62 protein-coding genes and 1 pseudogene (1 of these 63 running past the window's edge) are annotated in these 57,671 nt (G+C 41.6%); all 63 read left to right on the top strand.

The genetic code is table 11. From position 1 onward, the window contains the following. On the top strand, positions 1-1,940 hold the 3' portion of the coding sequence (locus EP1_RS06975; RefSeq protein ID WP_067625631.1) for a phage/plasmid primase, P4 family. The gene continues 304 nt to the left of window position 1, outside the view; the window shows 1,940 of its 2,244 coding nt (coding positions 305-2,244); the start codon falls outside the window, past its left edge; the stop codon is at positions 1,938-1,940. 139 nt (positions 1,941-2,079) lie between these two features. Then, the gene (locus EP1_RS06970; protein WP_067625628.1) at positions 2,080-2,289 is read left to right on the top strand and encodes a hypothetical protein; all 210 of its coding nucleotides are present in this window, start codon (positions 2,080-2,082) and stop codon (positions 2,287-2,289) included. Continuing rightward, positions 2,286-2,573 (top strand): VRR-NUC domain-containing protein, encoded by a 288-nt coding sequence (locus tag EP1_RS06965; protein WP_067625625.1) that lies wholly within the window; start codon positions 2,286-2,288, stop codon positions 2,571-2,573. The genes EP1_RS06970 and EP1_RS06965 overlap by 4 nt, the downstream gene beginning before the upstream one ends. Next, positions 2,570-3,927, top strand: a pseudogene (locus EP1_RS06960) (SNF2-related protein). The gene EP1_RS06965 and the pseudogene EP1_RS06960 overlap by 4 nt, the downstream one beginning before the upstream one ends. Further along, complete coding sequence (locus EP1_RS06955) at positions 3,924-4,268, top strand: hypothetical protein (protein WP_067625623.1); 345 nt, start codon at positions 3,924-3,926, stop codon at positions 4,266-4,268. The pseudogene EP1_RS06960 and the gene EP1_RS06955 overlap by 4 nt, the downstream one beginning before the upstream one ends. 10 nt (positions 4,269-4,278) lie before the next feature. Beyond that, on the top strand, positions 4,279-4,695 hold the full coding sequence (locus EP1_RS06950) for a DUF1492 domain-containing protein (RefSeq protein WP_067625621.1): 417 nt from the start codon (positions 4,279-4,281) through the stop codon (positions 4,693-4,695). A 160-nt stretch (positions 4,696-4,855) separates the two neighbouring features. Further along, complete coding sequence (locus EP1_RS06945) at positions 4,856-5,215, top strand: HNH endonuclease (RefSeq protein WP_083507513.1); 360 nt, start codon at positions 4,856-4,858, stop codon at positions 5,213-5,215. A 314-nt stretch (positions 5,216-5,529) separates the two neighbouring features. Further along, positions 5,530-5,925 carry a P27 family phage terminase small subunit gene (locus tag EP1_RS06940; protein WP_226898796.1) on the top strand — a complete coding sequence of 132 codons (396 nt, stop codon included), beginning with the start codon at positions 5,530-5,532 and terminating at the stop codon, positions 5,923-5,925. Positions 5,926-5,929: 4 nt separating this feature from the next. After that, positions 5,930-6,712, top strand: coding sequence for an S-adenosylmethionine synthetase N-terminal domain-containing protein (locus tag EP1_RS06935; protein ID WP_067625616.1), 783 nt, complete (start codon positions 5,930-5,932; stop codon positions 6,710-6,712). After that, the gene (locus EP1_RS06930; protein ID WP_157065581.1) at positions 6,713-7,963 is read left to right on the top strand and encodes a site-specific DNA-methyltransferase; all 1,251 of its coding nucleotides are present in this window, start codon (positions 6,713-6,715) and stop codon (positions 7,961-7,963) included. 88 nt (positions 7,964-8,051) lie between these two features. Further along, the gene (locus tag EP1_RS06925) at positions 8,052-8,441 is read left to right on the top strand and encodes a DUF4314 domain-containing protein (protein ID WP_067625613.1); all 390 of its coding nucleotides are present in this window, start codon (positions 8,052-8,054) and stop codon (positions 8,439-8,441) included. Positions 8,442-8,443: 2 nt separating this feature from the next. After that, positions 8,444-8,638, top strand: a complete 195-nt coding sequence (locus EP1_RS06920) for a DUF6900 domain-containing protein (RefSeq protein ID WP_002362779.1) — start codon at positions 8,444-8,446, stop codon at positions 8,636-8,638. Continuing rightward, positions 8,622-8,810 carry a DUF5049 domain-containing protein gene (locus EP1_RS06915; RefSeq protein ID WP_067625610.1) on the top strand — a complete coding sequence of 63 codons (189 nt, stop codon included), beginning with the start codon at positions 8,622-8,624 and terminating at the stop codon, positions 8,808-8,810. The genes EP1_RS06920 and EP1_RS06915 overlap by 17 nt, the downstream gene beginning before the upstream one ends. Next, complete coding sequence (locus tag EP1_RS06910) at positions 8,800-9,024, top strand: DUF7678 domain-containing protein (RefSeq protein ID WP_067625607.1); 225 nt, start codon at positions 8,800-8,802, stop codon at positions 9,022-9,024. Before EP1_RS06915 ends, EP1_RS06910 begins: the two co-directional genes overlap by 11 nt. Before the next feature lie 54 nt (positions 9,025-9,078). Then, the gene (locus tag EP1_RS06905; RefSeq protein ID WP_245630591.1) at positions 9,079-10,677 is read left to right on the top strand and encodes a terminase large subunit; all 1,599 of its coding nucleotides are present in this window, start codon (positions 9,079-9,081) and stop codon (positions 10,675-10,677) included. A gap of 69 nt (positions 10,678-10,746) precedes the next feature. Then, positions 10,747-11,334: a hypothetical protein gene (locus tag EP1_RS06900; RefSeq protein ID WP_067625599.1), complete on the top strand. Its 588-nt coding sequence runs from the start codon at positions 10,747-10,749 to the stop codon at positions 11,332-11,334. A 64-nt stretch (positions 11,335-11,398) separates the two neighbouring features. Beyond that, positions 11,399-12,760 carry a phage portal protein gene (locus EP1_RS06895; protein ID WP_067625597.1) on the top strand — a complete coding sequence of 454 codons (1,362 nt, stop codon included), beginning with the start codon at positions 11,399-11,401 and terminating at the stop codon, positions 12,758-12,760. Continuing rightward, on the top strand, positions 12,657-13,409 hold the full coding sequence (locus EP1_RS06890; protein ID WP_102573172.1) for a head maturation protease, ClpP-related: 753 nt from the start codon (positions 12,657-12,659) through the stop codon (positions 13,407-13,409). The genes EP1_RS06895 and EP1_RS06890 overlap by 104 nt, the downstream gene beginning before the upstream one ends. A gap of 3 nt (positions 13,410-13,412) precedes the next feature. Beyond that, entirely contained in the window at positions 13,413-14,630 is a 1,218-nt protein-coding gene (locus EP1_RS06885; protein ID WP_067625593.1) for a phage major capsid protein, read from the top strand. An 11-nt stretch (positions 14,631-14,641) separates the two neighbouring features. Next, complete coding sequence (locus EP1_RS06880; RefSeq protein WP_010753824.1) at positions 14,642-14,953, top strand: head-tail connector protein; 312 nt, start codon at positions 14,642-14,644, stop codon at positions 14,951-14,953. Then, entirely contained in the window at positions 14,950-15,288 is a 339-nt protein-coding gene (locus EP1_RS06875) for a head-tail adaptor protein (protein WP_067625591.1), read from the top strand. Before EP1_RS06880 ends, EP1_RS06875 begins: the two co-directional genes overlap by 4 nt. Next, complete coding sequence (locus EP1_RS06870; RefSeq protein WP_067625588.1) at positions 15,281-15,712, top strand: HK97-gp10 family putative phage morphogenesis protein; 432 nt, start codon at positions 15,281-15,283, stop codon at positions 15,710-15,712. The genes EP1_RS06875 and EP1_RS06870 overlap by 8 nt, the downstream gene beginning before the upstream one ends. Then, complete coding sequence (locus EP1_RS06865; RefSeq protein ID WP_067625581.1) at positions 15,709-16,050, top strand: hypothetical protein; 342 nt, start codon at positions 15,709-15,711, stop codon at positions 16,048-16,050. The genes EP1_RS06870 and EP1_RS06865 overlap by 4 nt, the downstream gene beginning before the upstream one ends. Position 16,051: 1 nt before the next feature. Next, positions 16,052-16,642 (top strand): major tail protein, encoded by a 591-nt coding sequence (locus tag EP1_RS06860; protein WP_067625580.1) that lies wholly within the window; start codon positions 16,052-16,054, stop codon positions 16,640-16,642. Between the two features lie 6 nt (positions 16,643-16,648). After that, a complete protein-coding gene (locus EP1_RS06855; protein ID WP_021722431.1) occupies positions 16,649-17,032 on the top strand; it encodes a hypothetical protein in 384 nt (127 codons plus the stop codon). A 253-nt stretch (positions 17,033-17,285) separates the two neighbouring features. Further along, positions 17,286-17,714 (top strand): GNAT family N-acetyltransferase, encoded by a 429-nt coding sequence (locus EP1_RS06850; RefSeq protein ID WP_067625574.1) that lies wholly within the window; start codon positions 17,286-17,288, stop codon positions 17,712-17,714. Positions 17,715-17,802: 88 nt separating this feature from the next. Beyond that, positions 17,803-20,364 (top strand): phage tail protein, encoded by a 2,562-nt coding sequence (locus tag EP1_RS06845; protein ID WP_067625572.1) that lies wholly within the window; start codon positions 17,803-17,805, stop codon positions 20,362-20,364. A 76-nt stretch (positions 20,365-20,440) separates the two neighbouring features. Further along, positions 20,441-20,962, top strand: a complete 522-nt coding sequence (locus tag EP1_RS06840; RefSeq protein WP_067625569.1) for a hypothetical protein — start codon at positions 20,441-20,443, stop codon at positions 20,960-20,962. Between the two features lie 66 nt (positions 20,963-21,028). Then, positions 21,029-21,721 carry a phage tail protein gene (locus tag EP1_RS06835; RefSeq protein WP_067625566.1) on the top strand — a complete coding sequence of 231 codons (693 nt, stop codon included), beginning with the start codon at positions 21,029-21,031 and terminating at the stop codon, positions 21,719-21,721. Next, positions 21,718-25,770, top strand: coding sequence for a phage tail spike protein (locus EP1_RS06830; RefSeq protein WP_067625563.1), 4,053 nt, complete (start codon positions 21,718-21,720; stop codon positions 25,768-25,770). Before EP1_RS06835 ends, EP1_RS06830 begins: the two co-directional genes overlap by 4 nt. Before the next feature lie 9 nt (positions 25,771-25,779). Next, positions 25,780-25,941 carry a hypothetical protein gene (locus EP1_RS13425; RefSeq protein WP_157065580.1) on the top strand — a complete coding sequence of 54 codons (162 nt, stop codon included), beginning with the start codon at positions 25,780-25,782 and terminating at the stop codon, positions 25,939-25,941. Further along, positions 25,928-26,335, top strand: coding sequence for a DUF1617 family protein (locus tag EP1_RS06825; RefSeq protein WP_067625560.1), 408 nt, complete (start codon positions 25,928-25,930; stop codon positions 26,333-26,335). Before EP1_RS13425 ends, EP1_RS06825 begins: the two co-directional genes overlap by 14 nt. Then, complete coding sequence (locus EP1_RS06820; RefSeq protein ID WP_067625556.1) at positions 26,336-26,755, top strand: phage holin family protein; 420 nt, start codon at positions 26,336-26,338, stop codon at positions 26,753-26,755. Continuing rightward, positions 26,745-27,659, top strand: coding sequence for a peptidoglycan recognition protein family protein (locus EP1_RS06815; RefSeq protein WP_067625550.1), 915 nt, complete (start codon positions 26,745-26,747; stop codon positions 27,657-27,659). Before EP1_RS06820 ends, EP1_RS06815 begins: the two co-directional genes overlap by 11 nt. Positions 27,660-27,865: 206 nt before the next feature. After that, positions 27,866-28,048 carry an SHOCT domain-containing protein gene (locus tag EP1_RS06810; RefSeq protein ID WP_010753809.1) on the top strand — a complete coding sequence of 61 codons (183 nt, stop codon included), beginning with the start codon at positions 27,866-27,868 and terminating at the stop codon, positions 28,046-28,048. Between the two features lie 60 nt (positions 28,049-28,108). Next, complete coding sequence (locus EP1_RS06805; RefSeq protein ID WP_067625547.1) at positions 28,109-29,659, top strand: recombinase family protein; 1,551 nt, start codon at positions 28,109-28,111, stop codon at positions 29,657-29,659. Further along, the gene (locus tag EP1_RS06800; protein WP_245630589.1) at positions 29,656-30,072 is read left to right on the top strand and encodes a recombinase family protein; all 417 of its coding nucleotides are present in this window, start codon (positions 29,656-29,658) and stop codon (positions 30,070-30,072) included. The genes EP1_RS06805 and EP1_RS06800 overlap by 4 nt, the downstream gene beginning before the upstream one ends. Before the next feature lies 1 nt (position 30,073). Further along, positions 30,074-31,624: a recombinase family protein gene (locus EP1_RS06795; RefSeq protein WP_067625542.1), complete on the top strand. Its 1,551-nt coding sequence runs from the start codon at positions 30,074-30,076 to the stop codon at positions 31,622-31,624. A 129-nt stretch (positions 31,625-31,753) separates the two neighbouring features. Continuing rightward, positions 31,754-33,079 carry a DUF262 domain-containing protein gene (locus EP1_RS06790; protein ID WP_010753804.1) on the top strand — a complete coding sequence of 442 codons (1,326 nt, stop codon included), beginning with the start codon at positions 31,754-31,756 and terminating at the stop codon, positions 33,077-33,079. Next, the gene (locus EP1_RS06785) at positions 33,079-34,857 is read left to right on the top strand and encodes a GmrSD restriction endonuclease domain-containing protein (RefSeq protein WP_010753803.1); all 1,779 of its coding nucleotides are present in this window, start codon (positions 33,079-33,081) and stop codon (positions 34,855-34,857) included. The genes EP1_RS06790 and EP1_RS06785 overlap by 1 nt, the downstream gene beginning before the upstream one ends. A 335-nt stretch (positions 34,858-35,192) precedes the next feature. Beyond that, on the top strand, positions 35,193-35,321 hold the full coding sequence (locus EP1_RS13730) for a hypothetical protein (RefSeq protein ID WP_067625539.1): 129 nt from the start codon (positions 35,193-35,195) through the stop codon (positions 35,319-35,321). A 27-nt stretch (positions 35,322-35,348) separates the two neighbouring features. Beyond that, a complete protein-coding gene (locus EP1_RS06775; protein WP_174519742.1) occupies positions 35,349-35,762 on the top strand; it encodes a hypothetical protein in 414 nt (137 codons plus the stop codon). A gap of 47 nt (positions 35,763-35,809) precedes the next feature. Then, complete coding sequence (locus EP1_RS06770) at positions 35,810-36,478, top strand: 2,3-bisphosphoglycerate-dependent phosphoglycerate mutase (protein ID WP_067625536.1); 669 nt, start codon at positions 35,810-35,812, stop codon at positions 36,476-36,478. Between the two features lie 32 nt (positions 36,479-36,510). After that, complete coding sequence (locus EP1_RS06765) at positions 36,511-37,116, top strand: HAD-IA family hydrolase (RefSeq protein ID WP_067625533.1); 606 nt, start codon at positions 36,511-36,513, stop codon at positions 37,114-37,116. Between the two features lie 101 nt (positions 37,117-37,217). Further along, positions 37,218-37,601, top strand: coding sequence for a DUF1149 family protein (locus EP1_RS06760; RefSeq protein ID WP_067625530.1), 384 nt, complete (start codon positions 37,218-37,220; stop codon positions 37,599-37,601). A gap of 240 nt (positions 37,602-37,841) precedes the next feature. After that, positions 37,842-39,230 carry an L-cystine transporter gene (locus EP1_RS06755; protein WP_067625525.1) on the top strand — a complete coding sequence of 463 codons (1,389 nt, stop codon included), beginning with the start codon at positions 37,842-37,844 and terminating at the stop codon, positions 39,228-39,230. 209 nt (positions 39,231-39,439) lie between these two features. Next, complete coding sequence (locus EP1_RS06750; RefSeq protein WP_067625522.1) at positions 39,440-39,811, top strand: VOC family protein; 372 nt, start codon at positions 39,440-39,442, stop codon at positions 39,809-39,811. A gap of 29 nt (positions 39,812-39,840) precedes the next feature. Then, positions 39,841-40,569: a metallophosphoesterase family protein gene (locus EP1_RS06745; protein WP_067625519.1), complete on the top strand. Its 729-nt coding sequence runs from the start codon at positions 39,841-39,843 to the stop codon at positions 40,567-40,569. 123 nt (positions 40,570-40,692) lie between these two features. Further along, on the top strand, positions 40,693-41,592 hold the full coding sequence (locus EP1_RS06740; RefSeq protein WP_067625516.1) for a DMT family transporter: 900 nt from the start codon (positions 40,693-40,695) through the stop codon (positions 41,590-41,592). A gap of 117 nt (positions 41,593-41,709) precedes the next feature. Further along, on the top strand, positions 41,710-43,890 hold the full coding sequence (locus EP1_RS06735; protein WP_067625513.1) for a Tex family protein: 2,181 nt from the start codon (positions 41,710-41,712) through the stop codon (positions 43,888-43,890). Further along, positions 43,883-44,332, top strand: a complete 450-nt coding sequence (locus EP1_RS06730) for a SprT family protein (protein WP_067625734.1) — start codon at positions 43,883-43,885, stop codon at positions 44,330-44,332. Before EP1_RS06735 ends, EP1_RS06730 begins: the two co-directional genes overlap by 8 nt. Positions 44,333-44,433: 101 nt before the next feature. Next, positions 44,434-45,768, top strand: coding sequence for a UDP-N-acetylmuramate--L-alanine ligase (gene murC / locus EP1_RS06725; RefSeq protein ID WP_067625508.1), 1,335 nt, complete (start codon positions 44,434-44,436; stop codon positions 45,766-45,768). A gap of 143 nt (positions 45,769-45,911) precedes the next feature. After that, positions 45,912-46,391 (top strand): MaoC family dehydratase, encoded by a 480-nt coding sequence (locus tag EP1_RS06720; RefSeq protein ID WP_067625505.1) that lies wholly within the window; start codon positions 45,912-45,914, stop codon positions 46,389-46,391. Then, complete coding sequence (locus EP1_RS06715; RefSeq protein WP_067625501.1) at positions 46,384-47,067, top strand: Bax inhibitor-1/YccA family protein; 684 nt, start codon at positions 46,384-46,386, stop codon at positions 47,065-47,067. Before EP1_RS06720 ends, EP1_RS06715 begins: the two co-directional genes overlap by 8 nt. Positions 47,068-47,291: 224 nt before the next feature. Then, positions 47,292-49,931, top strand: a complete 2,640-nt coding sequence (polA, locus tag EP1_RS06710; protein ID WP_067625496.1) for a DNA polymerase I — start codon at positions 47,292-47,294, stop codon at positions 49,929-49,931. A gap of 109 nt (positions 49,932-50,040) precedes the next feature. Beyond that, a complete protein-coding gene (gene mutM / locus EP1_RS06705) occupies positions 50,041-50,874 on the top strand; it encodes a DNA-formamidopyrimidine glycosylase (protein WP_067625493.1) in 834 nt (277 codons plus the stop codon). Between the two features lie 2 nt (positions 50,875-50,876). Further along, entirely contained in the window at positions 50,877-51,476 is a 600-nt protein-coding gene (gene coaE / locus EP1_RS06700; protein WP_067625490.1) for a dephospho-CoA kinase, read from the top strand. A gap of 174 nt (positions 51,477-51,650) precedes the next feature. Continuing rightward, positions 51,651-52,124: a transcriptional regulator NrdR gene (gene nrdR / locus EP1_RS06695; RefSeq protein WP_067625486.1), complete on the top strand. Its 474-nt coding sequence runs from the start codon at positions 51,651-51,653 to the stop codon at positions 52,122-52,124. A 104-nt stretch (positions 52,125-52,228) separates the two neighbouring features. Continuing rightward, positions 52,229-53,542 carry a replication initiation and membrane attachment family protein gene (locus EP1_RS06690; protein WP_067625482.1) on the top strand — a complete coding sequence of 438 codons (1,314 nt, stop codon included), beginning with the start codon at positions 52,229-52,231 and terminating at the stop codon, positions 53,540-53,542. Then, positions 53,542-54,468, top strand: coding sequence for a primosomal protein DnaI (gene dnaI, locus EP1_RS06685; RefSeq protein ID WP_067625479.1), 927 nt, complete (start codon positions 53,542-53,544; stop codon positions 54,466-54,468). Before EP1_RS06690 ends, dnaI begins: the two co-directional genes overlap by 1 nt. Positions 54,469-54,585: 117 nt before the next feature. Beyond that, the gene (locus EP1_RS06680; RefSeq protein ID WP_067625476.1) at positions 54,586-55,299 is read left to right on the top strand and encodes a tRNA (adenine(22)-N(1))-methyltransferase; all 714 of its coding nucleotides are present in this window, start codon (positions 54,586-54,588) and stop codon (positions 55,297-55,299) included. Then, on the top strand, positions 55,280-56,401 hold the full coding sequence (locus tag EP1_RS06675; RefSeq protein WP_067625472.1) for a Nif3-like dinuclear metal center hexameric protein: 1,122 nt from the start codon (positions 55,280-55,282) through the stop codon (positions 56,399-56,401). Before EP1_RS06680 ends, EP1_RS06675 begins: the two co-directional genes overlap by 20 nt. 23 nt (positions 56,402-56,424) lie before the next feature. Continuing rightward, positions 56,425-57,654, top strand: a complete 1,230-nt coding sequence (pepT, locus tag EP1_RS06670; RefSeq protein WP_067625466.1) for a peptidase T — start codon at positions 56,425-56,427, stop codon at positions 57,652-57,654. The last annotated feature ends 17 nt before the right edge of the window (positions 57,655-57,671 follow it).

Raw genomic sequence — 57,671 nt, 5'->3', positions numbered from 1 at the left:
TCAAGGGTGATAAGGTAGCTCGTCCACGGTTCCACGTTTATTTCCCAATTAGTCCTGTCACTGATAAGGACGAATACGTCAACTTGAAACAACAAATCAACGAGGTGTTTCCTTACTTTGACGACAATGCGATGGATGCAGCAAGACTCCTTTTCGGAACAAGCAACACCGATGTCGAAATCAACGAAGGCTCGAAACGCATTACTGACACTCTTTCAGAGGACTTGTTTACGGATTGGGAGAACAGCTTGTCGGAGATTGGCGAGGGGTCTCGAAATTCGACCATGAGTCACATCGCTGGAAAGCTCATCAAGCGGTACGGGGCAAAGAAAGAGACTTATGACCTCTTTCTCGAGCAGGCGGAGAACTGTAATCCGCCACTCCCTGACGAGGAGCTTAAGACCATCTGGAATTCAGCTGTGAACTTTGGGAAGAAGGTCAAGCAGCAAGAAGACTACATTCCACCAGAGCAGTACAACAAGGACACAGAGCTTGAACCGACCGACTACTCAGATGTGGGGCAAGCCACTGTCCTAGCACGGGAGTATGCCTGCAAACTCCGCTATTCACCATCCACCGACTATATCGTTTACAACGGGTCTTACTGGGAGGAGTCTGCACCCAAGTCACAAGCAGTAGCTCAAGCTTTGACGGAACGCCAACTTGAAGAAGCAGAAACGGCTATTACCAAACAAACCCAAGAAATGGTGAAGAACGGGGCTTTTGCAATTCTCGCATCCGTTGGTCCTAAGAAAGCAGTGACGATGTTCAACAAAGTCCAAGCCCACTCGTATGAATTGTTTGAGGCAGCTCAGGCTTACAAGAAATACGCAGTGAAGAGACGGGATGACAAGTATTTGACGTCAGCCTTAAAGGTGGCACGTCCCATGCTTGAAATCGAGCAACGCATTCTCGATGTGAACGAGTTTCTTCTGAACACACCTTCCGCCACCTACGATTTACGTACCGGTGTAACCCAAGCCCACAAGGCAGAGGACTACATCACCAAGCAGACGGAATGTGACCCGTGCTCTGACAATGACCAAGTCTGGTTGGATGCCCTTAACACCATTTTCGTGGGCGATCAAGAGCTAATTGATTACGTCCAGATGATTGTGGGTTTGGCTGCTATTGGCAAGGTTTACGTTGAGGCACTCATCATTTCTTACGGTGAAGGTCGAAACGGGAAGTCCACTTTCTGGAACGTCATCAGTCGAGTGCTCGGGAATTACTCGGGTAGCATTTCCGCTGATATTTTGACCAGTCAAATCCGCAGAAACGTGAAACCTGAACTTGCGGAAGCGAAAGGCAAACGCCTCCTCATCGCAGCCGAGCTTGAGGAAGGGATGCGCCTTAACACATCCAATATCAAGCAGTTGTGCTCGACTGACGAAATTGCGGCTGAGAAGAAATACAAGGATCCGTTCAAGTATGTACCCACCCATACTTTGGTGCTTTATACCAATCACCTGCCCAAGGTTGGAGCGATTGATAAGGGGACGTGGAGACGGCTGATTGTCATTCCATTCCTTGCCACGATTGAAGGCAACAAAGACATCAAGAATTACGCAGACTATCTCTTTGAAAATGCAGGTGGTGCTATCTTGCAGTGGATTATCGAGGGTGCAAAGAAAGTCATTGCAGCTAACTATCATCTTCCACTGCCAGTGGTGGTTGATGAAGCCCTCAAGCAATACAAATCTGATAATGACTGGTTAGGTCATTTCTTGGATGAGTGTTGTGAGGTTGATAAGACCTACACCCAAAAGTCGGGCGAGCTTTATACCGAGTATCGTGCTTTCTGTATGCGTAACGGTGAGTATGCAAGGAGTGCAGGTGATTTCTACACAGCTTTGGAAGCCGAAGGAATCACGCGCCGGCGAAGTAAAAAAGGTGTCACCGTTTATGGTTTGAAACTAGCCTCGGAGTTCCTAGATTAAAGGGATTTTTCGGTAATGGTGTATTAAGGTGTATGCCTTTATATAACTTTTCTTAGAAGGTAAAAAAATAAGACCTATATAAAGTTATAGAAAAGGTATTCACACCTATGCACCAATAAAAGAATTGGAGATTAACACTATGAAATTTAAGCAATGGTTAGAAATCGGTATCGGGAAACGAGATGCCAGTTTTGATGCATTTTACGAGTTTGCCTCAAATGATATGACCTATCCTTGGAAAAAGTCATTCGAGAAGCAAGTCGCATATCTGATGATTCACTACACCAACGAAGGGCATCTTGAAGTATTGCGTGATGCATACTTTGAGTATTTGACGGTGTGGCTATGAGAGAAAGACAAGTTGAAATGGCACTGGTGAAAGCAGTGAAGGCAAGAGGTGGTATTTGTCCTAAGTTCGTATCACCCGGGCTGTCTGGTGTGCCTGACAGATTGGTTCTTATGCCAAATGGCAAGATGGGCTTTGTTGAGGCGAAAGCACCAACGAAGAAACCTCGAGCATTACAGCTTTATCGGATGAAGCAATTCAAGGATTTAGGATTCAAGTGCTTTATCCTTGATGATGTTGAGCAGATTCCAGCATTGATTGAGAGAATTGGAGGTGATGCCCGATGAAGTTCATACCACATGAATATCAGAAGTTTGCGATGGAGCACATCAAGAACAACAAGATTTCTGCTTTATTCCTTGATATGGGCTTGGGTCTGGAAAAACAGTAACGACCCTCACAGCCATTAAGGATTTGATGTATGACGATTTTTCCGTCAAGAAAACTTTAATCATCGCACCCCTCAGAGTAACGTCTTCAACATGGCCAAGTGAAATTGAGAAGTGGGATCACTTGAAAGATTTGACCTATTCCGTGGTTCTCGGCACACCCAAGCAACGTAAAGAGGCACTTTGGAAGAAGGCTGACCTGTATCTGATTAACCGAGAAAACCTGGATTGGTTAATCACGAAGTCTGGTTATGACTTTGATTTTGACTGTGTGATAATCGATGAGTTGAGCAGTTTCAAAAACTACAAGGCAAAACGATTTACAAGTTTGATGAAAGTCCGACATAAGATTGACCGAATCGTTGGTCTGACGGGAACGCCTTCAAGTAATGGTCTTATGGACTTGTTTGCGGAGTTCAAGGTTTTAGATATGGGTGAGCGGTTGGAATATTACATCTCAAGGTATCGGGACAAGTATTTCTTGCCTGATAAGCGGAACGGCATGCAAATCTATTCTTGGAAACCACGAGAAAATGCCGAACAAGAAATCTACGATAAGATTTCCGATATTACGATATCGATGAAGTCGGTGGACTTCTTGGATATGCCTGAACTCGTGATAAACGAAGTGCCTGTATACCTTGGACCGGCAGAGAGGTTGAAGTACGACAAATTTAAGGCGGACTTGGTGCTACAACTCAAAGATGCAGACATCGATGCGGCTAATGCAGCAGTTCTTTCCAACAAGCTACTGCAAATGGCGAATGGTGCAATTTATGACGAGTTCAACGTCAGCCATCACATTCACGACCAGAAATTGGATGCTTTGGAAGATTTGATTGAAGGAGCGAACGGCAAGCCGATATTAATCGCTTATTGGTTTCAACACGACCTTGAGCGAATCAAAGAACGGTTCAAGGTTCATCAAATTAAGACAGCTTCCGACATTGAAGAATGGAACAAAGGAAACATTCCTGTTGCTATGATTCATCCAGCAAGTGCGGGACACGGACTGAACCTACAAGCAGGTGGTTCGACCCTTGTGTGGTTTGGGTTAACGTGGAGCCTTGAGCTTTACCAACAGACCAATGCAAGGCTGTGGCGACAAGGACAGAACGACACTGTGGTCATCCATCACATCATCGTCAAGGATACGATTGATGAAGATGTGATGTTGGCTTTGAAACTAAAAGATAAGACTCAAGCGAGTTTGATAGATGCCGTGAAGGCAAGATTGGAGGAAACAAAATGATTAGTGTACTTGAAAAACGATATGCATTGCGTAAAGGACTGAAGGAAGATTTGGATTTATACTTGAAAAAGTCGAAGGAAAATCCTGAGTATCAGCTTAACGAGGATTTGGAGCGAATAACTTCAGGCAAGATTCAATTTTATGCCGACTTAACCAAGTGGTTTTATAAGGTAACGATGGAAATTCAAGATCCTTTGAAACTTCGTGTTTTCCATCTTCGTTACAACATGGGCTTTGAGATGTCAGAAATTGCCGATGGTCTTGGCATGACCACTGACGAAATTGAAATGCTCATCGGTAAAACAGAACAGGATCTTCTACAGTACGAGTGGTTCAGATAGGAGGCGGCAAATGACACCAAAAGAATATCTAAAACAGACTGATGCAATGAAAAAGCACATCAACTCTCTTGAGGTGGAATTGGAGGAGATGAAAGCTTTGTCAGTTTCCGTCTCCGCTGTACGTTATGATGAAGAACGAATCAATAGCGGTACAAAGAATACGGAAGCACCATTCATCCGAAGTCTTGAACGGATTGCTGAGACGGAAAACAAGATTGAGAAAGCTAAGCAAGCCTTGTTGAATCTGCAATGGGATATCAGTGAAGCAATTGCTACTCTTGATGACGTTGATGAACGTGCAGTACTTCGTGCTAGGTACGTGAATGGGAAGAGTTGGGGTGTGATTGCTAAGCAGATGTGTTATTCTCAAAGCACTGTTCATCGCATCCACGCCAACGCTTTGAATCATTTTTCAGTACCAAATTGAAAGTTGACACACCGTGAGAGTTCATGAGAGTCAATGACACATTGTGTAATTAATTCAAGGTGGTAAAATAGTATTATCAAAAAACTATAACCAACCAAGCCTTCGTGGAGAAATCTGCGAGGGCTTTTACTTTGCACAGAAAGGAGAGCACACCATGCCAATGAAACCGGCTAAACCCTGTAAGTATCCTGGTTGTCCGCACCTAACGCATGCCGACTACTGCGAAGAGCATAGATTACTTGCGAGGAAACGTTACGAGAAATACGAGCGTGATCCGGAGACCAACAAACGTTACGGCAGAGCTTGGAAAAAGATACGGGCAAGATACGTGGCAGCTCATCCTTTGTGCGAGATGTGTCAGGCAGAAGGAAGGCTTACGCCAACCGAGATTGTCCATCACATCAAAGAACTAAGTGAAGGCGGAACGCATGACTTTTCTAATCTGATGAGTGTGTGTAAATCCTGCCACTCACGCATCCATATGACACGAATGAATACGAAAGATAAAACTAGCTTGTAAGAGTTAGCAATGGGGAGGGGCGGTCAACATCTCTACGACCTATCGAATTGAACAGCGCGCTAGGCTCTCACGCGCAAAAAGTTCAATTCAAAGCCCCTATTAACCCCCTAGAGGAAAAGGAGGCGAGAATCATCGCAAGAGACGGTACAAATAGAGGCGGTAGACGTGCGAAGGCTGGTTCTAAACCAACGCCTCTAGCAGATAAATTAGCAGCCGGGAAGTCCGGCAAACGAATCGAAATACATGAATTTGAACCTGAGACATTATTGGTCGGAGGTGATATTGGCGAAGGGGCTGAGCTTGAAGGAGCAGATATGCCAGACCCAAGCGAGTACCTTTCTGCTAAACAAAAGGACGGCACAACCTTGGGCGCTGATGAATTATTCCGTGAAACGTGGTTGTGGCTGAAGGAACGTGGCTGCGAGAAGTTAGTAAGTCCTCGTGTGCTTGAAAGTTACGCTCAAGCTTTTGCGCGTTACATTCAGTGCGAACAGGCTGTCAGCCAATATGGTCTGCTCGGGAAACACCCAACAACGGGTGGCGTGGTGACGAGTCCATTCGTCACAATGAGCCAAAGTTTTCAGAAGCAAGCCAATCTTTTATGGTATGAGATTTTCGATATTGTAAAGCAAAATTGCACGACAGATTTTGAAGGTAGTCCCAATGATGACATGATGGAACGTTTGCTTCGTTCCAAGAAAGGAAATTAAACCGATGATAGAAAAAGTAAATCCAAGCCATCCTGACAAGCTTGCCGACCGTATTGCTGGGGCAATCGTGGACTTGGCTTACCAAGAAGAAACAAATCCAAAGATAGCAGTTGAGGTTTTAATCGGCCATGGTGTGTGCCATGTGATTATTGAAACTTCAACTGCTCTTTCTTTTGAGGAAGTGCGAAATGCAATCAAACGAATCGCGGGTGATGTCAAACAAGACATTGTGGTCGTCCCTCAAGACGAAGAACTTGCAGAAAACCAAGCGGATGAAATTCGTTGTGGTGATAACGGCATATTCAAGGGAGCACCATTGACTGATGAACAACTCAAGCTCTCAAAAATCGTACGTGACCTTTATGACAAGTATCCAACAGATGGCAAGTACATCCTTGACGGTGACCGTTTAATCATCTGTCAAAGTCACGCCAAGACAGCTGACCTCTTGGAATTGTATCCAATAGCTCAAGTGAATCCACTGGGTGATTGGACTGGCGGTCCTGATGTGGATACTGGAGCAACCAACCGTAAGCTTGGTTCAGATATGGCTGACTCAGTCACAGGCGGTGGATTACACGGGAAAGACTTATCCAAGGCGGATGTCTCAATCAACATCCACGCTTTTCTTAAAGCCCAACAAACGGGACAACCAGTCGAGTTAGTTTGTGCCATTGGTGATGACCAAGTTGATGGCTTGCCCTACTTGGAAATCGTAGAGGAAGCACGAGACTTCGTGAATCAACTTGGAGGATTCGAGAAATTGGCGGAATGGGGGTTGTTCTAGATGATTAAAACAATCGACCATTTTGAAAAAGTAGACATTGAAAAGCTCGTCCCCTATGCCCGTAACTCAAGAACTCACTCCAAGGAACAGGTTCTCCAACTTCGTGCATCCCTTCGTGAGTTTGGCTTTCTTAATCCTTGTTTGATTGACGAAGAGTTCAATGTCATTGCAGGGCATGGACGAATTATGGCGGCGAAGGAAGAAGGTATTAAAGAAGTGCCTTGTATCTTTATCGAGCATCTAACTGAGGCACAAAAGCGAGCCTACATCATTGCCGACAACAAACTCGCCATGAACGCTGGCTGGGACGATGAAATGCTCTCGATTGAGTTGTCTGACCTTCAAGGTGCGGACTTCGATTTGGACTTGCTCGGTTTTGATGCTGCTGAGATTGACCAGTTACTGAATGGCGATGCGGAAGCACAAGAAGATAAGTTTGATGTGGATGCCGAACTTGAGAAACCAACCTTCTCGAAAACCGGGGACTTGTGGCTGCTTGGCAATCACCGTCTGGTTTGTGGAGACAGTACCAAGCAAGAAACCTATGATGTTCTGATGGATGGAAAACTTGCCAATCTCACCGTGACGGATCCTCCTTACAACGTGAACTACGAAGGTAGTGCGGGCAAAATCAAAAATGACAATATGGCAAACGAGGCGTTTTACACATTCCTGTATGACACTTTTTCTTGTATGGAAAAAGCAATGGCTGATGATGCCAGCATTTATGTTTTCCATGCAGACACGGAAGGTTTGAATTTCCGTAGAGCTTTTGTTGAAGCGGGATTTTACCTCTCGGGAACTTGTATCTGGAAGAAACAAAGCCTCGTCCTTGGTCGCTCTCCCTATCAGTGGCAACATGAGCCGGTTCTTTACGGTTGGAAGAAGAAAGGCAAGCACCAATGGTACACAGGTCGTAAGGAGTCGACCATTTGGGAATTTGATAAACCTAAGAAAAATGGTGACCACCCAACCATGAAACCTATTCCGTTGCTTGCCTATCCAATCACCAATTCGAGCATGAGTAACTGCATTGTGCTTGATCCTTTTGGTGGCAGCGGCTCAACGTTGATTGCTTGTGAGCAGACAAACCGCATTTGCCACACGATTGAACTGGATGAGAAGTTCGTTGACGTGATTGTAAATCGTTATATCGAACAGGTTGGTTCAGCTGACTCTGTACGAGTGATCCGCGATGCTCAAACGCTCACCTATGAAGATGTGTTTTCGAGGGACGATTGTATCAACTAAAACCATTAAGAACTGGCTAATCACTTGATATAAAAGGCTTTTTGAGTGATATATGTAATGAACAAAAAAGCAAAAGGAGGACATCAAGATGATGCCAAATCGTGAAACAATCGAACGCTTGAAAGAAACATACCCTGAAGGCACACGGGTGGAACTGGTAGCCATGAGCGACACGTACGCCCCACCAAAGGGCACACAAGGAACAGTAACGGGGGTGGATGACATTGGTTCGCTTCTCGTGAAATGGGACAATGGTTCAAGCCTCAACGTGTTGTACGGGGAGGACATGGTGCGAATCGTCAAGCCCAAGAAAACTTTCAAACTGGTTTTCCAAAACGGAACCGTTAAGGAATATGCGACTTATGAAGAGGCATGGGATCTTGTCACCGACATGGTGTTGAATGACGACTTGGTCTGGGTGGACTTTTACCCAACCGAACATAACTGGGATATGATTCGCATAAGGAAGGGGTTCTAACCATGGGAGTGAGCAAACGTAAAATCTACAACATTGCCAAGAAACACATCTACGGTTTGCCTGAACGGGGTGACTTGAAGGCACATAACAGTGACCGTGAAGATTTCCTCGACATTGCCGTGTGGAGCCTTGAGGATGCGTTAATCGCAGCCTACGAGCAAGGTAGAAAGGATGGGCAAAATGAATCCAAGAATTAAGAAACAAATCATCGCGATTCAAGAGTCAGGGCTTACCAATATGCTCGATACCAATTACGTTCAGCGACTTGCCCACGAACGAAACTTCTTTGAACTCGTGATTTTCATTGAGGACCACAAGAATGACTATGTGCATTTCATCATGACAGGAGATGAAACAGATGTGGACTAATGGCGTGATTAAGATTGATAAGACCAGCGTGACCTTCAGCGTGAAGCATTTTGAAGAACCTAGCGAGTTTGGGATTGACGAAGGTCGCATTTCCAAACTTGAGTTGAGAGTGAAGGGAAAGATTGTCGCCAACTACGACCGTGGATGGGATATTAAACCAAGTGATGATGCGGTTGAGAAAGCATTGCAATGTGTGCTTGGGGCATACAACTAAAATTTTCGAAGAACAGCTTGAGGGCTGTTTTTCTTATGGAAAGGAGTGGTGCGGTTGCCTTTGAAGAAATATAAACCGACCAAGTTTAAGGCGAAGACATCCAAGTACGATAAGGAATTAGCTGATTATGCCGTGAACTTTATCGAGTGCCTGAGTCATACCAAAGGAACATGGGCAGGAAAACCGTTTGAACTCCTTGATTGGCAAGAACAAATCATCCGTGATTTATTTGGCACGGTGAAGCCAAATGGTTATCGGCAGTTCAATACGGCTTACATTGAAATCCCCAAGAAGATGGGGAAATCAGAACTTGCGGCTGCGGTCGCTTTGTTGCTTACTTGTGGTGATGGTGAAGAACGTGCCGAGGTTTATGGTTGTGCAGCTGATAGACAACAAGCCTCAATTGTATTTGAGGTAGCTGCCGATATGGTGCGGATGTGTCCAGCGCTCAATAAGCGAGTGAAGATTCTTGCCTCGCAAAAGCGTATAGTCTTTAAGCCAACGAACAGCTTTTATCAAGTATTGTCAGCGGAGGCTTATTCAAAGCACGGCTTTAATATTCATGGGGTCGTCTTTGATGAGCTACATACCCAGTCCAACCGTAAGCTCTTTGATGTAATGACGAAGGGTTCAGGTGATGCACGTACCCAACCTTTGTATTTCTTGATTACGACTGCTGGGACGGATACCAATTCCATCTGTTACGAAACGCATCAGAAGGCTCTTGATATTATAGACGGACGTAAGCACGACTCGACTTTCTATCCTGTGATTTATGGGGCAGATGAGAGTGATGATTGGACAGATCCGAAAGTTTGGAAGAAGGCGAACCCTTCTCTTGGTATTACAGTTGGCATTGATAAGGTCAAGGCTGCTTGTGAATCTGCCAAGCAAAATCCTGCTGAGGAAAACTCATTCCGGCAACTGCGCCTGAACCAATGGGTGAAACAAGCCATTCGGTGGATGCCAATGGATAAATGGGATTCTTGCGGCTTCAAGGTCAATGAGAAATCGCTAGAAGGACGTGTCTGTTATGGGGGTCTTGACCTTTCAAGCACCACCGACATCACATCCTTTGTTTTGGTTTTTCCGCCTGAAGATGAGGATGACAAATTTGTCGTCTTGCCTTACTTCTGGATACCTGAAGACACACTTGACCTTCGGGTGAAACGTGACCACGTTCCCTATGACTTATGGGAAAAGCAGGGGTGGCTTAAAACTACTGAGGGGAATGTCGTTCACTACGGGTTCATTGAAACCTTCATCGAGGAGCTAGGGCAAAAATATAACATCCGAGAAATCGCCTTTGACCGTTGGGGTGCTGTTCAGATGGTTCAGAACCTCGAGGGAATGGGCTTTACGGTTGTACCGTTCGGACAAGGGTTTAAGGATATGAGCCCGCCAACGAAAGAGCTGATGAAACTGACACTTGAGCAGAAAATCGCTCACGGAGCTCATCCCGTTCTTCGGTGGAATATGGATAACATCTTCATTCGAACTGACCCTGCAGGAAACATCAAAGCCGATAAAGAAAAATCAACGGAGAAGATTGATGGTGCGATTGCGACCATCATGGCACTCGACCGTGCTATCCGTTGTGGGAACAACAATTCTGCAAGTGTCTATGACGATAGGGGTTTGTTAATTCTGTGATATGAGGTGAATGATTAATTCTCGTATAGTAAAATGATTTTAGAACCTTAAATCGGAGGGCTTTTCTTTATGATTTCAATTTCAACAGATCTATACAAGTACACTCAATTTCGAGGGAGAACAGAAGATAATTTTCCCGGATTATATGGGAAAGCATCTTCTGTTCAAGTAGACGGTAATAAGAGGATAGAAGAAGCTGAAAGGCAAGCAGATAGGGAACCGACTGCTAAGGAGAAAGTCATTGAGTTGACTACCACTTTTTTTGAGGAAGTGGTAGGGATACCAAATATCACAGTTGTAGATCATAAGATTGATAAAGGTGACATTAGAAAAAATAAGAATGTTGGAGTACCATACGGACCACTGAAAGATAAGTACAAGTTAAATAATATTAATCACATTATTTGGTTGAAGTTCACTACTGATGGTTACTTAGGATGTGTTGCTGCCAGCAATGATATAAATTTTGGCAATACAAATCCATCTGGGATGATAATTGCCCACCTTAAAAAGAAATGGAATGAAGAATTTGTATTGATTGTTCCGCTTCCTCAGATTACGGATGGACTTAGAAAAGACTTGGAGTGTGGTTTAGGGAATTATCTTAGCGAAAAAGGAGTTCCAATTTTAGATTTTTATTCGCACAGATTTCAATAATTCAAAATTGGCATCTCACTTGAGGTGCTTTTTTAATACCCAAAATTCAGAAAGGAAGTAACCAATGGGAATATTTAACCGACTCTTTAAGTCGAGAGACAAACCAATGAACCAAACCATTAGCTCGCCATACCGATTTATGTTTGGTGGGACAACGGCTGGAAAAGTCGTAACTGAACAAAGCTCTATGCAGATGACGGCAGTCTATTCTTGTGTACGCATCTTAGCGGAAGCGGTCGCAGGCTTGCCCCTACACTTTTACAAGTATCGTGATGGCGGTGGGAAAGAAAAGGCTGTCGACCATCCGCTTTACTTCTTGCTCCATGATGAGCCAAATAGCGAGATGACTTCATTCGTGTTTCGAGAAACGCTCATGACCCATTTATTGCTTTGGGGTAATGCCTATGCTCAAATCATCCGAAATGGGAAAGGTGAGGTGGTTGGCTTGTATCCGCTAATGCCTGACAAAATGACGGTCAATCGCGACCAAAACAAAGAGATTTACTACCTCTACACGGTAGATTCCGGACCACAAGTTAGGCTTTCTAAGGCAGAAGTTCTTCATATTCCTGGGCTTGGATTTGATGGTTTGGTAGGATATTCGCCTATTGCCATGGCTAAGAATGCGATTGGAATGGCGATAGCTTGTGAGGAGTATGGAGCTAAGTTCTTTGCGAATGGTGCTAATCCCGGTGGTGTCCTTGAACATCCAGGAACATTGAAAGATCCAGTCCGCATCCGTGAAAGTTGGAACGCAACCTTTGGAGGGTCATCCAATGCCAGTAAAGTAGCCGTTCTCGAAGAAGGGATGAAGTACAGCCCCATATCGATTTCACCAGAACAAGCGCAGTTCCTAGAAACTAGGAAATTTCAAATTAACGAGATAGCTCGAATTTTCAGAGTGCCACCACACATGGTTGGTGACCTTGAGAAGTCGAGCTTTTCAAATATCGAGCAACAGTCACTAGAATTTGTGAAGTACACCCTCGACCCTTGGGTGATGCGGTGGGAACAGGCTATGACCAAAGCCCTCCTCTCATTGGACGAGAAAAAGGACTACTTCATCAAGTTCAATGTGGACGGACTTCTTCGTGGTGATTATCAGTCACGCATGAACGGTTATGCGACAGGACGTCAAAACGGGTGGATGTCAGCTAACGATATTCGAGAACTTGAAAACCTCGACCGTATTCCTGAAGAGGAAGGTGGGGACTTGTATCTCGTGAACGGCAATATGCTACCGCTCAAAGATGCTGGAGCATTTGCCACAAAAACTAACGAACAGGAGGAAGAAAGCCAAGATGAAGAAGTTTTGGAAGTGGGTGAATCAGACACCGAAAAATCTGACGACACCCGAAACGCAGGAGAACCAAGAGCCAAGCCAAATCTCCGACCGAACCCTTTACCTCAACGGACAAATCGCTGAGGTTAGTTGGTTTGATGATGACATCACACCACAACTATTCAAAGATGAACTGATGAGTGGCGAAGGAAATATCACAGTCTGGATTAATAGTCCAGGTGGCGATTGTGTGGCGGCAGCTCAGATTTACAACATGCTGAAAGAATACTCGGGTGACGTGACGATTAAGATTGACGGACTTGCGGCTTCGGCAGCATCAGTAATTGCAATGGCAGGCGACAAAGTGGTAATGAGCCCCGTTGCCATGATGATGATTCACAATCCGTCCACGGTTGCGTTTGGTGACCGAGTGGATATGCAGAAGGCAATGGCTATGCTTGATGAAGTGAAAGAAAGTATCATCAATGCTTATGAAATTAAGACCGGCATGAGTCGAACGAAACTTGCGCACATGATGGATGCTGAAACGTGGATGGATGCGAGGTCAGCGGTTGATTTAGGTTTTGCCGATGATGTTGACGGTAAGGTTGACGAAGACCTACCTAAGATGACTTTCTCGGAAACCACGGTGATGAATTCACTCATGGATAAAATCGCCAAGCGCTGTCGCATTAAGCCAGCTGAACCAAAAGAAGAAACAAAACCAACAAATACTGTCAAAGCCGATTCTCTTGAGGAACGGCTATTTTTAATGAAAACATGGAGGGATTAACCTATGAACCAAATTCAAGAATTGATGGAAAAACGTAAACTCGCTTGGGAAGGTGCGAAAGCCTTCGTTGAAGCGAAGAAAGACAAAGACGGTTTGATGTCTGATGAGGATGCCAAGACTTACTCTGACATGGAGAAAAAAGTCGCTAACTTTACCAAAGAAATCGAGCGTATGCAGTCTATGGAAAACATGGAACGTGAAATGGCAAAACCTATGTCTGAGCCTTTGACCTCGCAACCCATGCAAGCTGAAAATAATAACGACAAACCCAAGAAGACAGGTCGTGCCTCAAACGAGTACAAAGAAGGCGTCCTTCAAGCCCTTCGGTCAAACTTCCGCCAAGTCTCAAACGTCCTTCAAGAAGGAGTTGATGCTGCCGGTGGTTATCTTGTTCCAGAGGAATACGACAAACGCTTGATTGATGGATTAACTTCTGAAAACATCATGCGCTCCCTTGGAACAACCATTACGACCAGTGGTGAGCACAAAATCAATATTGCAGGTAACAAACCCGCAGCTTCATGGATTGAAGAAGGTGGGGAGTTGAGCTTTGGGGACGCAACCTTCGACCAAATCTTACTTGATGCTCACAAACTTCATGTGGCGATTAAGATTACTGATGAGTTGCTTTACGACAATGCCTTCAACCTCGAAAGCTACATCATTGACCAATTTACTAAAGCCCTATCCAATGCCGAAGAAGATGCCTTCTTGAATGGTGACGGTGTGGGCAAACCACTTGGAATCTTTGCTGAAACTGGTGGCGGTCAAGTTGCGGTGACAACCAACACGCAAAGCTCTATTACGGGTGATGAATTAATCAACCTCGTTTACGCTTTGAAACGTCCATACCGCAAAAATGCGAAGTTCATCATGAACGACCAGACGATTGCTTTACTCCGCAAACTCAAAGACAACAATGGTGCCTACTTGTGGCAACCAGCAGTCCAAGCAGGTGAACCTGATCGCCTTTATGGTTATCCGGTTTACACGTCTGAGTATGTGCCAACGGTGGCTGCCGGCAAACCTGTCATTGCCTTTGGTGATTTCAGCTACTACAATATTGGCGACCGTGGCGTGCGTTCATTCGACCAACTTCGTGAACTTTTCGCAGGTAACGGCATGGTCGGTTTCCTTGCCAAAGAACGTGTGGACGGGAAACTTGTCTTACCTGAAGCGGTTCAAATCTTGAAGATGAAAGCATCCGCTGCTGCATCTTAAGGAGCAAGCCTATGAGCGATTTACTTGAGAAGGTAAAAGCGAATCTCATACTCGAGCATAGTGAAGATGATGAGCTGTTGGAACGATTGATTCTGACGGCTCTTTCCTATGCCGAAAGCTACCAACACCTTACAGAAGGCTATTATTCGGAAAATGAAATCCCCGCCACGACTGAACAAGCAATTATCATGCTTGCCAGTCATTTTTATGAAAGTCGTGACGGCTCAACAGCAGGTTTCTTTTCTGATAATGTCAATGCCAGTAGTCAAGTCTGGAATACAGTCAATCTGTTACTCCGACTAGATAGGCGGTGGCAAGTATGAGTTTTGGAAAAATGAATCAACGGATACAGATTGTAAAGACGACCAATCGAAAAGATAGTGCGGGCTTTGTGAGCAAACAAGATGAGGTTCTGGCAAGTGTTCGAGCCTACAAGGAAGAAAAGAACGCCACCGAGAAGTGGTTAAACCTATCCACATTTAGTTCAGCAACCTGTCTATTTCGTCTGAGGGTGATTCCAAATCTCACGGTCACAACTGAAATGGTGATTCTCTCTGACAACGATAGGTATCAAATCATCTCCGTTGAAAACGTTCGAAACCGAAGGATGTATCTCGAAGTTCTGACCACGAAAGTTGAGGTGAGTGCGGATGGCTAAAGCGATGATGAAGATGCCCGAGGACTTCTTGACGAAGGTTTCAAAACTGGAAAGCAAGACAGATGAAATTTTGCCACGAGTGTTAGAGAGTGGGGCTGAGGTGGTGGAAGCGAAAGTGCGAACCAACCTCTCAGCCGTTGTTGGTGCAAATACCAAGGTTGAAAGTCGGTCAACTGGTGAGATTGAACAAGCACTCGGCACAACACAAGCTCGTCAGGATAAAGACGGGAATTGGAATATCAAGGTAGGATTTGATGAACCACGGTCTGATGGTGATTCTAATGCCAAGATTGCCAATATCCTCGAATACGGTCGTCATGGTCAAACACCAAAACCATTCTTGAAACCTGCTAAGTCGCAATCAAGGAAAGCTTGTATTGAGACGATGAAGGAAAAATTGGAAAGTGAGGTGGAGGGAATTTGACCATACTGGAGGAATTAACGGGTCTTTTGACACAACTTGATATTCCAAGTGAAACGGGAGCATTTAGTGATTCAGATCCCGATACTTATGTGGTACTCACACCACTCACTGACCGATTTGAGATATTTGGAGACAATTATCCTCTGATTGATGTGAACGAGGTTCGGATTTCATTGTTCTCAAAAGTCAACTATCTGGAATTACAAAAACAAATCACTCAAGTACTGCTGCAAGCTGATTTCACGATTACGGATCGATTGTTTGTAGGCTTTGAGAAAGAAACGAAATATTTTCATGTGGCGATAGATGTCGCCAAACATTACGAAATGGAGGGATAAGATGGCTACGATAGGTTTAGATAAACTCTACTTCGCACCAATTACCGAAGCCCCAACAACTGGGGAAGAAACATACGGCACGCCAACCATGCTTGCCAAGGCAATCTCTGCTGAACTTTCAGTTGAGTTAGCAGAGGCGACTTTGTTTGCGGACGATGGTGCATCAGAAGTGGTAAAAGAATTTAAGAATGGGAAACTCACGCTTGGCGTGGATGATATTGGCCGAAGTGTGGCTGCGGTGCTTGTGGGAGCAACTGTTGACCAAAACGGTGTCTTGATTTCAACGACTGAGGACGGAGGCACACCAGTTGCGATTGGTTTCCGTGCTCGTAAATCAAATGGGAAATACAAATACCTATGGCTTTACCGAGTGAAGTTTGCTGTACCAAGCACAAGTTTGGCAACTAAGGGTGACGACATTACTTTCTCAACCCCAACGATTGAAGGTACGGTGATGCGTAGAAACAAACTTGATGGGCAAGGCAAGCATCCGTGGAAAGCAGAAGTGGACGAAAATGATACGGGTGTTGATGCTGCAACCATCAGTGGGTGGTACGCAAGTGTCTATGAACCAGAATTTACGGAGGCTTAGAATATCATGACAGAAGAACGAAGTGCCAAGATAACGCTTGGCGGAGATGAGTATGAACTCATTTTGACCACCAAAGCAACGAAGGAAATCGCCAGTCACTATGGTGGATTAGAAAACTTGGGCGAAAAACTCCTCAAGTCCGAAAACTTTGAACTTGCCCTGGATGAAATCATCTGGCTGATTACACTTTTAGCTAATCAGTCCATCAAGATTCATAACTTGAAGAACAAGGACGACAAGAAAGAAGAACTCACGACTGAGTATGTTGAGCTATTAACTTCTCCGCTTGAGTTGGCGGAATACAAGTCAGCGATTACGGAGGCAATGTTCAAAGGCACAGCTCGCAACATTGAAAGTGAGATTGAAACAAAAAACAAAGCAGGCGAGTAAGTGATATTGAAACATTTACTCGCCTTTATTACTACGGAACAGTTCAAATGGGTATGACACCAGATGATTTCTGGTTCTGCCCACTTGGATTGTTTTTAGATTTGTGGGAATGCCATAAGCAATTCACTGGCATCAGCAAGCCTAAAATTGAGATGTTCATTGATGATATTATTCCCGCGGGAATTTAGATTGAAACAAAGTGATATCTGGGAGGAAAAGAGGTATCATTTACTCAAAGAGAGGAAGGATTAGTATGAACATTCGACTTGCAACGCTTGAAGATGCTGAAGAGATACAAAAGGTTAATACTGAAGAATTGCATTATGATTATCCGCTTGGAAAAACCAAGGAAATGTTGGAGTTAATCTTGTCACTAGACTGGCAAGTGATTTATGTTGCTGAGATAGACGGGGAGTTTGCTGGCTATGTGCAGGCAAACAAATATTTGGGAACTTTTGGTGATTTGCTTGTGAATATCATGGGACTTGCCGTTTCAATAAAATTTCAAGGTCATGGTGTTGGAAAAGCACTCATGATAGCTGCAGAAGCATGGGCAAAAGAAATTGGTGCAGAAGGTGTACGCCTCAATTCGGGAGAAGAACGACCCGAGGCACATGCATTTTACGAAAAGATTGGCTATGAAAAAGTTAAATTTCAAGCAAAATTCCAAAAAGTGTTTTAACGATAATTCAATCATAAAGAATTAGGCATTTAGCAACCGGGCTAAGTGCTTTTTTCGCGCCTAAAAATCTGAGAGGAGGTGAGATTTCATGGCAGATAACTTTGGATTAAAGATTGGTGTTGAAGGTGAAAAAGAGTTCAAAAATTCCCTTCGTGAAATCAACCAATCCTTCAAGGTGCTAGGTTCAGAGATGAAACTAGTATCGTCTGAGTTTGATAAGAACGACAAAAGCATTCAGGCGGTTTCTGCCAGGAATGCCGTCCTCAATAAGTCGATTGATGCTCAGAAAGAGAAAATTACCACACTTGAAAGTGCGCTTCAAAACGCATCAGACAGCTTTGGAGAAAATGACAAGCGAACACAAAACTGGGCAATTCAGCTCAACAATGCCAAGGCTCAGCTGAACGGCATGGAGCGAGAACTTGCCACCAACGAGAAGGCACTTGACTCAATGGGGCAAGAAGAAGTCGATGTCACCAAAGAAACGGATAACCTTGGCAATGAACTCGAGGATACGGGTGATGAGGCAGAAAAGTCTGGTGGCAAATTCGAGAAGTTCGGTGGTGTCCTTAAAGGCATTGGCACAGCAATGGGAGCAGTGGCTCTTGCTGCGGGTGCTGCCGCAATTGAATTAGGCAAACAAGTGGTATCAGCTTATGCTGACTATGAACAATTGGTCGGTGGGGTTGATACCCTTTTTGGTGATGCGTCAAAGACGGTTCAGAAGTCAGCGGATAATGCCTTCAAAACGGCAGGGATGTCCGCTAATGAATACATGGAAACAGTCACAGGTTTCTCTGCAAGCTTGATCCAGTCGCTAAATGGTGATACGGCAAAGGCAGCGGGTGTAGCGGACCAAGCCATCACCGACATGAGTGATAATGCCAACAAGATGGGCTCCAATATGTCCGACATTCAGAATGCTTATCAGGGGTTTGCCAAGCAGAATTATACGATGCTAGATAACCTGAAATTAGGGTATGGCGGGACGAAAGGCGAGATGGAACGTTTACTTGCTGATGCTGAGAAAATCACGGGCAAGAAATATGACCTGTCTAACTTCGCTGATGTGACAGAAGCCATTCACGCCATTCAAACCGAAATGGGCATCACAGGAACGACCGCCAAGGAAGCAACTGAAACCATCAGTGGTTCAATTGACGGAATGCAGTCAGCGATTTCAAACTTGATGGCTGGACTCGGAAATGCTAATGCAGATATTGGCTCGCTGATTGGAAATGTGGTTGAGTCTTTTCAAAATGTCCTCAAGAACATCATTCCCGTGATTGAAAATATCGTGTCCGCCTTACCCGCTGTAATTGATGCGGTCATTGGGGCAATTGGACTCTTGTTGCCAACCTTACTTGAGGCAGTGACTTCCTTGTTCTCACAGGTCTTGCAGACGATTTTGGGCTTATTACCGACACTTATTCCTGTGATGGTTCAAGCAGTCCTCACGATCGTTCAGACCTTGATTGAGAATCTACCTCTCCTCATCAATGCTGCCTTTCAACTTGTGACAACCCTGATTCATGGTATCGGTGAGGCGTTGCCTGAACTGATTCCGATTACTATTCAGGCAATTATCACGATTGTGAATGGGCTGATTCAGAACTTACCATTGCTTTTGGGTGCTGCCCTACAACTCATCATGGGACTGGCTCAAGGATTGATTACTGCACTACCTATATTGATTGGTGCGTTACCTCAGATTATTACAGGTATCGTGAACTTCATTATCAGTTCCATTCCAGTCATTATTCAGACAGGGATTCAGCTGTTGACCTCGTTGGTATCGGCATTGCCTGACATTATTACAGCGATTGTGTCAGCTATCCCAGCGATTATCCAAAACATCATCAATGCGGTGATTGGCGCTATTCCTCAGTTGATTGATGCAGGTATTCAACTCTTGGTTGCTTTGATTGGTGCTTTGCCACAAATCATCACGACTATTGCGAATGCCCTACCTCAGATAATCAATGCCATCACGGGGACATTGGTTGGAAACATCGACAAGATTATCCTTGCAGGTGTGAAGTTGCTGGTGGCTTTAGTTCAGAACCTGCCAGCCATTATTTCTGCGGTCGTCAAAGCCGTCCCTCAAATTATCACGGGACTTGTGAATGCCTTTGGAGAATATATCTCGACAATGGGTAACATTGGTCTCAACCTCATCAAAGGTTTGTGGAATGGTATCGCTGATGCCGCAGGGTGGTTGAGAAACAAAATCTCAGGCTTCTTCGGTGGTGTGGTGGACAGTATCAAGGACTTCTTTGGCATTCACTCACCATCAACCTTGTTCCGAGATGAAATTGGGAAGAATATGGCTTTGGGGATTGGCGTTGGTTTCGATAAGGAAATGACGGGTGTGGCGAAAACCATGCAAGATGCCATTCCAACCAAGTTAGATATGCCGAACTTCGATATTGATACAGGTATTCATACCGCTATCGACAGCACTTTTTCAATGCTTGATTTAGGAGCCAAAGTGGATGCACTTACAAATATCACGACTGAAATGTTCCCGGCACTGCTTAAAGCGATGGACATCAAGATTACGCTTGATGATGGGACATTGGTTGGACGGCTTGCACCTGAAATAGATAAGAGCTTAGCTGTTTTGAGACGTAGGAATTATGCTTACTGATTAAGGAGTAAAAGCGCAGTTTTGATTTTTGATGTATAATTTACATACACGAAATTGTAAACCGAGGAGAATTATTATGGGTAATATTATTGATGATGTGATGGGGCATATTACTCCAATTGACAAAAAAGAAGTTGATGAATTTAAGTTGCTCGTATCAGAGGAGGCATTTCTGACAGAAAATCGTGACAAAATTACTTTTTCAGAAGGATTCCCACCCGAATTAGCAGGAGCAATTAGCGGATTGGGCGCTGGAGCAGTTGGCATCGGAGTGGTATTTGCTGCTTTTGCCGGAATGAGTGGTGCTGAGATTATGGCTGCACTTGCAGGATTTGGTGTTGCTGGAGCCGTTGGGGGTATCGTTAGTGTAGCTGCGGTGGTAGCAGCACCCGTTGCACTGATAGGAGGCGGAGTGTATCATATCGCTAACCAAAACAAACTGGGGCGTGAGCTTGAGCGTTTGTTCAAAGAGTCAATTAAATTCGAAGAACAACTTGCAGGTGACGATAGAGAAAACGTGAAGGGCTTGATTATAGCTACCAAAGAATATCGTTCAAAACTTGCCAATAAGCATCATGACTTAAAGAAACTTCTCTAAAATATATCGAGATAATCTAAAGATCGCATGAGCGGTCTTTTTTCATGTTCAGAAGGAGGTGGTAGTTTGAACGCGTTTATTCTAGACGGAACGGTTAATTCACGGACTGACCTTGGACTCCGTATCACGCAAGTTCCATTCATTCCGACAAGTGAACGAGTGATTGAGAATATCGAGGTGGATGGACGAGAGGGAAATTTGACTTTGCTCAAAGGTTGGAAGGATATGACGTTTAGTCTGAAAGCCGTTATCTGGGCAAAGGATGTGTGGACGGTCTGGCGAACCCTCTCTCCTCAAATCCTAAATGCCAAGACCATCAGCTTTTCCAATGATCCGTCAGTCTTTTATAAAATGAAAACCGTCCAAGCTAGTGGTTTAACTCAGGTTCTATCTACCATGTGGGAGTTTGAACTCGAGATAACGTGCTTGCCATTTCGCTATAAGTCGGGCGTTCCACTTATCAACCGAACCTCATCAGGAACGGTGACAAATAGTGGAAATGTCTACTCATTGCCGCGAATTAAAGTATTCGGCAGTGGGACGAGGACACTCACTATTAATGGCAAGCCAATCGTCCTCAACTTGCAGTCAGAGTATCTGATTATTGATAGCGAGTTGAAGGAATGCTTTTATGGCGATGTGGCTGCGAATAACTTGATGACAGGTGATTTCCCTGAGTTTCGAGTTGGCTCTAATACCGTTACGCTTGGTACAGGCATTACCAAAATAGAAATTGAACCGAGGTGGCGCTATCTATGATGATTTTATATGAGAAAACTGAATCAAATTTCAATCACAATGGTCTCGCTGTCCTTGATGATACTATCGTAAGCCCGGTTGTTTCCGAACAACTCAATGGGCTTTTTTCTTTGGAGTTTGATTATCCCATTCACGCTAAGACAAGCGACAAACTGCGACCTGAGATGATTGTGAAATGCCCAGTGCCTGAACTTGAAGACCAGCTCTTTCGGATTGTTGAGCGTGATGATTCCCTTGGTGGTCTTTTGCATATTGTGGCACACCATATTTTCTACGACTTGGCGAAGAACCTGATTGAAGATACTTATATCGTCAATAAGAACGGCAGTGGAGCATTAACACAACTCCTTGGTGCAACGGCTGTCGGGCACTCATTTACTGGAACATCCAATATCTCAACCGTCAACAATGCCCGCTTGGTGCGACTAAACCCTGTGGAGGTCTTGCTTGATATCGATTTGGATAATGGCTATCAGGCTCGATATGGTGGCGAGGTTGTGCGGGATAACTTTTCCATCTCCATGCTTAGCCACCGCGGCAGTGACAATGGGGTGCAGATCCGAGACAAGAAGAACCTCACAGGTTATAAGGCTGATTTGGACTATTCGTCTATCGTTACTCGTATTATGCCAGAGGGCTATGACGGCTTGTTCTTGCCTGAAAAATATGTCGATAGCCCTCTCATCAATAATTACGTTAGTCCTAAAATCAAAGTCATCAAGTATGACGGTGTCAAAGTTGGAGATGAAGAAGGTGAATTTGCGACTAAAGAGTTAGCCTATGCGGAACTCCGGCGACTTGCAGCACTGGAATTTACGGTATCTCACATTGACTTACCGACTGCGACCTATGATGTGGAGTTTGCCCCACTTGAACGAACTGAGGAATACAAAGAATTCTTTAGCCTTGAAACGATTTATCTTGGGGATACGGTTTCAGTCATTCACGCAGAGGACGGCTTTAATGTGACGGCTCGAATGGTTGAGTACAAGTATGATCCACTCTTGAAGGCTTTCATTTCCATCACACTTGGCAACGTCATGCCTAAGTTCACAGATGTGGCAAAGGACATCAAGAATGTAGATACCAAGGTAGAACAAGCCAAAGATGATGCGAACTATGCCTTGACGGCAGCCAACGGTAAGAATACCAACTTCTATGGTCCGGATATACCTGCCAACCCTAAGGAAGGTGATGTTTGGTACAAGGGAAATGGTGACAAGTTAGAGATGTGGGTTTATGAAACTCGTGATGGTGTGACTCAGTGGTATGCCCTAGCCAATGACCTGACAGCTGAAGAAGTGAAACAAGCAGTAGCTCAGGCTCAAGAGGAATCGGCTGATGCATTGGAGAAGGCTAACAACGCCTTTGATGAGGCAATGACCGCTTTGGAAAATGCTAATAAAGCCAACTCTACCGCAAACACTGCTAGCCAAGTAGCGGACTCAGCTTTCAAAAGGTCTGTCAAATCATCAGCTGTGAGTTATGCAGTCGGCACAAGTGGCACGATAGCACCAACATCAGGATGGCAAAGCACAGTGCCATCTCCCTCCTCAACTCAGTATCTTTGGACGAGAACAGTGTTTACACTTCAAGATAACTCTACGACCACTTCCTATTCGGTTTCCAAACAAGGGGTCAAAGGGGATAAAGGAGATAAAGGTGACACAGGGGCAACGGGTAGTCCAGGAGCGAATGGTGCTCCCGGTCAGAACGCACCAACCATTACCTCGGTTCGTGAGCAATTTTACCTGTCAACCTCAAGTACCAGTCAAATAGGAGGAGCTTGGTCAAACACCATTCCGACTTGGTCGAGTGGCAAGTATTACTGGACGAGAGTGGTGACAACTTATTCGGATAGTACGACAACGACTTCAACGGCAGTTCTCGACCAAGGCTTGAACCAATCATTGGTAACAGCACTTGAAGCGAAATCAGCAACTGAAACTCTGACCACTACCGTAAATCAGCATGCCACAAAAATTGAAATGGCTGCGACGAACATTATCAACCTCCAAGGACGGATGACGACAGCTGAGTCGACACTTACCGTTCAGGCAGGTCAGATAGCTGCTAAAGCGAGCCAAACTTCGGTAGATTCGCTAACTGGCAGAATCTCGAGTGCTGAGGCAAGCCTGACGGTTCAAGCAGGACAGATTGCGAGCAAGGCAAGTCAAAGCTCCGTGGATAGCTTAACGGGTCGAGTAATCTCGGCTGAAACCCTTATCCAACAAACGTCAAACACCATGCTGTTGAAAGTCTCTGAACTACAAGACGAAATCGGTGTGCCTTTCAAAGTGAAGAACTGGGAACAAGGTTCTCTAAGCACGGCTGATGGTTCGGAGATTTCTGCGACCAACTATATCCGCTCTGAGTATATTGATGTGGTAGAAGGGGACAAGCTCATCGGGCAAAGACGTGATGGGTCATCCTTAACGGTTTACTACCATTACTATGGTTTCACCCTGCCTTATGTGGACTATGTACCAGCTGCGAAACAATACGTGGAAAAGTTGGCGGTTGGGACTTATGACAATGCCACAATCGTTGATTATCTCAACTCAAAGGCAGTTGAAACTTTATCCATCACGGGTTCAGTCACTTCCAATCCTTATGCCTCGGCTGAGGACTATCTGGTGATTTACAAGCTACCAATGGGTGGACGAGCACTGCCCAACATCATCACTTGGAATGGTCGAAAAGACACGTCTGATAACATCGTCTTGCTTTATGCGGGCGGAACGTGGCAACAAATCGACACGGTCACGAACTCAAGTAATGCCATTCATACGTGGAATATCACTCCTGAACAAATATCGGGAATGCTTGGTGACTATGTTTATATTGCTTTCTTCTCAATCAAAAACGGCTCGTATGCGGGGATTTACAATGCGACCACGAGCCCATTTACATTGAACCCAATGGACGAATCCGCTTATACGCAGATTTCCTATCAGAGTTCATCTGGCGTAGTAACTGTGCCAAGTAACGTTCTGAAACTCAGAGTTCGGGTGAATACGACCATTAAGCCTGATGAGTATGACGGCAATGTTTTCTCAGCAACTGCCCGAGAGGACTATTCGAAAGCCAATACTGTCTATTCTGCCATTATGATGCAAAAGGAAATTATCAACCTTCGAGTCGGGAAAGGTGACGTGATTAACCAAATCAATATCTCGCCTGAAAGTATTTTGATTTCTGGTAATAAAGTCCATATCACAGGTCAAACAACCATTGATAGTGGGGTGATTACTTCGGCGATGATTGGTAGTGCAGCCATTACCACTGCAAAGATTGCGGATGCCGCCATCACGAGTGCCAAGATTGCCAGTCTTGATGCAGGGAAGATTACGACAGGTACACTTTCTGCTAGTCGCATTGCCGCAAGTTCTATCACGGCAGACAAGCTCGCAGCAAATATCCTCACAGCAATTACGGCAAGTAGCTCGATTCGAATTACAGGCACGACTATTGGCTATTATTCTGGTAGCACGCTTGTGACCGAAATCAACTCTCAAGGGATGACCATTAGACGTGGTGGCACAACGGTTGGGACGATTGGTGCGAATAACATCAGTGGGCATACCGATTGGCGTGGTTTAGTGTTTGACCTTGAGTACGGGACGGAGTACATGACATGGGCACATAAGGACAGTTCATCCGCTAGCTCTTATACCACTAAATTTAGTTGGTTTTCAAGAACTTTACAGTCTGGTATGGAAAAAGGATTTCATTTTGATGATGATATTTATTTACCAAGTACACTCCGAGTGGGAACACAACATCAGATTTCTGTTGGTGGGATTACTTTCAGTAGCTCACTTTATACCAAAATTGGTTCAAGTACTGGTAGTGCAGGGATTGCCTTTAACGGTTCAAACTTAATGCTTGGTGACGATGGCCAGTGGGTGGACTTTGGTGTCATTCGAGAAATCTGTAAAAAGCTTGCCGGACGAACCATCGCTTTGCCAACTGGCTTTAGTAGTAATGGGACTGCAAGTGGGTGGTACAATCCTGAAAGCTTTAACTCAATGACCACGTACAGTTAGGAGGCAGAAATGGAAGAAGTAAAAGATATTGAAACAACAGCAGAAATTCATGAACCAGAAAAGCCAATCGATAATCAAACAGATATGATGGATTTACTAGTGATGGTTGTCGATGACCTTTGTGTTCAAGTAGGTGATTTGAAAGAGAGGATAGACAATGCTCAAGATTAGAAATGAAGATTTGGTGGACGTGATGAACTTCTTAAAAGGTTTCGAATTGCCACCAAAGATTAGTCGAGTACGAACAAAGCTTGCAAAATTAATCCAAGTAAAAATCGATGAACTCTATCAGGATGAAGTAGATTTACTTCAAAAATATGGGAAGAAGGATGAAAGCGGAAATCTCGTTCAACACGAAGGAACATTTTCACTCGTCCCAGAAACAGCAACTGAATATCACAAAGAAAAGGCAGACTTGCTCTATGAAGAAACCCACATTAACGTGGATGAACTTCAAGACAAGCTGCCTTTATTGGTTGCTGGATTTGAAAATAGTGAAGTCGCCATTTCAGGGAAAGATGCTGAGATGTTTGATTTAATTTTAGAACAATTGGAGGACATGTAAATGAAAGAAGCATGGAATTGGATTCAGCTCGCTATCGCTAGTGGCGGTGGCGTAGTTGGATGGTATGTAGGAGGAATTGACGGGTTGATTTATACACTTTTGACTTTTGTGGTAGTGGACTATGTAACCGGGCTACTTCGTGCAATCAATGAAAAACAACTATCTAGTCGAATCGGGGCAAAAGGGATCACCAAGAAAGTGTTTATCTTTTTACTGGTAGGGATTGCTCATATGCTTGATGTGGAAGTTATCAAGGGTGGCAATGTGCTGCGTGATGCTGTGATTTTCTTCTACATTTCAAATGAAGGTATTTCACTTTTGGAAAACGCAGTAGCGATTGGAATGCCTGTACCTGAAAAATTAAAAGAAATCCTACAACAGCTACACGATAAGAAGGGAGAACAAGAAAATGGGAATTAGTTCACTAGCAACCAAATATGGATTTCAAAGTTTCAGCCATTACTCAAACGGACGTAGTGGCGCAAAGGTTGATAAGATCGTTATTCATCACATGGCAACCACCAATTATGATATTGTGCCTGAAATTTGGAAAACACGTGAGGCAAGCGCTCACTATGGCATTGGCAAGAATGGTGAAATTCGTGCATACGTGGACGAGCAGAACACTGCTTGGCATGCCGGCAATTGGAACGCCAATATTTCAAGTATCGGGATTGAACATTGTAATAGTACGGGTTCACTTAATTGGGGGATTAATCAAGCAACCATTGATGCCAGTGCTAAGCTTTGTGCGGATATTGCCAAACGATATGGTTTAGGGAAACTTGTGGTCAACAAGAATATCTTCCCACATTCCTATTTCTCAGCAACATCATGTCCGGGGCAGCTGCTTGGTAAACTACAGGAAATTGCAGACAAAGCAAATGCAATAAATAATGGCGGAGGTTCATCAACACCAAGTACACCAACAAGTGACTTATATCGTGTTCGCAAATCATGGGCTGATGCCAAATCACAAGTTGGTGCGTATAAAGATTTGAACAATGCTAAGCGAACAGCAGATAGTCATTCTGGTTATAAAGTCTATGATCCGAACGGCAATCAAGTGTATCCAACGAGTTCATCAACATCAAACGTGAAAACTTTAGTGGTTCAAGTAAATGGATTGAATGTTCGTAATAAACCAAGCCTTAGTGGCACAGTTGTTGGATCGTACAATAAAGGAGCAACATGGACTCTCCCTAAAACAGAAAAACAAACTATAGCTGATGGTTGGGTCTGGGCACGTTGCCCGATTGGTTATTGTGCTGTTGGAAAGAATACTGGTAAGACCGAACCAGATGATTATATATTAATTTCATAGAAACAAATTTTAAGCCTACGAGAGTGATTAGTTTCATTCTTGTAGGCTTTTTTTTGATGCTTAGGGTTTACTTTCAGGATTTTGGTTCGCCTGTAACTCATAAAGGATAAATGGATTTTCAAGGAGTTGACTTTTTCGTCATGTATTAGGCGAAGGGGTGTACTTTCTTAAAAATCCTTTGCCTTAGATTTAGGAGGCGAAAAGCGATGGAAGATAAAACAAAAGAACAACTTAGCATCAATTATTCCAATGAGGCAGCATACTACATTTCTCAACAAATCCTTCTGAGCTTGCTTGTAGAAGGCAAAATCACCGAGGAAGAATATACAAAAATTGAACAGAAAAACAGGGAAACTTTCAAACCATTTTTATCTCGGATAATGGCGTGAATCGTTGATATAACGGCACTTTAGAGCTAATATGTCACCTAATAGAAAGGCGGTGAGTTGATGAAAACGATACACAAATTAGAACGACCAAAGTTGCCAGAGACTCCTAAATTAAAGGTGGCAGCCTATGCTCGTGTATCAACAGCGAGTGATGAACAATTATCGAGCTTAAAAACTCAGATTACTCATTACGAGAACTACATTCAGAAAAACGATCAATGGGAGTACGTTGGTGTCTATTACGATGAGGGGATATCCGGAACAAAAACGGATAAACGCGATGGTTTGCATCGTCTAATCAATGATGCGGAACATGGAAAAATAGATTTGATACTTACGAAATCTATTTCTAGGTTTTCACGAAATACGGTTGATTGCTTGAATTTGGTTCGTAAATTAACTGAAATCGGTGTCACTATGATTTTTGAGAAAGAAAACATCAATACCAGTGATATGGAAAGCGAATTATTACTTTCAATTCTATCGAGTTTAGCTGAAAGCGAATCTTACTCACATTCAGAGAACATGAAGTGGGCAAATCGCAAACGTATGGCAAAAGGAAACTATAAAGGTGTTCCACCATATGGCTATTGTCGAAAAGGGATTGATTTTCACTTAGTCCCTGATGAAGCAAAAGTGGTAGAGCAAATCTTTCAATGGACACTCAATGGGCTTTCAATGCATCAAATTGCATCGAAAATGAATGTGGCAAATATTACAACTAAAAGAGGAGTTAAGTGGCAGGCATCGGGAGTGAGCATTATTTTACATAATATTGTTTATACAGGAACGATGATTTTTCAACGTTACTTTAACGATGAGCAGTTTAAGAAACGAAAAAATAATGGTGAGCTTCCAATGTATCGTATTGATAACAATCATCCTGCTATTGTATCGATGGAAGAATATGAACGAGTACAAGAAATTATTCGAATCAGGGCAACTTCAAAAGGAAATACGAAAGATGGTAAAAACACGAATCGTTATGCCTTTTCAAAGAAGGTGCTTTGCGACAAGTGTGGGAATACTTACAAACGAATTCAAACATATTGGAAAGGGAACACTAGGAAAGTTCAATGGGGCTGTAAGGGGCATTTGAAAGATAAAAACTCTTGCGATGCCCTTCCCATTACGGATGAAAAGTTAAAAATTGCCTATCTCACGATGTTAAATAAGTTGATATTTGCCCATAAAGTAGTGTTAGAGCCATTGCTTAAACAACAGTCTAACGCTGCCGAATTAGAACGAGCATTGGATGAGATGTCTAACAAAGCATCAGAAATTGATGAAAAGTTGGAAGTGTTGGCAAGTCTAAATGCATCTGGAATTGTATCAACAAAAACGTCATTTGAAGAGCAAAATAAACTTCAATTGGAATTGAAAAATCTTCAAGAGGAGCAACAAAAGATAATCAATTCAGCTAATGGAAAGTCTACACAGAGAATTGAATTAGAAGAACTCTATCGATTTACGAAACGAAGTAATATGCTGACGGAATGGGAAGAATTATTGTTCTCAAGGTTTGCAGATCAAGTCATTGTTTACAACCGACAAGAAGTAGGCTTTAAGTTAAAATGCGGGTTGATTTTGAAAGAGAGGTTACCAGAATGAATAATACGATGCCATACGGCTATACCATAAAGAATGGGGCAATAATTGCAGATGAGTTACGGTCAAATCAAGTACAAGATTTCTTTAGATTGTATCTTGATGGTCTTGGTCTGAAAGAAGCAGGAAAACAATCTGGTATCAACAAACAACACTCAGTAATGAAACACATTTTGATGAATGAAATTTACGTAGGTACAGAAATTTACCCACAAATTATTGATGACGATACATTTCACCAAGCTCATCTGGAACAGGAGAAACGTGGGAAACACCTTAGAAAACCACAAAAAGAAAAACCTGTTGAAAGAAAAGAGATACCTATCCAGTTTGAAATAGGTGCGGTAATTGAAATATATTCTGACCCATTCAAACAGGCTCAATATGCATATTCAAAAATTAAGGAGGCAAAATGAAATGACTGGAAAGCAAGTCACCGTCATCCCAATGAAACCAAAGAAATTGGTGGCGGATAATACTGAAGAAAAACCAAAATTAAAGGTTGCAGCCTATTGTCGAGTTTCAACTGAGATGGAAGAACAGGCAAGTTCCTATGAGGCGCAAGTCCAACACTACACGGATTACATTCAGAAAAATCCTGATTGGGAGCTTGCGGGGATATTTGCAGATGAAGGGATTTCCGGGACAGATACGAAAAAACGTGCCGAGTTCAACCGAATGATTGATGCTTGTAAGAACGGTGAGGTCGAATACATCATTACCAAGTCGATTTCACGTTTTGCCAGAAATACAGTAGATTGTCTGCAATACATTAGGCAACTAAAGGAATTAAAGATTGCAGTGTTCTTTGAAAAAGAAAATATCAATACGATGGATGCCAAGGGGGAAGTGTTGCTAACGATTATGGCAAGTCTGGCACAGCAAGAAAGTCAATCCCTGAGTCAGAATACCAAGATGGGCGTGCAATATCGCTTTCAACAAGGACAGCTTAGAATCAACCATAATCATTTTCTCGGTTACACCAAAGATGAGGATGGGAACTTGGTGGTTGAGCCTAATGAAGCAGAAGTCATTAAACGCATTTTCCGAGAATACCTTGAAGGGAGTTCCTTGCAGGAGATTGCGAAAGGATTGATGGATGACGGTATCTTAACGGGTGGAAAAAGAAAATTATGGCGTGCAGAGGGCGTTCGGCTGATTCTTCGAAACGAAAAATACATGGGCGATGCCTTGCTCCAAAAGACATTCACAGTGGATTTCCTTACCAAAAAACGTGTGAAGAATGATGGTAGTTACGCTCAGCAATATTATGTTGAAAATAGTCATCCAGCAATTATTCCCAAAGATATCTTTATGCAAGCACAACAAGAACTGGATAGACGTAAATCAATGAAAAATAAAAATTCCCAATGCTTTTCAGGGAAGTACGCATTAACTGGTATCACCATTTGTGGTGACTGTGGGAATGTTTATCGCAGAGTTCATTGGAAGAATCGAGGAACCGTATGGCGTTGTAAGTCCAGAGTGGATAAACGAGAACACAACTGTAGTGGTCGCACAATCTATGAAAAAGATTTACACCAAGGAATTCTGCAAGCGATTAATGAAACGCTAATTGATCGAGACATTTTTCTCCAACAGCTAACGGACAACATCAATTCAGTTCTGACAGACGTATTGACTGAACAACTTGTGGTTTTGGATAAACAATTAAAAGATTTAGAATCTGAAATCATTAGCGTGGCAATTGGTGGTCAGGGCTATGATGAACTTGCAAGCCAAATATTTTCACTAAGAGATGAACGAGATGCGGTTGCAAAACAAATAGCAGCGAATACTAATTTGCAACAACGTGTTGATGAGATGGAAGCATTTGTAAAAGAACACGATGTCATCACCGAGTATAGCGAAGTGCTTGTTCGAAGACTGATTGAGAAGGTCACCATTTTTAAAAAGAACATTGTTGTTGATTTCAAGAGTGGTGTGAGTATGGCGGTTGAAATATAGAAATTAAAAGTTAATGCTTGCGGTAATCCGTGAGCATGTTTCTTTGTCTATAATATTAATCCTGAACCGTTCCAAAGGTAGATACATGTTATAATAGAATTAATGATTTAAATTAAGGGGGTAAGTGATTTGACACTACTTCAAGAAGAACTACAAATAATCAATGTCGACACTCTGATGAAGTTGAATCTTAAAATTCCTGAATATCAACGTCCATACCGTTGGTCTTCAAGTTCAACAAATACTTTATTTACAGATACTTACGAAGCTTTCAAGTCTAAAATTAATGAGTATCGGTTGGGTTCAGTAATTCTACATAAATCCAAAAATCCAAACACTCAGGAATATGAATATAATTTGGTTGATGGGCAACAAAGAACAACTACTCTTTCCATTTTATTGTTTGCATTAGGGGAAGATTTTCAAGTTCTTCTGAATGAGGAGTTTAAGCCGACTTCTCAGAACTCAATTAATAACAACTATACGTTATTTCAGAAACGAGTTAATGAATTGCAAGATGACGAGAGGGTTAGTTACAAAAAATATCTTAAAGAAAATTGTACGGTTGTAAAGATTGTTACTGATAGTGAACAAGAAGCATTCCAATTCTTTGATTCGCAGAACTCTCGTGGAAAGGCACTTAAACCTCAAGATCTCTTAAAGTCGTACCATCTAAGAGAAATGACAAGAGATCCTGAAGAATTAAAAATTAAGTTGATATCTGAGTGGGAAGACACTAATCAAAATGCTTTGGAAGAATTGTTTAGAACGTATCTTTATCCGGTTATACGTTGGTTTAGAAATCGTGACGGTTTGAATTACTCATCTGATAAGATTCAGGATTTTAAGGGAATTAAACAAGCTAATACATACAATTATGCTATTTATCATAAGGCGAGTAATATTTTCATTGAGCAAGTTAATTCAAGTGGTTCGAGTGAACTACTCAGTTCTGGAGAGCTAAATCAATTTCAATTAACTCAGCCAATTATTGCAGGTAAAAGATTTTTTGCATGGACGCTGCATTACTCAGTTTTATTGGAGCAAGTGAAGAATAAAATTGATAACTACCATAATCATAATAAATCTGAAATCCCAGACAAACGTACTGGGGACATTTATATCAAACAGCTTTATGAAGCAGCATTAATGTTTTTTGCAGATAGATTTGGTTTTGATGCGATTGATGATTCAATTATGCATCAATTGTATACGTGGAGCTATTCGCTAAGGTTAAAGATGAAGGCAGTTTATCCTCAAACGATAAATAAGTATGCTCGTGGGCAACATGATCGAATTAATAAGGATAAAGACCTGTTCAATTTGTTAAGCGAAATGGTAGATCCTCAAGAATTAAAAGCAGTAATTATGGAAAAAGTGGATGAATCTGATGTGCAAAATAATCAATACAAAACATCATATGAGTTAATGAAACGATGGAATGGGTGGAAATAATGGATAAGAATTTAAAGATGATACCGGTATCAAGGATATTTTCTAATGTACATTATGAAGTACCAATTTATCAGAGAAATTATGCTTGGGAGACCGATCAGATAGAACAATTGATTGAGGATATTAATAGCTCTAAAGATGACTACTTCCTTGGAAATTTAATAGTCAATCAAAAAGAAAACAATGTTTACGAGGTCATTGACGGTCAGCAGCGTTTAACCACTTTATACTTACTTGAACGATATTTAGGCATTCCATTCGCAAAGGATGCACTAAGATTTGAAGCCCGAGAAAAATCCAATAGAACGTTATCTGCTTTGCCTGATACTAATCAATTAACGGATGAATTGCAATCTGCTGAAATTAAATCAGGTTTTAAAATTATTGATGATTACTTTGAAAAGATGGGACTAAAATCCGAGCAGGAATCTTTTATTAGACGATTGGATAAAGTCAATCTTATTCGTGTTCAGGTTCCAGCTAAGATTGACTTAAATCATTATTTTGAAATTATGAACACTCGAGGCGAGCAACTTGAACTCCATGAAATTGCAAAGGCCAATTTTCTGTCAAAAATCGAATCTAAAGAAGATAAGGCCATCGCAAATGATATTTGGGAATACTGCTCTAATATGGATTCGTATATTCAAATGAATTATCCAAAAGATAAGAGGGATAAAATCTTCAATAGTGATTGGAGCGATTTGTCAGTTAAAACTGTAAATTTTGATTCGTTAAGATCCTATTATCATGATGTAGTTATAGTAGATGAGAAGATGTCTCTCAGAGATATTCTACAAGGAAAAGGAAAAACAAAAGATTCTAATAACGATTCTGAAGAACCAGAAAACGAACGCTTTGAGTCTATTATTTCATTTCCTAACTTTTTATTGCAAGTCAACGCGGCACTTACTAGGTCAAGCAATGATGACGATGACTCAAGCCTTGATGATAAAAATTTTTTAATCAATTTAGAAAAAAACTGGAAAGATGAATCTTCAGCTAAGGACTTCTTGTTCATGTTGTTGAAGTCACGTGTTTTATTTGATAAGTTCGTTTTGAAACGTGAGTATGCTCGTGATTATAAAGAAACAGGGAAATGGTCACTTCAAAAGCTTGAGAAATATACGGATAATAAAGGTAATAAGCCAAAATACGTTGGGACTTTTGGTGGCGATGAAGATAATCGAAATAAACAAATTCGCACATTACAATCTGCACTTCGTATTACCTACACATCACCTAAAACTATGCATTGGATTTCTCTAATTCTGACAAGCTGTTTAAATAATGATGATTCTGATATTTTACAAATTCTTGAAGCTTATGGTCAAACTAAAGTAGATGCTTCGGGATACACAACGGCGACTGGATTCAGTTTTGAAAGAATTGTATTTAGCTATTTGGATTATCTTCTTTATCGAAACGGATATTCATATAATGGAAAAGAAGTGGTAAGACCTCTTGCTGATGACTGGCAATTCCAGTTTAGAAGTTCAATAGAACATTTTTATCCACAGCATCCTACTGAATTGGTGGTATGGGCTAATGAAGATTTGAACTGTTTCGGGAACTTAGCACTAATTACAGTTTCAGGGAATTCAACGTTTAACAATGCGATGCCGGTTGGGAAAGCTAGCACCAACCCTGGAATTATTGAACAAAGTTTGAAGTTAAAAATAATGACTGAGATGATGAGACAGAATGATAATAACTGGAATCAAGAATTAGCTCATAAACATCAAAGGGAAATGTTTAACGTTCTTGAGAAAGGCTGATTTGTTCCCACAAACCTATTCAATCTATCAACTCAAAAATTATAAACAACCGTCATTATAGTAGTAAGATACAGAGTGTACTTTCAACGCATATTGAAAGTATTGTGCTTTTAACGAAATAGAAAAATCAAATCGTTTTAGGAAATAAATTTGCAGCAGAGCGGAAGCTGGTCTTCCGTTCTTTTTTATTGAAGCTTTGAAAAACTAAAACTTCAAAAGTATTTCAAAAGAGCTTATTTTGGAAAAAACTAAATGGCTGATTAGCGAGAAAAATAAGCAAAAATTCTAATTCTCAGGTATAATCGATCATGTGAATTGTAAAGGCGGTGTATGAAATGAATCAAAAAGAAAAAATGTTGGAATTAATTAAGAAAAAACAAGGTGGCGGCCGTTCGAAAAAAATGGAAACACCAAAAAACGATCGCAAGAATATGCGTAAAGGTCCAAAGATCTTTAACAAATAATGCTTGAAATGAAAGGAGCCGATTAGCTTGGGAAACATTTGGCTGCAGCGACTGACGAAAGTTTATCAGAAATATGCTGAATTGATGCGAGGACGTTATGGCAGATTGGATCAAATTAATAAGGCCTTATTGATTGTCTGGGCTGTGATGATGCTCCTAGACCGCTGGATTCCTTTATATATTGGTTATATTCTTGGTATCGTGGCTTTTGGTATGGTTCTTTATCGGTTTTGTTCCAAAAAGATCTATCCCCGGAGTAATGAAAATCAGAAATTTATCCAGTGGCTTGCGCGGGTAAAAGATTTTTTCAAAGGCAAAAAAGCACCGTACCGCTATTTTAAGTGTCCAGAGTGCAAGCAGAAGATGCGGGCACCAAAAGGACGTGGGAAAATCAAAGTTACGTGTAAAAATTGTCATACCCAATTTGTCAAAAAGGTCTAGTTTTTAAAACTAGGCTTTTTCTGATATGCTAACAACGAGGTGATTAAATGAAACTAATTTTAGTCCGACATGGTGAAAGTGAAGCAAATTTTGAAAATTATTGGACCGGCTGGCTAGATGTTGATTTAACTGAAAAAGGGATCCAGCAAGCTAAAAGCGCAGGGAAAAAAATTAATGCTGCCGGTTTGTTGATTGATCTAGCCTTTGAGTCAAAATTAAAACGTTCAATCAAAACGGCTCAACTGATTTTGCAAGAAACTCAGTCTAGCTTTGTACCTGAATATAAAACGTGGCGCTTGAACGAACGGCATTACGGTGCTTTAGTAGGGAAAAATAAAGATAAAATGATCGAAGACTTTGGGGCAGAGCAAGTCAAGAAATGGCGACGCGATTTTGAAGAGGTTCCACCGCTGACAAAAGACAACCATTTTGATCGCCGCTACAATGACTTGGATCCGCGCTTGATTCCAAAAGGTGAGAGTCTACAGATGACCTCCAAACGGGTAATTCCTTTATGGCAAGACCAAATTGCGCCCAATTTATTGGCTGGAAAGACCGTTTTAGTTTGTGGACATGGGAATAGTTTGCGCGCGTTGGTTCAATTTCTGGAAAATATTCCGACCGATCAAGTGGATCAAATTGATATTCCTAACGCGACGCCGGTAGTCTACAGCTTTGACCAGCGTTTAACTATTACAGGAAAAACAGTTCTATAAAAATATTATGTCAACTTTAAAAAGGAGTTATTATGAATTATATTTGGGATTTTGACGGGACCTTGTACGATACTTATCCAATCATGATGAAAGCATTGATGAAAACTTTTCAAGAGATAGGAATGGAGCCTGATCCCAAAGTGGTCTATCAAAAAATTAAGACGGAATCGATCCGCCAAATGATTATTGATTGGCGGCTGCCGGAACCAATGTTTGACCAAACTTACCATGACTATGAAGGTCAGCAAAACAAAGCTTCTGTACCATTTGCAGAAACGAAAGAAACGTTAAGTCGCTTGCAAGCAAAGGGTGGGCGGCATTTCATTTTAACGCATCGGACTGTCGATTCAACTTGGCAGATGTTAAAACGTGATGCGCTAGATCCATGGATCGAAGAAATTGTCGGCAGCGACTCGCATTATCCACGGAAGCCCGACCCAGCTGCAATTAATTATTTTATCGAAAAGTATCAGCTGGATCCGGCTCAAACCGTAATGATCGGCGATCGTAAGTTGGATATTGAAGCTGGAAATAACGCGGGAGTCAAAACCTGTTTTTTTGATTTGGATTATTTTAAGCAGGATATTCAATCCACATATTATATAAATAATTTAAAAGAATTGGTACAAATTTTTTAGCGTGAAGGCTATAATTAAGTTACAGAGTCTGTCTGGTTTTTGCGATTGGCAGGAGCAGGTAGCTCAGAAAAAAATGATGACTTTAGAGGTAGAGGTGTAAAATGAGATTAGAACGGGATAAGGAAATCGTAGAGTCATTCAATTATGGAATTCCTCCAAAAAATCAAGTAGTCGAACAAAAACTACAAATTAATTTCAGTCCATTGGAAGCAGTGGATCCAAGTTATCCGTCAGAAAATAGTATTATGGGGGTTCGAATTGAATTTGTTCTACCCTTTGAAGAATTTATTATCGGCGGGGTCTTATCACAGGTGATTCATGTAATCGGTCGGCAAGTCACCAAGCAAACGGACTTGACTGAGGCTGAAGCTAACGAGATGATTCAACCGCTTTTACGACTGATTGAACGAATGGTTTATGAGATTACTGAGATCACATTAGATAAGCCGGGCGTTAAAATCAATTTTTCTTCCAAAACAATTTAGTTTCTTTTATCCAGCAGAACTATTTTTGCTGGATTTTTTTGTAAATTTGTCAATGAAAATTTTTATGTAACAGTGCAAAATATAAGACAGATTATTTTATCTAGGTTATAATCAACGAGTCACTAAAATAGGAAGGGCGCTGTCCTGTTTTAGGGTAGGCTATTGAAGAATAGCTACCGGGAACCTTTACTTCCTTTGACAGACTTGTCATTATAGAAAGTTATTTTAAGGAGGAATACAATGACAACTCTGTTCACTGTATTAGTGATTTTAGTATTCGTTGCATTGCTTGTGGCTTTCTATCAGATGCAAAAAAGACATGTGAAATTTTCTAATCGAGTCTTTGCTGGATTAGGTGCCGGGATCGTTTTTGGCGGGATTTTACAACTGCTTTTAGGCAATGATAGCAAGGTCATTTCTCAAGCGATGGACTGGATCGGAATCGTTGGTAATGGTTATATTTCATTATTACAAATGTTGGTTATGCCTTTAGTCTTTATTTCAATTGTTGGTGCGTTTACTAAGATGAAATCCAGTAAAAAACTTGGTAAAATCAGTGCCAATGTTTTAGTTACCTTATTAGCCACTACGGCGATTGCTGCTTTAATCGGGATCGTAGCGGTCATGGTTTTCGGTCTTGATGGAGCCACCTTCACTAAAGGAGCGGCAGAAACAGCTAGAATCAAAGAACTGGCAGAACGTCAGACAATGGTTCAAAACTTTTCAATTCCGCAACAAATTTTATCTTTTATTCCTACGAATGTCTTCGCTGACTTCGCGGGCACACGTCCAACCAGTACGATTGGTGTGGTCATCTTTGCAGCTTTTGTTGGAATAGCCTTTTTAGGGGTAAGACGCAAAGCGCCTAAAGAAGCAGAATTTTTCGCAAATTTAATTGAAAGTCTTTATAAAATCGTGATGCGCATCGTGACATTAGTCTTACGTTTAACACCATACGGCGTGTTCGCTTTAATGACCAATGTGTTAGCGACGAGTGATTTCGAAGCAATTGTAAACTTAGGTAAATTTATTTTGGCCTCTTACAGCGCATTGATTGCTGTATTATTGGTTCATTCATTAATTCTTCTAGGAGTCAGAGTGAATCCAATCACTTTCTTCAAGAAGGCTTTTCCGGCATTAAGTTTTGCCTTTACCTCACGTTCAAGTGCGGGAACTTTGCCAATGAACATTGAAACCCAAACAAAAGCTTTAGGTGTCGATGAAGCAACGGCTAATTTTGCTGGAAGTTTTGGTATTTCGATCGGTCAAAACGGTTGTGCCGGTGTCTATCCAGCAATGCTTGCTACGATCGTCGCACCAACTGTCGGAGTAAATGTTTTTGATCTTAAGTTTATCGTGATGTTGATTGCGATCGTTACGATTAGTTCATTTGGAGTTGCCGGTGTCGGTGGTGGAGCAACGTTTGCTTCATTGATCGTGTTAGGTGCCATGAATTTACCGGTTGCCATCGTTGGTTTAGTCATCTCAGTTGAACCTTTGATCGATATGGCTCGTACAGCAGTCAATGTCAGCGGCAGTATGGTTGCAGGTGTTGTAACCAGTGAACGGATCCATGAACTGGATCGTGAAATCTTGCAAGATGAAAATGCTTCAATTGAAGCAAATTAATTCGTAACAAAGGGCTTGGTTTAGCGCAACCAAGTCTTTTTTGTTGCTTTTAGGCACAAAAGGTTTGCTATCAGGAAGTTTTGGCTTGTTTAAGTAGTTGGATTTCTAGTAAAATTATTGGGAACGTCAAGGCGAGTTGGCTTTTAATATGTTCGTCTTTGCTATATGATTGGATAGAATAACGTGATAAAAAATTGGGAGTGAATGAATTGTTCAATGAACAAGTAAAAGTAATTTTATATGCGAATGATGTTAAAAAGGCAAGTGAATTTTGGCAAAGTCTAGGTTTTGTCGAAATTAGTTTTGAAGAACTAGATGGTTCACAAGTGGCGGAAGTCGCAATGAGTGAACAAAGCACCACTCATTTAGTGATCTATGATCGAGCATTTATTGAAAAGAACAATGACGAAGTTACAGAGCCTTCACCCGCATTGATATTTGGCAGTGATGATGTCATGGGGCTGTATAAAAAATTGCAGACGGTCGCGGTTCAATTAGGTGATTTAACTCAAATCGGTGAGGAAATGGTATTTAATTTTGTTGATGCCGATGGAAATTATTTCGTTGTTTCTGGTAAGTAGCAGGCCCTTTGTTGAAAGGAGTGCTGAAGATGGAGCAAGTGTTTGTAGTTGGCGATGTTCACGGGGAGTACGATTTATTTCAGGAAATTTTAAAAAGCTTTAAGCCGGATCAGCAACAATTGATTCTGATTGGTGATTTAAATGATCGTGGTCCGAAGAGCAAGGATTGCTGGTTACTGGGCATGGAGCTTGTAGAAAAATATCAGGCCGTGTATCTGCGGGGCAATCACGAGCAATATTTTTTAGAGTTTATGGAAAGTCCAGAAGATTGGTTTCCCAGCTATCTCTATAATGGTGGAAAAGAAACGCTGGAAAGTCTCTTGCATCAAGGGGCAACGGAGGAATATTCGCCAACAGAAATCGCGATGCTGATCCGTAGCCGTTATAAAAAAATGTTGGCTTTTTTAGCTGAACGGCCTTTTTATTGTGAGTGGGGCGATTACCTGTTTGTTCACGCGGGGGTCGATCTGACTAAAGACTGGCAGAAAACGTCTGCACATGACTTTTTATGGATTCGTGAACCGTTTCATGCAGGGAAAAATACGACGGGCAAGACCATCGTCTTTGGACATACCATTACCCCGATGCTTTATGGAGATATGCAGACAACTGCGTTATGGCAATCCGATGGGAAAATCGGCATTGATGGTGGAGCGGTTTTTGGCGGCAGTCTCCATGGAGTCGTTTTTGATAGAAACGGAATCGTTCAAGATTATGAAGTTCAGAATCATAAGGGGCCTTGGCGTCCGGATTTTTAAACGTCCTTGCGGATCGTTCTAAAAAAGTGGAGTTCCTTTTAAACTTCACTTTTTTGGCTTGCTTAGAAAAGCAGGAACTGGCATAGTGTTAGAAGAATGACTACCGTTAAGAAAGGAGCTACGATGTCAGATACCATAAAAGGCCATTTATCCGCTAGTTTAACCGTTGTGATCTGGGCCTTAACATTTATTTCAACGAAAGTACTATTAAAAGACTTTTTACCGATAGAAATTCTTTTTATCCGCTTTTTAATTGGCTTATTAATTTTATCGGCAGTGTCGCGCAAGCGAATCAAATTCAACGGTTGGCACGAAGAAAAATATTATATAATTGCCGGCCTGTTTGGTGTTTTTCTTTATTATTATTTGGAGAATGTCGCGTTGACTTTTACTTTGGCGATGAATGTCGGCATCATTGGCTCGGTTAGTCCTTTCATGACGGCATTGCTCAGCCGCTTTGTATTAAGGCAAGGCAAAATCCCACTAGTTTTTGTTTTGGGCTTTATTTGTTCAATGATTGGGATCACGCTGATTAGTTTTTCCGGAGCTTTGAATGTAAATCCATTGGGGGATGGCTTGGCGGTAATTGCAACAGTCTGCTGGGCCGCGTATTCATTGATCGTCAAAAAGATCAGCGATTTTGGTCAAGGAACGATTAACATGACGCAACGTATCTTTTTCTACGGCTTATTATGGATGATGCCGGTTTTATTTTTTAGTGTCGATCACTTTGATATCACGCGTCTTACGCAAATCGAAAATCTGGCTAATCTTTTATTTTTAGGGGTAGGAGCCTCGGCACTTTGTTTTGTGACTTGGAATTTTTCAGTTAAAGTCCTTGGGGCCGTTCGAGCAGCTATTTATATTTATACGATTCCGATGTTGACCACGTTAGCTTCGGTTTTGATTTTAAACGAAAAACTGACACTTAAAAGTTTTTGTGGAATCTTATTAACATTAACGGGCCTAATCTTATCGGAAGTGCCTAATCTTTTGCAACAAAGGAAAAAAGTTAAGCAATAAAAACGAGGAGGTGTGCCAAGACTTTTGTCATGCCTCCTCGTTTAATTTACTTACGGAAGCAATCTTTTTTGAAGTGTGATAAAATAGATAAGATTTTGGATGAAATGAGGAATGGAAATGGCAGACAGTTTAAACCAAGAAATCATTCAACTGCTGAATAAAGAATTGACAGAGTATCGTCCTCAGCAGATCAATGTTGTATTAAATTTATTGAGTGAAGGCAATACCGTGCCTTTTATTGCTCGTTATCGTAAAGAAATGACCGGTACCCTGGATGAAGTCCAGATTCGTGAAATTGAAGACCGATACAACTATTTAGAAAATTTAGAAAAACGTAAGCAAGAAGTCTTGCGTCTAATTGATGAACAAGGAAAATTAACGGAGGAATTGGCTCAAAAAATCCAACAAGCAGTGAAAGTTCAAAAGGTCGAGGATCTTTATCGACCATATAAACAAAAGCGGCGGACCAAAGCAACGATCGCCAAAGAAAATGGGTTAGAACCATTAGCTGAGTATTTATTGAGTTTCCCCTCAACAGGTGATGTTTATGCCAAAGCGGCTGAGTATATTAATGAAGCGATTGTAAATGCAGAAGCGGCACTACAAGGCGCCCATGAGATCGTGGCAGAACAAATCAGTGACAATCCAGATTTTCGGACGTGGATTCGCACCTTTACTAGAAACAAAGGAGTATATCAAAGCAAGGTTAAAAATGCCGAAAAAGATGAAAAAGGCGTTTACGAAATGTATTATGATTTTGCTGAGCCCATCAATAAAATGGTCTCTCACCGGGTGCTGGCCTCTAACCGCGGTGAAAAGGAAGAAATCTTAAAAGTGGCGATCGTCGTAGAAGAAGCGAAAATCTTTGATTACTTAGAACGTCAATTAGTGGAAAATACTCGATCTATCACGACCGAGTTTGTTCGTGAAGCTTATAAAGATAGTTACAAACGTTTTATTGGTCCAGCCATCGAGCGTGAGATTCGCAATGAATTGACGGAAGAAGCTGACGAGCAAGCAATCAACATTTTTGGCGAAAATTTACGGAACTTGCTACTACAACCACCGTTAAAAGGGAAAGTTGTTTTAGGTTTTGACCCGGCTTATCGGACGGGCTGTAAATTAGCAGTTGTTGATGAAACCGGAAAAGTTTTGGCAATCGAAGTCATCTATCCGCATAAACCTGCGGCTCAAGCCAAACGTCAAGCGGCGGGCCCGGCTTTCCAGACATTAATTAAAAAATATGGCGTGGAAATGGTCGCAATCGGAAATGGAACCGCCAGTCGCGAGTCAGAATTATTCGTAGCTGAGCAGCTAAAACAGCTGACACAAGAAGTTTTTTATGTGATCGTCAACGAAGCAGGAGCTTCTGTTTATTCTGCCAGTGATATCGCGCGTGGGGAATTTCCTGATTTGCAGGTGGAAGAACGTAGCGCCGTCAGCATCGCGCGTCGCCTTCAGGACCCATTAGCTGAGTTGGTCAAGATCGATCCCAAAGCCGTGGGTGTCGGACAATATCAGCATGACGTTGCTCAAAAGCGTTTGTCAGAACAGCTAGATTTTGTTGTTGAAACGGCAGTCAATCAAGTCGGAGTGAATGTCAACACCGCAAGTCCTCAGTTGTTACAATATGCTTCCGGTTTAAACAAGACGACAGCTCAAAATATCGTTAATTATCGCGAAGAAAATGGCGCTTTTACGTCACGTCCACAATTGAAAAAAGTTCCGCGTTTAGGACCTAAAGCCTATGAGCAAGCAATTGGTTTCTTACGGATACCGGAAGCCAAAAATATTTTAGACACTACCGCGATTCACCCAGAAAGCTATGGGAGTGCCAAGGAGATTCTTGCACTAGCTGGTGTTGCGTTGCAATCGTTAGGGACACCAGAAGCAACTGAAAAAATTGAAGCTTTACAAATAGCTGATTTGCAAAAACAACTTGAGATTGGTAAAGAAACCATCAAAGACATTTTGCAAGCTTTACTTCAGCCTGGTCGTGATATGCGGGATGAGATGCCGGCACCATTACTTCGGCAAGATGTACTGACGATGGAAGATTTACAGCCGGGGATGGAATTACAAGGAACGGTTCGCAACGTAATTGATTTTGGTGCCTTTGTTGATATCGGAGTCAAACAAGATGGTCTGGTCCATATTTCTAAGCTGAGTAAAAAATTTGTTAAACACCCCACAGATGTTGTCTCTGTCGGTGATGTCGTGACTGTTTGGGTCGAAGGAGTCGATGTGAAAAAGGGTCGAATCAGCTTGACGATGGTTCAAAGTGATCAAAATGACTAACCAAGAATTGCAAGCGCTGGTGGAAAAGATTTCGCAAGAGTCTTTTCGCCGGCCCTTTTGTCATCAAGCTACCTTCAATCAACGACTAAAAACCACCGGTGGTAGGTATCATTTGAAAACTCATGACTTGGATTTTAATCCATTAGTAGTCGAAAAATACGATGAAACTGAATTAATCAAAGTCATTAAACATGAGCTGTGTCATTACCACCTACATCTGGCTGGTCGTGGTTATCAGCATAAAGATCTGGAGTTTAAGCAGTTATTAAAGCAAACGGGTGGATCACGCTATGCGCCTCCGTTGGCGACAAGAAACTATCAAGTTTATCAATGTCAAAAATGTCACTGCGAAATCAAACGCCGCCAGAAAATCAATACCGAACGTTTTGCTTGTGGAAGTTGTCAAGGAACATTGAAATTTTTGAAGACAATTGAAGTTTGAATGGATCAAAATAGTTGAGAGAATAAAAGATTGCTATTTTTGCGGTTATATATGATAATGTGAATCGCAAACAATTTTGTACATATGAGGAAGAGGATTATATGAATAATAAAGACACACTTTATCATTTCGTTGGAATTAAAGGCTCAGGTATGAGCTCATTAGCTTTAGTCTTACATGAAAAAGGCTTTGATGTGCAAGGTTCTGACGTCGAAAAATATTTTTTCACCCAACGTGATTTAGAAAAAGCTGGCATTACGATTCTGCCATTTAGTAAAGACAATATTAAAGAGGGCATGACAATTATCCAAGGAAATGCCTTTCCTGATACGCATGAAGAAATTGCTCGGGCCAAAGAATTAGGCCTGGAAATTGTTCGCTATCATGATTTTATCGGACAATTTATCCAACCGTACACGAGTATTGCGGTGACTGGTTCCCACGGAAAAACCAGTACAACCGGTTTGTTGGCGCACGTTTTAAATGGTTTGGCCCCAACCAGTTATTTGATTGGTGATGGAACAGGGCATGGCGTCCCTGATGCAACCTTCTTTGCTTTTGAAGCTTGCGAATACCAACGCCATTTCTTAGCTTATGCACCAGACTATTCAATTATGACCAATATTGACTTTGACCACCCTGATTACTTCAAGAGTATTGAAGATGTTTTTGATGCCTTTCAAACATTGGCTTCACAAGTAAAAAAAGGGATCTTTGCCTATGGTGATGACGAATACTTACGTAAATTAAAAGCCGATGTGCCGATTTATTATTATGGGTTATCAGAAAATGATGATATCCAAGCGCGCAATATTGTTCGAACAACGAGTGGCTCAGCTTTTGATGTCTATCATGAAGACAAGTTCATTGGACGTTTTTCTGTACCGTCATTCGGTAAACACAATATTTTAAATGCGTTATCGGTAATTGCAGTTGCTTACTTTGAAGATTTAGATATGGATCAAGTCAAAGAAGAGATGCTGACTTTCTCTGGGGTGAAACGTCGTTTTACAGAGAAAAAAGTGGCCGATATGATTATCGTGGATGATTATGCTCACCATCCGGCAGAAATCAAAGCAACGATCGATGCTGCGCGTCAAAAATATCCAGAAAAAGAATTGATTGCCGTTTTCCAACCCCATACCTTTACGCGGACGATCGCTTTAATGGATGAATTTGCAGAAGCATTGGATCGCGCTGATAAGGTTTATTTATGTGACATTTTCTCTTCCGCTCGTGAAACAGCAGGAGACGTTAAAATCGAAGATCTAGGGGCTAAGATTCAAAAAGGTGGACAAGTTATCAAAGAAGAAAACATGTCGCCTTTATTGGACCATGAAAATGCCGTTGTCATCTTTATGGGTGCCGGTGATGTCCAAAAATTTGAACGAGCATACGAAGATTTATTAAGCAATACGACACGCAGCGTATTGTAATTATAAAGAAGGGTTCAGACAGAATTTGTCCGAGCCCTTCTTTTACAATTCAAAACAAACTAAAAAAATATTCGATCAGGGAGACAAACTTGTGTTTTACTAGCTTTCTGCTAAAATAATGGGTAGTACAAAATACGGAGGGAATGAATTTGTATAATATGAAAGCTCGGAAGATAGGCAAAACGATTGACGAAATCGAGGAAGGCGACTCGTTATCGTTAACGGAATCGATTGAAGATAACCAGATTCTTTTATACTTAGGTTTGACAAATGATGCCAATCCTTTGTATATCCAACACGATTATGCGAAAGAAACTGAGTATGAGCAACCGCTTGTACCATCGGTTATGCTGATGGGGATCATTACAAGTGCGATTTCCAAACATTTACCAGGACCGGGTTCTCACGTGGTGAATTTCTCAATCAATTTTATTGATCCTGTTTTTCACTATGAAACATTAACTTTTGAATTTGAAGTCATCAAAGTAGATAAAATGAAAGATGTCGTGACTATTTCTGTGGAAGCAATCAAAGCGACGGATAACGAAGAAAAACGTATTTTAGACGCTGTGGTGATGGTTAAACCGCCGCAGACGCACATAGGAGAGGATTTAAATGAATAATCAAGCAACGCAGGTTGGTGGACTGAATCGTTTCTATGGCAAGATTTATGCCTTTCTGGCTTTAGGGATTGGTATCAGTGCAGTTATTTCGTATTTGTCATTAAACGTTTGGCAGACGCAAGTTGCCAATTTTATAAATAATTTCCCGTTAGGTTTTTGGGGGATTTGGATTGCGGAGATCGCATTAGTGATTTTCTTAGGAATCAAGGCTCAAAAGAATCCTACTTTAGCTATCGGTGGATTTATTGTTTACTCGGCTTTAAACGGCTTAACACTAGCCGTTACCTTGGCAATGTATGACCTAGGAACAGTGACCCAAGCCTTTGTGACTGCTTCGGCAACATTTTTAGTGATGTCATTGGTCGGGACTTTTACTAAGCGTGATTTAAGTGGGATCGGACGTGCAGCACTAAGCTGTTTATTAGGAATTATCATCGCCATGCTATTGAATGTTTTCCTGTTACACAGTGGCGCCGTGGATTTCTTTATTTCAATTTTAATGGTTGTGATCATGTCAGGGATTACAGCTTACGATAATCAAATGATTCGGAAAGTTTATCTCGGTTCAAACGGCCAAGTCGGCAGCGGTGTTGCTGTCTTCATGGCTTTGCAGCTGTACTTAGACTTTATCAATTTGTTTATTTCATTCTTACGAATTTTTGGCAATAGCAAATAGAGGCGCGATGACGTCTCTATTTTTTTCGCTTTTAAGTGGAAAATCAGGTTCATTCTTTTCATTTCACTTGATACTTTGTTAAAATGAAACGTGAAGTAGCCAAGTTTGCTTAAATGAGAGTAATGATGGCTGGCAATCTTTGTTGAATTCTATAAAAAAATAGCATGATCGCTAAAAGGCAACTTTCTATAAAAATATCTTAATACGAACTAGGAGTCGAAGTCATGAGTGAGAATAAATTATTATTAGTAGACGGAAACAGTGTCGCTTTCCGTGCTTTTTTTGCCCTGCACAATTCTTTAGAGCGGTTTAAAAATAAAAATGGGCTCCATACGAATGCAATCTACGCCTTTAACAATATGTTTGAAAATGTGATGGAACGGGAAAAACCGACACACGTGTTAGTGGCGTTTGATGCTGGAAATACGACGTTTCGGACAGCAATGTATTCTGAATATAAAGGGGGGCGTTCAAAAACACCGGGTGAATTTCGTGAGCAGATGCCCTATTTGCGAGAATTGCTAGAAGGATTGGGAGTCAAACACTATGAGTTGGATAACTATGAAGCTGACGATATCATTGGGACTTTAGCCAAACGAGCGGCTGATCAAGGTTTTGAGGTCGTTGTTTTATCCGGCGATCGTGATTTGACGCAATTAACGACAGATCAGGTCAAAGTTGATATCACTGTTAAAGGAGTCAGCGAGATTGAATCTTATACGCCAGAACATGTAGCAGAGAAATATGATGGCTTGACACCAAAGCAAATCATCGACATGAAAGGCCTAGCTGGCGATACCTCTGACAATTACCCAGGCGTAACCAAGGTTGGCGAAAAAACAGCGATTAAATTATTAAAACAATTCGGCAGCGTTGAAGGTGTCTATGACCATATCGATGAATTGAAGAAAAGTAAAATGAAAGAAAACCTGATCAATGATAAAGAACAGGCCTTTTTATCAAAAGAGTTGGCGACAATTAAGTTAGATGCTCCAGTCGATATTTCTCTCGACGAATTGATCTATCAAGGAAAAGATTTAGACAAACTGATTCCCTTTTTTAAAGAGATGGACTTCAAAGGTTTTTTGAGCAAGTTGAATGTGGAAGAAGAGGAAGTCGAGCTGGAAGAAATCAACTATCAAGTTGTCAATGAATTTACTGCTGAGATGTTTAGTACGGATGCGGCTCTATACGTGGAGATGTTAGAAGATAATTACCATCTGTCAGATATCGTCGGTGTTGCTTGGGGTTCAAAAGATAAAATTTATGTCACCAATGATCTGGCTTTATTTGACAATCCAGAATTCAAAAAATGGTTAGAAAGCGCCAACGGTAAAAAAGTCTATGATGCAAAACGGACATACGTAGCATTAAATCGTTACATTACCAAAACGGAAGGAATCAACTTTGATGTTTTATTGGCGGCCTATCTATTAGATACCAATGACAACAGCAATGACATTGCGGGAGTCGCTCAATATTATGGTTATACCGAAATTCAAACCGATGAACAGGTTTATGGAAAGGGTGCTAAAAAAGGGTTACCCGAAGATGAGGGACTGTTCTTCGGGCATTTAGCCCGTAAGATCAAAGCCATCCATTTCTTAAATGATAAATTGGAAAAAGAGTTAGAAAAAAAGCAGCAAGATGATCTATTCTATCAAATGGAGCTACCACTTTCTCGGATTTTAGCTGAAATGGAGATTGCCGGAATCACCGTTAATGCCCAGACACTACAATCAATGCGGGGTGAATTTTCAAAACGTCTACAAGAGATCGAACAGAAGATTTACCAAGAAGCCGGCGAAGAGTTTAATATTAATTCACCCAAACAATTGGGCGTAATTTTATTTGAAAAAATGAAGCTACCGGTTATCAAAAAAACAAAGACGGGCTATTCAACGGCAGTCGATGTGCTAGAACAATTGCGTGAGCAGGCTCCGATCGTTGAAGATATTTTGAGCTATCGTCAAATCGCTAAAATTCAATCGACTTATGTGGAAGGATTACTAAAAGTGATTCAAAGTGACAATAAAATCCATACCCGTTATATTCAAACCTTAACGCAAACCGGTCGTTTGAGTTCAGTCGATCCCAACTTACAAAATATTCCGATTCGCTTAGAAGAAGGCCGCAAGATTCGTCAAGCTTTCGTTCCCCGAGCGGAAAATTGGTTAATCTATTCTTCGGACTATTCCCAGATTGAATTACGGGTCTTGGCCCATATTTCAGGTGATGAGCATTTGAAGCAAGCGTTCCGAGATGGGATGGATATTCATACGAGTACGGCGATGCGTGTCTTTAATGTAACAGAAGATGAAGTGACGCCGAATATGCGCCGCAATGCCAAAGCGGTTAATTTTGGGATTGTTTACGGAATTTCTGATTATGGATTGTCACAGAATTTAGGAATCAGCCGGAAAGCAGCTCAAGAATACATCGATACGTATTTTGAAAATTATCCGGATGTCAAACGTTATATGGAAGAAAGTGTTCGAGAAGCCAAAGATAAAGGGTATTCTGCTACGCTCTATAATCGTCGGCGTTATTTGCCAGACATCAATGCGCGTAATTATAATTTACGTTCATTTGCGGAACGTACGGCAATCAATACGCCAATTCAAGGAAGTGCTGCGGACATCTTAAAACTAGCAATGATCGAAATGGCCAAACGTTTAAAAGAAGAGAATTTGCAAGCAACAATGCTTTTACAAGTGCATGATGAATTGGTTTTCGAAGTGCCTGAAAGCGAATTAGCACAATTAGATCAACTAGTCAAAGAAGTCATGGAAAATACAGTTCATTTAGATGTACCTTTAGTAACGGATAGTAGCTGGGGTAAAACCTGGTATGAAGCAAAATAATATAAACGGGGTGTGGCAAGGGGATTGTCATACCCGTTTTTTCAAAGCAAAATAGACGATTGATTTTCAGCTGAAATAGCTGAGTTAAGTTAAATTAGGAGTGAAGGATATGCCGGAATTACCAGAAGTTGAAACTGTCAGAAAAGGGCTGGTTTCGTTGGTCAAAGGGAAGACAATCGCAAAAGTTGAGGTCTATTGGCCGCGTATCGTTGAATTTCCTGAAGTAGAACGTTTCCAACAACAACTAGTCGGGGAAACGCTTGAAACGGTGGATCGACGGGGAAAATATTTGATTTTTCACTTCACTCATTACGAGCTGGTTTCTCATTTGCGGATGGAAGGAAAATACGAGTTTTTCAAAGAAGCAACCCCTTTGGATAAACACAGTCACATCCGTTTTATTTTTACTGATGGCTCAGAATTGATTTATCACGATGTACGAAAATTTGGTCGAATGGCCTTATTAAAAAAAGGTACGGCTAAAAATTATAAGGGATTATTGCAACTAGGACCTGAACCAACCGAGGAAACTTTTGATTTAACAGACTTCAAGCTCCAACTGAAAAAGTCGGCTACCATGATTAAGCCATTATTGCTAAATCAAAAAGTTGTCGCCGGCCTAGGTAATATCTACGTGGATGAAGTATTGTGGTTAGCTAAAATCCATCCAGAACAACCGGCCAATACCCTAAGCAGCCAAAGGGTCCGGAAACTACGGGAAGCAATCATTGTAGTCATTGAAAAGGCCAAAGCAGCTGGCGGCACGACGATTCGAACGTATTTGAATGCTTTAGGTGAAGCGGGCCATTTTCAACAGGAATTACAAGTTTACGGTCAAACTGGTAAACCTTGTCCCCGCTGTGGGACGCCGATTATCAAGATCAAAGTTGCTCAACGGGGAACGCACCTCTGTCCCCATTGTCAAAAATTGAAGAAGGTGTAAAAATGAGTTTTGTTTTAGGAATTACTGGTGGAATCGCCAGCGGAAAATCGACAGTGGTAGCTTTTTTTAGAGCAGAAGGATTTCCAATCGTTGATGGGGATATAGTTGCTCGCCAAGTCGTTGAGCCGGGAACGGCAGGCCTGCGAGCGCTCGAAAAAAACTTTGGTTCTGAAATAATCCAGGATGACGGATATTTGGATCGTAAGAAACTAGGCGATTTGATTTTTCATGATGAAGCGAAACGACAGTTACTGAATCAGACGCTGGATGCCTTTATCCGCAATGAGATTGTCACTCAAATAGAAATAGCCAAAACGAACAGCAGCTTGGTCATCGCAGATATCCCGCTCTTATATGAAGGGCATTATGAGGGTCTGATGGATGAAGTGGCAGTCGTTTATGTTACGCCAGAAATTCAGTTGCAACGTTTGATGGCTAGAAATCATTTGACTGAAGAGGCGGCTTTAGAACGAATCAACAGCCAGCTTTCATTAGAGGAGAAGAAAAAAAGAGCGGATCTGCTGTTTGATAATTGTGGGTCGTCAGAAAGGACTCGCCAGCAAGTCCAAACTTGGTTGAAAAAAAATAAATTTGTTTCTTAAAGAATCTGCGTCGTAGTATTACGACGCTTTTTTTAGCTAGCTGGTTATGGTAAACTCATGTTATATATACAAATAAATTTTTATTGTTTACTAAATTTAAAAAAATTAGCTGATAGTTGGCTTTTCAATAGAAAAGTGTAAATGTAAAGATAGTAAGGAAGAGTAGGTGAAATTATGCGTTGTCCAAGATGTAATCATAATAATTCTCGAGTGATCGATAGTCGACAAACTGATGATGGGCGGGCAATTCGCCGTCGAAGAGAGTGTGAGAGCTGCGGTTTTCGTTTTACAACTTTTGAGCGGATCGAGGCAGCACCTTTATTAGTAGTTAAACGTAACGGTGATCGGGAAGAATTTAGTCGTGACAAAATTTTGCGGGGCTTGATTCGTTCTGCCGAAAAACGTCCGGTAGCCATGGAGCAGATGGAACAGATCGTTGATCATGTCGAAAACAGAGTCCGCAGTATGGGCGAAAATGAAGTGATGACTAGCCAAATTGGTGAATTTGTCATGGAAGATTTGATGGATGTCGATGAGATTGCTTATATTCGTTTTGCCAGTGTCTATCGCCAGTTTAAAGATATGTCAGTCTTCTTGAAGGAATTGCAAGAGATTGTTGATAAAGCGAAAACAACTGAGGAAGAATAGCAAAATGAGTTTGCCGGGCTATCAGTAAAAGAGCCGATAACTAGTCCAGCGGCTAGCGTTTTAATGAAAAGAATTGTTTAGTAAAGAAATTAGGAGGCCTATCCGTGGCAGATGAACTAAAACCCAGTACTTTTTATATGGTTTATGGTAAGCCACAACTTGATCAAAGTGAGCAAGATGCGTTGCTTTATTTATACCAGCCAATGATCGGTAGCAGTGCATTAAGTCTGTATCTGACACTCGTAAGTGATATTACTTTAGAGGGGAAAAGCCCCAGCTTGATGCATACGGATCTATTAGCGGCAATCGATACCGGTTTAATGAATTTAATCAAAGCGCGTGAGCAGCTAGAAGGTATTGGTCTACTGGAGAGCTATCAAAAAAACGATAGCGAATTAGGGCTGAGTTTGATTTATCAGCTAAGAAATCCTCTGCTGCCTGAGAAATTTTTCCAAGATCCGTTAATGGCCTACTTGTTAATGGATAAAGTAGGGAAACGGCGTTACGAGCGATTAGTCCAGCGATTTAAGCCGAAAAGTTTCGATAAGGGAACGGCTAAAAATATTACCAAACGTTTTCGAGAAGTTTATCGTTTAGACGAGCGTGCTTTTGCCAGTCAAAGTGAAATTTTAGATAAGACCCAAGAGGAATTTGCCGATAAATCTGATTTTGATTGGTCTTTATTCACACAGCAGCTGAAACGGTTCAATTTGATTTTGAGCGTGGAAGAGCGGGAAAAGCTGAAAACTTTTCAAACGCTTTATGGACTAAACGAATTGGATCTAGCCGAATATGTCGCAAAAGCGGCTGCCGGTGAAAATTCCGGGTTAAATTTCACCTACCTACGTCAACTAATTAATAAGGAAAAACGGCCTAAAACGGTCGCGGCACCGCCAGTGGATGCCGTGCCTAAAAATGCACCGGTAAATGCTGACTTTTCAGCCCAAGAGCGGGAGATTATTGAACAAAGCAAAAAAATTGCTCCAGTTACTTTTTTACGTGCGATTAAGCGAGAAAAGGGCGGCTTCGAGACCAATACCGAGGTTCGTCTGTTGGAAGAGTTGATTGGTCGGAATCTAATTCCCAAAAGTGTCATTAATATTATTATCAATTACATTTTAGTGATCCAAAATCAAGCCGTAATCAATGCGAATTACTTAAATGCGATCGCCAATGACTGGGCTCAAAAGAAAATAAACACACCAGAAGCTGCGATTGCTCATGTACGGGAAAATAATCAAAAATTAGTTCGTAAACCTCAAACAAGTCGACCAAGTTATCAAAAACGTGGAGGCCGTAAAGAGCTTTTGCCTGAACATATTAAGCAACCGCCGAAAGAAACTAAGCTCTCGCCAGAAAAAGAAGCAGAATTGAACCGCAAGCTAGCGGAATATTTAAGTAAAGAAGGTGACGATTAATGGAAGATGTAGGAAAAGAATTAAACCGAATCATTAAAAGTCGCGGGGTCGACGGTCGTTACCGCCAAATGATGGAAGAGGTTTTAGCCGATCCAGCAGTTCGTCAGTTTATTGAAGAGCATAAAGAAAAATTGACTCAAGCAGATATCGAGAAATCATTCGCAAAATTGTATGAATTTGTACAAGAAAAGAAAAAATTTCTAGCGGATGATCCAACGATGATTGCTCCAGGATATGAGCCACAATTAAGTTTAAATTTTCATTTTATCGATGTAACGTATGTTCCGACCGATGAATTACTGCGCTTAAAACGGGAAGAGGAAATTCGCAACCGCGTAAATTCTTTGGATATGCCAAAAGATATTCGGAAAGCCTCGATCCGTACATTTGAAGTGACCTCTGGTCGTAGCGAAGCGCTGGAAGCCTCGCTAGATTTTATTAATCAATATGAGGCAAACCCTAAAGCTTTTCTCAAAGCACTTTATTTAGTGGGTGATTTTGGAGTCGGTAAGACATATTTGCTTGGTGCAGTGGCCCATGAGCTGGCAGTCAAAGGTTTCCAAACGACCTTGCTGCATTTTCCAACCTTTGCCGGTGAAATGAAGCAGGCTATCTCCAATGATAAAGTTGGACCAAAACTAGATGAGGTAAAACGTTCACCTGTTTTGATGATTGATGATATCGGTGCTGATTCCATGAGTGCCTGGATTCGCGATGAAGTTTTAGGCGTTATTTTGCAATATCGGATGCAAGAGCAGCTACCAACTTTCTTTTCCTCAAACTTTAATATGGATCAACTGGAGCAGCATTTAGCCGTTACACAAAGAGGCGATGAAGAACCGCTCAAAGCCAAACGGATTATGGAACGGATTCGTTATTTAAGCAAAGAGATTTGGCTGATTGGTGAAAATCGCCGAAATGGTTAAAAAACGAAAAAATTGTTAGAAAAAAACAAACGCCCTATTAAAAAGCGCTGTCATTTAGCACTTTTTTAGGGGCGCTTTTTTTAAGTAGTGCTATAATAACTTCTAGGATGTGAAAAAATGAACGCAAAAGATTTATCTCTTCGTTTACAAAAAGCAGCGGAATATGTCCCACAAGGTGCTCGGTTGGCTGATATTGGCTCTGACCATGCCTATTTACCGGTAGCTTTGATGTTGCAAAATAAAATTTCATACGGGATTGCGGGTGAGGTAGTCATTGGTCCGTATAAATCCGCTCAAAAGCAAGTGGCAAAAAATGGTTTAGAAAATAAAATTGATGTCCGTTTAGCTGATGGACTGGAAGCCGTGGAATTAGCTGATGAAATATCTGCGATAACCATTTGTGGAATGGGCGGCGTATTAATCCGCGATATTTTACAACGAGGCAAGGAAAAAAATCGGTTATCTGGCAAAGAGCGGCTGATCTTACAGCCCAATGTCGGAGAGCGCCAATTACGTCAATGGTTATTTGTTGAAAACTATACGATCGTTGCGGAAGCAATCATCGCCGAGAATAATAAGATTTATGAGTTGATCGTTGCTGAAAAAGCATTGACTACACCAGAGTATTCAGCCAAGGATCTCTTTTTCGGACCTCAGTTAATGCAGGAAAAAAATCCGATTTTTATTGAAAAATGGCAGCACAAACTAGCCAAAAGTGAACGTATCTTAGCTAGTTTGCACCAAAGTGATCAAGACGTCGCTGAAAAAATTGAAGCAGTCACAGAGGAAATTGTATGGATCAAGGAGGTACTTGCGGATGCAGGGGAATGATTTTATCCAACGCTTTAAAGAATATTGTCCAGAATGGCTAGCTGAAGAAGGAGACCCCGTTGGCCTGCATATTGGTACGCTGAACAAGGAAGTGAAGCGTATTATGATGAGTTTAGATGTTCGACCGGCAGTGGTGGCCGAAGCGATTGCTAAGAAGATTGACTTATTGATCGTCAAGCATCCGCCGATTTTTCGACCGATTGCGCGCTTAACCACAGATGATGTTCAGACAAAGATGTATGCTGACTTAATCAAACATGACATTGCAGTTTATGCCGCTCATACCAATATGGATATTATTCCTAATGGGCTAAACGATTGGTTCTGTAAAGCATTAGGCGTTTTAGATACGGAGTATTTGATTCATACTCATACCGTGAAGATGAAAAAAATGGCCGTTTATGTGCCACAAAACGCTGCTAAGAAAATGCGGGAAGCACTGGCTCAAGCAGGCGCTGGGGAGCAAGGCCATTATCAAGCAACCTCATTTACGGTAAACGGGACAGGGCGCTTTACACCAACTGCGCAAGCAAATCCTACGATTGGTTCAGCCAATACGCCAGAGCAAGTCCAAGAAAGCAAAATCGAAGTGATTTTTCCAGAAATGAATCAGGCGGATGTGGTGGCAGCGATGTTCGCCGCACACCCGTATGAAGAGCCGGCTTATGATATTTATCAGCTAGATAATTTAGCTGAAAATTATGGGATTGGCCGTGTTGGAAATCTAAAAACGGCGATGCCAACAGAAGCATTTATCGCCAAAGTAAAAGAAGTCTTTGCTTTGGAGGGGTTGCGGGTTGTTTATCCGCAAGTAGCCAAAGAGCAGATAAAACGAGTCGCAATTTGCGGTGGTAGCGGTGAGAAATTTTACCGCAACGCTTTGGCCGCGGATGCTGACGTTTATATTACTGGAGATGTCTATTACCATACCGCTCACGATATGCAAGAGACAGGGATGCTAGTGATTGATCCAGGACACTATATTGAGTCGCTTTGTAAAGAAAAAATGGTGGCTCTATTTAATCAATGGAAAAATGAAGAAGGCTGGAACGTTGATTTCTTTGTGTCTGAGGCGTCCACCAATCCTTTTTCATTTAAATAAATAGCACTAAAGGAGAGAGTAAGATGTACGAAAATTTATTACCGCGTTTTTTACACTATGTCAAAACGGAAACTCGTTCTGATGCGACAAGTACTACAACACCTTCAACTCAAACACAAGTAGCTTTTGCTCATGAGCTGATGAAAGAGTTAGAAGAAATCGGTATGAAAGAAATTACTTATAATGAAGGTAACGGTTATGTGATCGCAACTTTGCCAAGTAATCTTGACAAAGAGGCGCGGACTATCGGATTTATCTCTCACATGGATACAGCAGATTTCAACGCTGAAGGAGTTAACCCGCAAATCGTTGAAAATTATGACGGGGAATCAACAATTAAATTAGATGCAGATGGAAAATATACCTTAAATGTTAAAGATTTTCCTAACTTAAAAAATTATACAGGGCAAACATTAATCACAACCGATGGCTCAACATTGCTAGGTTCTGATGATAAATCAGGAATTGCTGAAATTATGACAGCAATGGAATATTTGATCGCGCATCCTGAGATCAAACACGGGGAAGTTCGGGTCGGCTTTGGTCCGGATGAAGAAATTGGGATTGGTGCAGATAAATTTGATGTCAAACAATTCAATGCGGACTTCGCTTACACGATGGACGGTGGTCCAATCGGTGAATTACAATATGAAACATTCAGTGCGGCCCAAGCCGAAATCACGATGCATGGTAAAAATGTCCATCCAGGGACAGCTAAAAATACTATGATTAATGCTTTACAAATGGCAATTGATTTCCATAACCAATTACCTGAAGACGAACGTCCCGAAAAAACTGATGGCCGTCAAGGTTTCTATCACTTATTGGCTTTAGATGGAAACGTTGAAGAAGCAAAAATGACTTATATCATTCGTGATCACGATCGTGAGAAATTCGAAGCACGCAAACAAATGATCACTGACATTCAAGCAAAAATGAATAGTCAATTTGATCAAGAACGCGTAGAGATCAACATGTATGACCAATATTACAACATGGGTGAAATCATCGAAAAAGATATGAGTGTGATTGAGCTTGCTAAAGGTGCGATGGAAGAAGTCGATGTTAAACCAATCATTGAACCAATCCGTGGTGGTACCGACGGCTCTAAGATCTCATTTATGGGAATTCCTACACCAAATATTTTTGCGGGTGCAGAAAATATGCATGGTCGTTTTGAATTTGTTTCATTGCAAACAATGGAAAAAGCGGTTGACGTGATCGTGAAGATCATTGAAAACAATGCAAAATAATTTCTAATGTCTGAAAA

Origin of the sequence: Enterococcus pseudoavium NBRC 100491 (assembly GCF_001544295.1) — a bacterium.
Lineage (GTDB): Bacteria > Bacillota > Bacilli > Lactobacillales > Enterococcaceae > Enterococcus_A > Enterococcus_A pseudoavium.
Note: the sequence above shows the minus strand (reverse complement) of the source record. Positions and strands in the feature narration are given on the sequence as shown.

What these genes read in the sequence shown, in the direction of transcription:
- EP1_RS06970 (WP_067625628.1), top strand. Translation starts at nt 2,080, where the DNA reads ATGAAATTTAAGCAATGGTTAGAAATCGGTATCGGGAAACGAGATGCC.
- EP1_RS06965 (WP_067625625.1), top strand. Translation starts at nt 2,286, where the DNA reads ATGAGAGAAAGACAAGTTGAAATGGCACTGGTGAAAGCAGTGAAGGCA.
- EP1_RS06955 (WP_067625623.1), top strand. Translation starts at nt 3,924, where the DNA reads ATGATTAGTGTACTTGAAAAACGATATGCATTGCGTAAAGGACTGAAG.
- EP1_RS06950 (WP_067625621.1), top strand. Translation starts at nt 4,279, where the DNA reads ATGACACCAAAAGAATATCTAAAACAGACTGATGCAATGAAAAAGCAC.
- EP1_RS06945 (WP_083507513.1), top strand. Translation starts at nt 4,856, where the DNA reads ATGAAACCGGCTAAACCCTGTAAGTATCCTGGTTGTCCGCACCTAACG.
- EP1_RS06940 (WP_226898796.1), top strand. Translation starts at nt 5,530, where the DNA reads ATGCCAGACCCAAGCGAGTACCTTTCTGCTAAACAAAAGGACGGCACA.
- EP1_RS06935 (WP_067625616.1), top strand. Translation starts at nt 5,930, where the DNA reads ATGATAGAAAAAGTAAATCCAAGCCATCCTGACAAGCTTGCCGACCGT.
- EP1_RS06930 (WP_157065581.1), top strand. Translation starts at nt 6,713, where the DNA reads ATGATTAAAACAATCGACCATTTTGAAAAAGTAGACATTGAAAAGCTC.
- EP1_RS06925 (WP_067625613.1), top strand. Translation starts at nt 8,052, where the DNA reads ATGATGCCAAATCGTGAAACAATCGAACGCTTGAAAGAAACATACCCT.
- EP1_RS06920 (WP_002362779.1), top strand. Translation starts at nt 8,444, where the DNA reads ATGGGAGTGAGCAAACGTAAAATCTACAACATTGCCAAGAAACACATC.
- EP1_RS06915 (WP_067625610.1), top strand. Translation starts at nt 8,622, where the DNA reads ATGAATCCAAGAATTAAGAAACAAATCATCGCGATTCAAGAGTCAGGG.
- EP1_RS06910 (WP_067625607.1), top strand. Translation starts at nt 8,800, where the DNA reads ATGTGGACTAATGGCGTGATTAAGATTGATAAGACCAGCGTGACCTTC.
- EP1_RS06900 (WP_067625599.1), top strand. Translation starts at nt 10,747, where the DNA reads ATGATTTCAATTTCAACAGATCTATACAAGTACACTCAATTTCGAGGG.
- EP1_RS06895 (WP_067625597.1), top strand. Translation starts at nt 11,399, where the DNA reads ATGGGAATATTTAACCGACTCTTTAAGTCGAGAGACAAACCAATGAAC.
- EP1_RS06885 (WP_067625593.1), top strand. Translation starts at nt 13,413, where the DNA reads ATGAACCAAATTCAAGAATTGATGGAAAAACGTAAACTCGCTTGGGAA.
- EP1_RS06880 (WP_010753824.1), top strand. Translation starts at nt 14,642, where the DNA reads ATGAGCGATTTACTTGAGAAGGTAAAAGCGAATCTCATACTCGAGCAT.
- EP1_RS06875 (WP_067625591.1), top strand. Translation starts at nt 14,950, where the DNA reads ATGAGTTTTGGAAAAATGAATCAACGGATACAGATTGTAAAGACGACC.
- EP1_RS06870 (WP_067625588.1), top strand. Translation starts at nt 15,281, where the DNA reads ATGGCTAAAGCGATGATGAAGATGCCCGAGGACTTCTTGACGAAGGTT.
- EP1_RS06860 (WP_067625580.1), top strand. Translation starts at nt 16,052, where the DNA reads ATGGCTACGATAGGTTTAGATAAACTCTACTTCGCACCAATTACCGAA.
- EP1_RS06855 (WP_021722431.1), top strand. Translation starts at nt 16,649, where the DNA reads ATGACAGAAGAACGAAGTGCCAAGATAACGCTTGGCGGAGATGAGTAT.
- EP1_RS06850 (WP_067625574.1), top strand. Translation starts at nt 17,286, where the DNA reads ATGAACATTCGACTTGCAACGCTTGAAGATGCTGAAGAGATACAAAAG.
- EP1_RS06845 (WP_067625572.1), top strand. Translation starts at nt 17,803, where the DNA reads ATGGCAGATAACTTTGGATTAAAGATTGGTGTTGAAGGTGAAAAAGAG.
- EP1_RS06840 (WP_067625569.1), top strand. Translation starts at nt 20,441, where the DNA reads ATGGGTAATATTATTGATGATGTGATGGGGCATATTACTCCAATTGAC.
- EP1_RS06830 (WP_067625563.1), top strand. Translation starts at nt 21,718, where the DNA reads ATGATGATTTTATATGAGAAAACTGAATCAAATTTCAATCACAATGGT.
- EP1_RS13425 (WP_157065580.1), top strand. Translation starts at nt 25,780, where the DNA reads ATGGAAGAAGTAAAAGATATTGAAACAACAGCAGAAATTCATGAACCA.
- EP1_RS06825 (WP_067625560.1), top strand. Translation starts at nt 25,928, where the DNA reads ATGCTCAAGATTAGAAATGAAGATTTGGTGGACGTGATGAACTTCTTA.
- EP1_RS06820 (WP_067625556.1), top strand. Translation starts at nt 26,336, where the DNA reads ATGAAAGAAGCATGGAATTGGATTCAGCTCGCTATCGCTAGTGGCGGT.
- EP1_RS06815 (WP_067625550.1), top strand. Translation starts at nt 26,745, where the DNA reads ATGGGAATTAGTTCACTAGCAACCAAATATGGATTTCAAAGTTTCAGC.
- EP1_RS06810 (WP_010753809.1), top strand. Translation starts at nt 27,866, where the DNA reads ATGGAAGATAAAACAAAAGAACAACTTAGCATCAATTATTCCAATGAG.
- EP1_RS06805 (WP_067625547.1), top strand. Translation starts at nt 28,109, where the DNA reads ATGAAAACGATACACAAATTAGAACGACCAAAGTTGCCAGAGACTCCT.
- EP1_RS06800 (WP_245630589.1), top strand. Translation starts at nt 29,656, where the DNA reads ATGAATAATACGATGCCATACGGCTATACCATAAAGAATGGGGCAATA.
- EP1_RS06795 (WP_067625542.1), top strand. Translation starts at nt 30,074, where the DNA reads ATGACTGGAAAGCAAGTCACCGTCATCCCAATGAAACCAAAGAAATTG.
- EP1_RS06785 (WP_010753803.1), top strand. Translation starts at nt 33,079, where the DNA reads ATGGATAAGAATTTAAAGATGATACCGGTATCAAGGATATTTTCTAAT.
- EP1_RS13730 (WP_067625539.1), top strand. Translation starts at nt 35,193, where the DNA reads ATGAATCAAAAAGAAAAAATGTTGGAATTAATTAAGAAAAAACAAGGT.
- EP1_RS06770 (WP_067625536.1), top strand. Translation starts at nt 35,810, where the DNA reads ATGAAACTAATTTTAGTCCGACATGGTGAAAGTGAAGCAAATTTTGAA.
- EP1_RS06765 (WP_067625533.1), top strand. Translation starts at nt 36,511, where the DNA reads ATGAATTATATTTGGGATTTTGACGGGACCTTGTACGATACTTATCCA.
- EP1_RS06760 (WP_067625530.1), top strand. Translation starts at nt 37,218, where the DNA reads ATGAGATTAGAACGGGATAAGGAAATCGTAGAGTCATTCAATTATGGA.
- EP1_RS06755 (WP_067625525.1), top strand. Translation starts at nt 37,842, where the DNA reads ATGACAACTCTGTTCACTGTATTAGTGATTTTAGTATTCGTTGCATTG.
- EP1_RS06745 (WP_067625519.1), top strand. Translation starts at nt 39,841, where the DNA reads ATGGAGCAAGTGTTTGTAGTTGGCGATGTTCACGGGGAGTACGATTTA.
- EP1_RS06740 (WP_067625516.1), top strand. Translation starts at nt 40,693, where the DNA reads ATGTCAGATACCATAAAAGGCCATTTATCCGCTAGTTTAACCGTTGTG.
- EP1_RS06735 (WP_067625513.1), top strand. Translation starts at nt 41,710, where the DNA reads ATGGCAGACAGTTTAAACCAAGAAATCATTCAACTGCTGAATAAAGAA.
- EP1_RS06730 (WP_067625734.1), top strand. Translation starts at nt 43,883, where the DNA reads ATGACTAACCAAGAATTGCAAGCGCTGGTGGAAAAGATTTCGCAAGAG.
- murC (WP_067625508.1), top strand. Translation starts at nt 44,434, where the DNA reads ATGAATAATAAAGACACACTTTATCATTTCGTTGGAATTAAAGGCTCA.
- EP1_RS06720 (WP_067625505.1), top strand. Translation starts at nt 45,912, where the DNA reads ATGAATTTGTATAATATGAAAGCTCGGAAGATAGGCAAAACGATTGAC.
- EP1_RS06715 (WP_067625501.1), top strand. Translation starts at nt 46,384, where the DNA reads ATGAATAATCAAGCAACGCAGGTTGGTGGACTGAATCGTTTCTATGGC.
- polA (WP_067625496.1), top strand. Translation starts at nt 47,292, where the DNA reads ATGAGTGAGAATAAATTATTATTAGTAGACGGAAACAGTGTCGCTTTC.
- mutM (WP_067625493.1), top strand. Translation starts at nt 50,041, where the DNA reads ATGCCGGAATTACCAGAAGTTGAAACTGTCAGAAAAGGGCTGGTTTCG.
- coaE (WP_067625490.1), top strand. Translation starts at nt 50,877, where the DNA reads ATGAGTTTTGTTTTAGGAATTACTGGTGGAATCGCCAGCGGAAAATCG.
- nrdR (WP_067625486.1), top strand. Translation starts at nt 51,651, where the DNA reads ATGCGTTGTCCAAGATGTAATCATAATAATTCTCGAGTGATCGATAGT.
- dnaI (WP_067625479.1), top strand. Translation starts at nt 53,542, where the DNA reads ATGGAAGATGTAGGAAAAGAATTAAACCGAATCATTAAAAGTCGCGGG.
- EP1_RS06680 (WP_067625476.1), top strand. Translation starts at nt 54,586, where the DNA reads ATGAACGCAAAAGATTTATCTCTTCGTTTACAAAAAGCAGCGGAATAT.
- pepT (WP_067625466.1), top strand. Translation starts at nt 56,425, where the DNA reads ATGTACGAAAATTTATTACCGCGTTTTTTACACTATGTCAAAACGGAA.